Consider the following 57,671-nt stretch of genomic DNA (forward strand, 5'->3'; position numbering starts at 1 on the left):
TTGTGCTGATTCCGTTTATCCGTATGCATATCAGAAAAACCACATGCCTGCTTTTATTATTGTTGCTGATTGCAACAGTTAACGGGTATTCTCAGCAGGGACCTGACAGCCCGACGATAGGAGTGATGACTTACAATATCCGTTACAACGATGGTTCCGTTGGCATGTTCTCATGGGAAAACAGAAAGGTGCTGCTTCTGAAACTGATTAAAGATGAAAAGCCTGCTTTGCTTGGGATGCAGGAAGTTGTAAAGGAACAGCTCGATTATCTTTCTAAAGAACTGCCAGCATACAAATCGTTTGGTGTTGGCCGTGAAGATGGAAAACAAGCGGGAGAATATGCGCCCGTATTTTATGATTCCAACCGGTTTCAGATTATGGACAGTGGCTATTTCTGGCTCTCTGCTACGCCCGGCATTCCTAAGTTAGGATGGAATGCATCATGCATTCGTATTGTAACATGGGTGAAATTATCCGACAAACTTTCAGGAAAACAATGTTGGTTTTTCAACACGCACTTTGATCATGTGGGGCAACGTGCCCGTCGCAAGAGCGCGGTATTGCTGCTGCATAAAATATCGGAAATTTGTGGTGAGTCGGATGTAATAGTTACGGGCGATTTTAACCTCAGCAGCAAAAATATTGTTTACCGGAGGCTTACCAATAAAATCAATGGTCTCGCAGATACCAAAAAAATATCTGAAACCGGACATTCAGGTCCCAACGGCTCTTTCGTGGGATTTCCTTATATGACGAGAAAGCACAGCGATATTGATATGATATTAATTCGTCGCGGAAGCGCGCGTGTGCTCAATCACAAAACAATTGATTACGAACATTCGGGTACGTACCCATCCGATCACTTGCCCGTAATCACAACCATTTTATTTAGTAAATAAAGAACTGGAATTTTGTTTCAGAAATGAAATTGAAAAGAATTTAGTTGAACGCTATTTTATTAAAATAAAAAACGGTTCGCTTACTTTTATTCTTCGCATCCGAGTTGCGTATTTTCTGATATCCGTAAGAAATGAAGTAATTTCCATACCAGAATTCCATGTCGCTGTTATAGTCCGATACCAGCTGGTCGCCCGAATAATTCGTCTCAATTTTTGTATAATCTTTCCCTTCCACCACGGTGTTTCCATGAATTACTTTCGATGCAATTTCACCCGCATTGCTGTACATCATAACAATATCTTCCCCGTCAAACAAGGTTTCTACGCGTTGCTTCAGGTTATACGTAAGAATGTTTCCAATCTCAAAACTATTGTCCCACAATAATTTTCCTTCAGCATCAAAACACACAATAATGGCATGAGTGTAGCGGTAGCCGTCGAACACCGAGTAGGATGTAGTTTGTGGCCGTCCGTAGGCGTCGTAGGTTGTATAACTGACCGTATGATATTCCGGGTAATAGGCTTCGGCAATCATAATGGATTTATCGCCTCGCTGAATAATATCGTGCACCAGCAACGAATAATCAATAGACATTTCTTTTCCTTTGGCGGCCTGTCTGATCGCCTTTTTTTTCATGCGCAGCGCACTTTTTGCATTTAGAAAATTGTAAAAATTCTTGAATGTGGAGAAGTTGTAGAACTTTACAAAATCTTGTTTCCCGTCCGTTAAACGCGTAATATAAATACCTGTTGATGATTCTGAAAAGCCCGAAGATGCAGGATTTGCGGAATATCCTTTTGTGAAATTATTATACGTGCCAATTACAAGCAATTTATTATTTTCGAGAGGAATAATGTTGGCAGAATTGAATTTGCGTTTAACATCATTGCTTTGTATACGTAGTTGTCCGGCAGAATTCCCGTTGCCCGTATAACTGCATAAATACATGTAATTCTCCCTTTTCGGGATATGATTTTTAACCACGGCATACAACACCTTTCCTGCTGAATCGCTTCTTAATTGTGAAACGTACGCCTGACCGTCAATTACAGGCGATGCGTTTTTAATCGTGCCGGTTTCTAAGTCGAGTGCGAAAAGCGAAGCATGATATTTGATTACGTTTACACCGGCAATTACCGGTATCAGTGTTATTGAAAGCAGTGTTTGTGCGAATACCTGCGAACGTTTAGGTGTGGTTCTTCCGCTGAGCCATGCAATATTTCCAACTACACGAAAATCGGTGATGTATGAATTGTCGGGGTTTACCCCCGATACTATTTTCGATGTGCCGCTTCCAATATCCATTTTCAGCACCTGAAAATCACTCTTGCTGTTTTTTTTGTCATATGATTTTGCGAACAGCAGATATAAGGTTGAGTCGTTTTTATCTACCGCCTTCAATTTCATATTATCGCTTATCTCTATCACACGATGCCATAATTCGCGAAAATTGACATCGTAAAGTGTAAAAAACCATTGCTTATTTTGGGCGGCAGTACGCTCATTGCTTAGATAATAAAGCAGAACACCATTTTTGCCGAAAGGCATGATACGATAGGAATCTGACCCCGATTTTGATTCTATCTCTACGCGCATAGGTTTTTCCTGACCATAGAGACCGCTGAAGAGCAACATGTAAATCAGAAAAAGAATATTTTTTTTCATCACAAAAGCTATATGGAATGCAAAGTTCGACTTTTTTAGCAAAAGAAAACCATCCCTGCTGCTCGAGCGGGGATGGTAAAAATAATACTATGAAAAAAATCAATCTCAAATGTACGTTTTAATAAGCTGCTTGTCAAGTGCCCTCCATCGACTAAAATGCTTAATTAGTCTATAGAAATGATGTTTCTATCGCATGATATTATGGATTCGTTCTAAATAATCCTGAAAACTACAATTTAATATTTTTTATTTGTAATATTTATGTGACATGGATGTTTGATGATTGTGCGTAACACTTTTTTGCAAAAAAGTATTACTTTTTTTCGCGCCACGGAATTCGGCACAGCACTGTTCAAACACAAAGCGCCGTGCATTATTTTTTCACTTTCAGGCTTTGCCGTCTTGAAAAAATCATGTAGGTTTGATGTCTTGTAAAGAGGACGAAGAAAATGAAGTTTGCAGACATAATCGGTCAGAATAAAACCAAAAATTATTTGGTGCGCACGGTTCGGAATTCACGCGTGAGTCATGCACAGCTTTTTTTAGGTCCGGAAGGCTCCGGCAAACTTGCACTGGCCTTGGCGTACGCTCAATATATTAACTGCGAGAACAAGGTCGATTTTGGCGATGATGCGGAGCTTATCGGCGATTCATGCGGCACATGCCCGTCATGTGTTAAATTTACCACACTGGCTCATCCCGACCTTCATTTTTTCTTTCCGGTGGCTACCAATAAAGACGTCACCAAAAAGCCGCAGGCAAAACTATTCTTGCCCGTATGGCGCGAAGTGTTTTTGCGTACAAAAGGATATCTCAGCCTGAACGAATGGTATGATGAGCTCGGATTTGAAAACAAACAGGGTATCATTAATGCCGATGATTGCGATGAGATTACAAAATCACTGGGATACAAAGCTTTTGAAGCTGAATATAAAATTGTGCTGATCTGGCATGCCGAAAAGCTCTTCCATTCGGCAGCCCCAAAAATTCTGAAAATACTTGAAGAACCACCCGAAAAAACGCTCTTTCTCTTAGTGTGCGGAAGCTTTGATTTACTGTTATCAACCATTATAAGCCGCACACAAATGGTAAAAGTGCCCCGGCTTACGGATAAAGACATTATCAGCACACTTATCAATAATCACGGCTGCAGCGAAACCATTGCCCGGCGTATTGCTATACTTTGCAGCGGTAACATTACCGAAGCGCTTAAGCTTATTGATAAAACCGAGGAAGAAGATTTCAATTTTTCCCGCTTCCGCGATTGGATGAGATATTGCTTCAAACCGGATGTTCGGGGAATGATATCGTTTTCAGACGAAATGGCTAAGGTGAGTCGCGAAGGACTTAAAAACTTCTTTGCTTATTCATTGCGGGTAACGCGCAATTGCCTGCTATATCACGGCAATGCCGGAAAACTCGTTAAGCTCGAAGGCGAAGAACTGGAATGGATTAGAGATAAATTTCATCCGTTTATTAATACAGCCAATGCAACAAGTATAGAGGAAGAGTTTTCCAGAGCCATATTTCACCTGGAACGTAACGCAAATGCACGAATTCTGTTACTCGACCTGTCATTCACCCTGGCAAGCCTGCTCAAAATTAAAGTGTCACAACCACAGTCTGCCTGAGTCGTTTCATAAACTTTAGAGATATACTTGTAAATATATTGTGTAAATTTGCAGGTTAAACGCTAGGATATGAGCAACGAAAAGAATGAATTTTTTACAAGGGGATGCTCTCATCGGCCCAAATTAAACCATAAGAACGATAACCTGTTCAGCCACGGATGTTGCAGACGCAATTCCTATGACTGGTTGGGCGCTATCAAACTTCCGGCAGCTTGGGTTCCTTTTGATTTTGTTGAGGTAAGGTTCAAAAACAGCCGCAAGGATTTTTTCAAAGTTCCTCCCAAGTCTGATTTTGTTGTAGGTGATATCGTTGCCGTTGAGGCTTCGCCCGGGCATGATATCGGGATTATTACCCTCACCGGCGAGACCACCCGCCTGCAAATGAAAAAGAAAAAAGTAAATCCCGATACCTACGAAGGCAAAAAAGTATATCGTAAAGCACGGCCCTCAGATCTTGAAAAATGGATGTCGGCAGTGGTGCAGGAAAATACCACCATGGTCAAATCAAAACGCATCGTTCAGAAGCTTAATCTGCAGATGAAAATGAACGATGTGGAGTTTCAGGGAGATAACACCAAGGCAATTTTTTATTATACCGCCGAAGAACGCGTCGATTTCCGCGAACTTATCAAAGTACTCGCCGAAGAATTTGGCGTTCGCATTGAAATGAAACAGGTAGGTGTCAGACAGGAGGCAAGCAGTCTGGGAGGATTAGGCACTTGCGGCCGAGAATTATGCTGCTCATCATGGCTCTATGATTTCAAATCCGTTTCCACTCATTCAGCCCGCGTACAACAGATTTCTGTAAATCCTCAGAAATTAGCAGGGCAATGCAGTAAGCTCAAATGCTGCCTGAACTATGAATTCGATACCTACCTCGATGCCAGCAGGGATATTCCTTCAGCCGACATTCTTATTAAAACGAAAAAAGGAACGGCATCCTTCCAGAAGGCCGATGTGTTCAAAAAAGTTATTTGGTATTCATACGTAACCGATGTGAACAATCTGATTGCGATTCCACTCGATATCGTGAAAAAGATTATTGCCGATAATGCCAAAGGAATTATCCCCGACAAACTCGAACAATTTGTTGTGGTTAAAGAGAAAAAAGTGGATTTTGAAAATGCAGAAGACGCGCTGAATCGCTTTGATCACCGCCGTAAAAAATAATGCGTTTTCCACAATAACAAGCCAATGAGAGTAAGGATGCACAATAATTTCATTCAATCCCGGGCGCGCAGAGTGCTTCAAAAATCCGTTTTATTGATGATGCCTTTCGTCGTTTTTTTTCTTACCGCATGCGATTCGAAAATGGTATATGAGAAAAATAAAAAAATGGATGAGGCAACATGGAACAGTACCGATATTGTGAAATTCAACGTCGCCATACCCGATACCGTTACCGGATATAACTATTATATCAATATCAGGAATACTACCGATTACGGCTTTGCAAACCTGTTTATGTTCGTGAAAACAGTTTACCCCGACGGCAAAATTTCTGTGGATACGGTTGAATGTTATCTTGCCGATATTCAGGGACGATGGCTTGGTAAAGGGCAGGGTCGAATCATTGATAACAGGATACTTTTTCGTAAGAGCGTTCGCTTTCCTCAGGCCGGAGTTTATTCGTTTGAATACGAACAGGGAATGCGTGTAAACCAGCTTTACGGAATTGAAGACATCGGAATCAGAATAGAGAAATCAGAATAATTATATTATGGCCGCATTGATTGTGAAAGGTAAAAAAGCCGGCGATAAGGGCGAATTCAGCAAATATGTAAAATATTTCTGGATCCTGTACGCTTCTGTTGCCGGATTTATTGTAATCCTGTTCACCATTATTTCACTTGGGTGGATGGGGTTTATGCCCTCTTTTGAAGAACTCGAAAATCCGCATTCAAATCTGGCCTCCGAGATTATCTCGGCCGACCAGGTGTTGCTCGGCAAATACTATATTGAGAATCGATCGAATGTCCACTTTTCTGACCTTTCACCTAATTTAATAAACGCACTTGTTGCAACGGAAGATGCCCGTTTTACTGAACATTCGGGAGTGGATATGCGCAGTATTTTCAGAGTGTTCTGGAAAACTTTATTGGGAGGTGATAAAAGTTCGGGTGGGGGAAGTACGATCACGCAACAGCTTGCCAAAAATCTTTTTCCGCGCGACGAAAAACCCTCATTCATTAAATTATTTTCAACAAAACTTCGCGAATGGGTTACGGCAATTAAACTGGAACGTAACTATACCAAAGAAGAAATTATTGCCATGTATCTGAATACGGTCGATTTTGGCAGCCAGTCTTTCGGGGTGAAATCTGCCGCTCGCACCTTTTTTAATAAATCGCCTGATGCACTCAGCGTTCAGGAAGCTGCCGTTTTGGTTGGCATTCTGAAGGCTCCTACAAAATTCAGTCCCGTCCGCAACCCCATGACGGCGCTGAAACGCCGCGAAATTGTTCTCAGCCAGATGGAAAGTTATGGCTTTTTATCATTTAAAGAATACGACTCTATCAGGCGTCTGCCCATGGATATGACCGGTTATCAGATTCAGGATCATACCGCCGGAACCGCAACTTACTTTCGGGAGTATCTCAGAGGCGTCCTTACCGCCCAAAAGCCTAACGAGGAGGATTATGCCGATGACAAAAAGTACAAGGAAACGTTGAATGAGTGGGAAAATAATGCCCTGTACGGTTGGTGTAATAAAAATAAAAAAACTGACGGAACGCCGTATAATATCTATAAAGACGGTCTGAGAATCTTCACCACAATCAATTCCAGGATGCAGCAATATGGCGAAGAGGCCGTGGCTGAGCATCTCGGAAATGAACTTCAGGACGAGTTTTATGCTCACTGGAAAGGTGTCAGGAAAGCGCCTTATGATGCACGTCTGACAGAGAAACAGATTGACGATCTCATCAGGCAGTCTATGGTCCGTTCAGAACGTTACCAAAGTATGATGCGCGCCAAAGCCAGTAAGGAAACAATCGATAAAGCCTTCAATACGAAAGTTAAAATGAAAGTGTTTTCGTGGCATGGCGAAATTGATACAGTCATGTCACCGATTGATTCTATAAAATATCAAAAATGGTTTTTGCTGGCCGGTCTCATGTCAATGGAACCGCAAACGGGATATGTCAGAGCGTATGTGGGCGGCATCAATTATCGCTATTTTCAGTACGACCATGTGTGCCTTGCAAAACGACAGGTGGGTTCTACCTTTAAACCATTCGTATATACACTCGCCATGCAGGAAGGCGAATTTTCTCCCTGCTCCAAAATCCCAAATGTGCCTGTTACTTTTGACCTGCCCAACGGCCAACGGTGGGAACCCAAAAATTCCAGCAAGTACAAGGAAGGTGAGATGGTAACACTTAAAGAAGCACTCGCCAATTCCATCAACTGGATATCTGCATTTCTGATAAAACGGTACTCACCGGGACCTGTTATTAAAGTTGCCCGTAAAATGGGTATTAAGAGCGATATTCCGGAGGTTTATGCCATTTGTTTGGGCGTTGCGGAATTATCGTTGTACGAAATGGTGGGAGCAATGTCAACCTACGCGAATAAGGGTGTTTATACAGAGCCGATATTTGTTACACGAATTGAAGATAAATATGGCAATGTTCTGGATCAATTTGTTCCGCGAAAGAATGAAGCCATGAGTGAAGAAACGGCCTATCTGATGATAAACCTTATGCAAGGCGTTGTGGAAGGTGGTACCGGCAGCCGACTTCGTGGTAAGTATGGATTTACGGCACCCATTGCAGGTAAAACTGGTACAACCGACAATAACTCTGATGGCTGGTTTATGGGAATTACACCCGAACTGGTAACCGGAGTTTGGGTAGGTTGTGAAGACAGAAGCGTGCATTTCAGGAGTACTTTACTTGGTCAGGGAGCAAACATGGCTCTTCCAATTTGGGCACTCTATATGAAAAGGGTATATGCGGATAAATCGCTTAAAATTTCACAAACCGACCACTTCGAAGCACCGCGCAAACCACTTTCTGTAGATATGGATTGTTCAAAAACCGGAAGTGGTCAGCATTCAATTAATTTCGATATACCATAATTGGCAATAATGAGAATGTCTGTTTTCGGAATTATAAAAAAAATATTCCGCAAAAGTTCTTTACTGGTTATTATTATTGTAATGACCTTCTATGTTACAGAATGGAAAAATGCTGCCTATTGGAAACAGCAGCGTATTTTAGCGAATGACGTTATTTGCTACTACAATTATCTTCCCGCTGCTTTTATTTACCACGACTTGTCTTTTAAGGATAAACCCGTGCGTGGCGGATACAGCATTACCAACGACGGCAAAAGGGTGGAAAAAATGTCGATGGGAATCAGCTACTTTTATGCGCCGTTTTTCTTTGCAGCCATGGCATACGTGAAAGCGGCGAGATTGCCAATGAACGAATACAGCATGCCCTTTGAATTTGCCATAAGCCTGAGTAGTCTTGTATTTGCGTTGCTGGCAATGATTGTGCTGCGAAAAGTTCTTCTGATGTTCTTTTCTGATGCGGTTGCGGCCTTCGTTATTCTAACAATATTTGCCGGTACAAATATCTTTTTTTATTCCGTCTATCAAGGACCGATGTCTCATGTCTATAATTTTTTCTTGTATTCCTGCTTACTCTATCTTACCGTTCGATGGCACGAAAAACCTTCAATTAAATATTCTGTTTTAGCAGGTCTGGTAATTGGAGTGACTGTGCTGGCAAGACCTACCAATATAGTTGTCCTCATAGTACCGATTTTATTTGGAATAATAAGCAGGGAAACACTGCTTGCAAAACTGGCACTCATCCGGCAGCATTGGATGAAACTGGTAATTGTTGCCTTTGTTGCCTTTCTGGCGTGGGTGCCTCAATTTATTTACTGGAAATCTTATACCGGACACTGGCTCGTGTATTCTTATGGTAAAGAATCTTTTTTCTGGGCAAATCCCCACATCATACTTGGTTTGTTTGGCTATCGCAGCGGATGGCTGGTTTATTCTCCACTTATGGTACTTTCATTGGTGGGAATTTTATTCTTGTGGAAGTATCAGCGCAAATTTTTCTTCCCGGTCCTTATTTTCTTTTTTGTAAGTATCTATGTTATTTTTAGCTGGTGGTGTTATTGGTATGTTGGATTCGGACTGCGGGCAATGATTGAAAGTACTGCAATACTTGCCTTGCCTCTCGGCGCATTTTTTACCTGGCTCTTTGCCCGAAAGTGGTACCTGAAAACAATATTTTTCCTGCTGTTTTTTGGCTTCATTGAACTTAATTTATTTCAGACATGGCAGTATGCCGCCGGTCTTATTCATTACGACGGGATGAATAAAAAATTATACTGGACTATGTTCTTTAAAAGAACATGGCCCGCTGATTATGGTCAACTTGTAAATAGACCCGATTATGAAAAAGCCGGTAAAGGGCAAGATTAATGAATACATGAAATAAAAAAACCGCAGCGTTCATCGCTGCGGTTTTTTTTATAACTAAAAGAAATTATTGAGCAGGTTTATCAACTGTTCCTGTAATATTCAAAGTCACCGATGAGTTATTCGGGTCGTTGGTTATTACGGTAACGGTTTTGTGCTGTTTGCCTTCTTTACCTGCCGTATTGAATGAAATCTTGATATTGCTGGATTCGCCTTTTTTCAATACGCTTTTTTCCGGAGTGCTTGCCGTACATCCGCAGCTGGCTTTGGTTTTACGAATTATCAAATCGTTTTCGCCATCGTTACGGAATTCAAAACTATAATCAACTTTATCGCCCTGTTTTACATTGGGAAATTCATAGGTTGTGGTTGTGAAAACAACTTTGGGCGATTTGGCTAATTGCTCCGGGGTTAAGGTTGAAAAATCTTCAACAATATTCAAACTGATGCTGAGCGTTTTTTGTGCCTGAGCACTGTCATTTGTATTAATATTAATACGGTCATAAAGATATCCGAAATCATTTTTAAGTTTGGCATCGTAAGTAATGATTATCAGACCTTCTTTACCTGGCTTAAGTGTTTCCGGGATTACCTTTGCAGTCATGTAGGCCGGTATGTCTTTGCCAATTTCAAGGGTCATGTTTTGTTTCCAGTCATTATAGATTTTCATCGTATCAGTGCGCACTTCAATATTTTTCACGTTTTGTAAATTGAGCTGTGACGATTCGAAGCGGAGGTTGCCAAGCTTGGTAGGATAAAGATCCGTATAGGTTTTCTGACGCGGAAGTACAGTGCCTTTAATCGTCAGAGAAATGTTTTGATTGTCGGGGTCATTGGTGGTTACCGCAATGCCTTTGGCAAATTCACCCGGACGATTACGTGGATCAAATGTAGCATCAACAAAGCCTTTTCCACCAGGTTTAATCGCTTCTTTCGTCCAGTTGGATGTTGTGCATCCACAACCGGGCTTCACATTTACAATTTTCAGGGTGTCGTTACCCGTATTAGTTAGCTTAAAAGAACAGGTGACAAATCCGCCATCTTCTTTTATCTGCCCAAAGTCATGAACCATTGATTCAAATTTGATAGTGGCTTTTTTTTGAGCAAAACCGGTCAATGCAAGTACTGCAAAAATGGCCGTCATGAGAACCGTTAATCTTTTCATAACACAGATAATTTTAGTTTGTACAAAGTTATTAAAATTTAATTAAAAGTAGCAATTATCTTTTCATTTTATTCTGCTGAATTTATCGAATTCTCCCTTTTGTATCATACCGGAAATTACGGCACTGTCGTGCTCGCAGTGGCAGGAATACATAATATCTAAAGGATTGGTGTCAATAATATGATTCAGTAGCTGCTCGGTTGTTGGGGTTGTTTCAAGCGCGGCATATTCAGCGTAGGTGTAACTTAAAAACGCTATATCGCTGCCGATTCCTCGATTATCCAGCAAAAAACCATCAGGAAGTTGTGTTGGAATAGCGAGCTTGCCCCTGAAATATATATCCTTGACATCCGGAAAAGAAACAATCATTGTCTTTTCCTTATTAAGGGAAATGGGCACATTTTGTAAATAATCTTTCTTCGTCTTATATATTATTACAGGCGGTTGTACCATTTGTGTTGTGTGGTCGGCACTGTTTTGTTCTGTTACTGCGGATTGTCCGGCATTTTTATTAGACCTGCACGAAATTAGGGATAATATAAATACGGATATCAAGAGTTGTACAAAGAAAAATTTAATAGAGGCATTTTTTTTCATGCCGGCACCCCATCAAAATAAGTGCCAGTTGCAGAATGTCATGCTCTGTTTATGTCATTTTTTAGTACTTTTGCACCCTGTTAGAGAAAAACAAATTAATAGCAGCAGAATGAGAATGCGGATCCTCACGGAGTTTAATAGTTATATCAGGCGTAACAGAAGGCGTTTTTTGCTGAGGCAGGATCCCAAAGTTATCTGGCTTACAGGCTTGTCGGGTGCAGGAAAAACCACCATAGCACAGGCACTTGAAAAAACAATTCAACGCAAAGGATATTTTACAAAGTTATTTGATGGCGACATTATTCGTCAGGGACTAAATAAAGACCTTGGCTTTTCGATGGAAGACAGACTGGAGAATATCAGACGTACTGCCGAAGTTGCAAAATTATTTACCGATCACGGTCTTGTTGTCATCTGCAGTTTTATCACACCCAAAAAAGAAATGCGCGACCTTGCCCGCGAAATCATCGGTAAGGATCGCTTTATCGAAGTTTATGTAAATTGCCCTTTTGATGTCTGTGAACAACGAGATGTTAAAGGACTCTACAAGCAGGCAAGAGCAGGCGTAATCAAGGATTTTACGGGTATCGGCTCCGGATTTGAACCGCCCCTGCATCCTGATATTGAACTCAAAACCGATGTTTGGACGGTACGACATACCGTTAAATTTATTGTCAGACGTGTTATACCACTTATCCGATATCAGAAAAGAAAATGGTTTCTTATAACCTAAATCATTTAGAACAACTGGAGTCAGAATCCATCTTCATTATGCGTGAAGTGGTTTCTCAGTTTGAGCGCCCTGCACTGCTGTTTTCAGGCGGTAAAGATTCAATTGTAATGCTGCAGCTTGCGGTTAAAGCATTTTGGCCGGCAAAGCTTCCATTCCCATTATTACACATTGATACCGGTCATAATTTTCCGGAAACCATTCGCTATCGCGATGAACTTGCCGAAAAAATTGGTGCGAAACTGGTGGTTGGATACGTGCAGGATTCTATTGACAAAGGACGTGCTACCGAAGAAACCGGTTACTATGCCAGCAGAAATGTATTGCAAACGGTTACTCTGCTCGATACCATCGAAGAATATAAATTTGATGCTGCCATGGGCGGCGGGCGACGCGATGAAGAGAAGGCACGTGCCAAGGAACGCTTCTTTTCACATCGTGATGAATTCGGTCAATGGGATCCGAAAAATCAACGTCCTGAACTCTGGACTTTATTCAACGGACGCAAAAGAATGGGCGAACATTTCAGAGTGTTCCCACTGAGCAATTGGACCGAAATGGATGTCTGGCAGTACATACTTCGTGAAAATATTGAAATGCCTTCGCTTTATTTTTCGCATGATCGCGAATGCTTCATTCGCGACGGCGTGATATATGCCGCAACCGATGTTATTAAGCGCAAACCTGACGAAGTTGTTGAGACAATGACTGTCCGTTTTCGCACAATTGGAGATATGACATGCACCGGCGCCACCCTTTCTAAAGCATCAACACTCGAAGAAATTGTTGGGGAAGTTGCTGCATCCAGAGTAACCGAACGCGGCAGCCGGCTTGATGATAAACGCTCCGAATCGGCCATGGAAGATCGGAAAAAGGAAGGTTATTTCTAATCCACGTCAACCTGTTTTGAGATATTATGGTACTTAAAGAAAATAACGCTTATATGGATATGGAGCTGCTTCGCTTCACTACAGCCGGCAGTGTTGATGATGGTAAAAGCACCCTCATCGGTCGCTTGCTGTACGATAGCAAATCCATTTTTGAAGATCAGATAGAAGCACTTAAACTGGCAAGTGAACTTAGAGGCGAAGACCATGTAAATCTTGCCCTGCTTACCGACGGACTCCGTGCCGAACGCGAACAGGGTATTACTATTGATGTGGCGTACCGCTACTTTGCAACACCCAAACGAAAATTTATTATTGCCGATACCCCCGGGCATATTCAATACACCCGCAATATGGTTACCGGCGCATCAACTGCCAACCTCGCGATTATCCTGATAGATGCTCGTAAAGGGGTTATTGAACAGACAAAAAGACATGCCTTTCTGGCTTCTTTATTGAAGATACCGCATTTGGTCGTGTGTATTAATAAAATGGATCTGGTTGATTATGATGAAAAAATTTACAATCAGATAAAAAAAGACTTCGTGAATTTTTCATCAAAATTTGAAATACACGATATCCGCTTCATTCCCATTAGTGCATTGCTGGGCGACAATGTGGTGGATGCTTCGGCAAACATGCCATGGTTCCGTGAAAGTCCTTTGCTTCACCTGCTCGAAAATATTCATATTGCAAGCGACGAAAACCTTGTCGACTGCCGCTTTCCGGTACAGTGCGTCATCCGTCCCAACGACGATGAATATCACGACTATCGCGGGTATGCAGGTCGAGTTGCAGGAGGCATTTTTAAGCCGGGCGATAAAGTTATGGTGCTGCCATCCGGTCTTATTACCCGTATCAAATCAATTGATTCCTACGACGGTCCGGTACAGGAAGCATTTTCTCCGATGTCTGTTACCATACTTCTTGAAGATGAACTTGATATTAGCCGTGGCGACATGATTGTCCGTGAAAACAATTGCCCGACGGTTGGTCAGGATTTCGATATTATGTTATGCTGGATGAATGATAAAAAGCTCGTTCCAAACGGAAAATATGCCATCAGACATACAACCCGCGACGGACGCTGTGTTATTAAAGACGTTCGCTATAAGGTGGATATCAATACGCTGCATCGGATGGAAGATGACAAAAGTATCGGTTTGAACGAAATTGCCCGCGTGGCAATTCGTACAACGGTTCCCCTCTTTTTCGACAGTTATAAAAATAACCGTATTACCGGAAGCGTTATTTTGGTGGATGAAGGCACCAATGAAACCGTTGGCGCCGGAATGATTATTTAAAATTGCCGAAGATTTCTCTTTGTTTCTATGTATTCATAACTGAATATTTATTAAAAAGAGACTTACCTTTTTGATATAAAAAGTATTAAGTTTTGTTAAACAATAATTATTTGTTATTTTTGTCCGAATTTTAACAAATACAAATGAATAGTCTAATTTGCCCAATAATTAAAAAGTCATGAGAAAGATTGCGTTCATCTTTGCGGCTATAGCCTCGGTATTACTTTTTACACGCTGTGCATCAACCGATACAGCTACGTCAGATAATGTAAACCAGTCGGAAATACATCAATCATATACCGTAGTATATGATGCCAACGATAAAGAATTATCAGCTACAGCTACTTTTCGATTTGGCGGTCCGACAGGAACCACATTATCACTTGCAAAACCAAGTATTGTTTCGTTTAACGGCGAGGCAATGTCGGTCGAAAACAGTGTTTTTACAGGAACGTATTACAAAATGGCAAAACAAACAGGTTTTGTAAATTCCTGCACTTTTGTTTTTATTGATACACAAAAGAAAGAGTATATCAACACCGCTCCTCTGATGGCAGCCGAAATCAGCGAATATCCGACCAATACCGATAAAGCTACCGGTTTTACCATTAACTGGGACGATCCGCTTCGACCGGGCGAAACGGTTACCTTTAATATTGAAGACGGAAAAAGCAATACTGCCAGCGTTTCTGTTAATACACAGGGTGCAACCCGTCTTTCCGTGAAACCTGAGGATTTGAAGGAAATAGAAACCGGACCATGCAGAGTTTGGCTAGTCAGGGTAAGCGAACTTGCTCTTAAACAAGCTACACATCTTGAAGGCGAGTTAAGTGTGAAGTATGTTTCCGAAAAACGCTGGATCAACATCAGTGGTACACTGGCCGCAATTAAAAAATCCGGGAAAACACGGAAATATAGTGGTCGGATGAAAGAATAACCAATAAGGAATATATTGTATATTTGCGGGCTTCTGAACCTATGATGAAACCCGATTCGACTCACATACGCATCATCTTTTTCATTCTGCTGTCACTGGCAGGTTCAGTGGTTTGCTCCAGCCAGTTCTACGACCTTGGGCAGGATCCGGCATCCCTGAAATGGAAACAGATTAAAACAACACATTTCAATGTCATTTATCCTTCAAAAATGGAGAAAAATGGGCAGGAAATGGCCAACCTGCTTGAGTTTTATTATACACCGGTTTCACTCAGTCTGAACCAAAAGCCACGCCGCATCTCAGTTGTGCTGCATAATCAGTCTGTTATTTCTAACGCATCCGTGCCCTGGGCACCGAAGCGTATTGAATTCTATACGTGTCCCGACCAGGAATCGTATCCACAGCCATGGCTCGACCAGCTCGCATTGCATGAGTTAAGGCATGTTGTACAGGTTGATAAAATAAATCACGGGTTTTCGCGCGGTTTGTATTATGTTTTTGGCGAACAGGCAACCGCCGCCATTATCGGCGCATTTGTTCCTTTTTGGTTTCTTGAAGGCGATGCCGTTGTAACAGAAACGCTGCTTAGCCAAGCAGGAAGAGGCCGGGTGCCCTCATTTTCAATGGAACTAAGAGCACAGTTGCTTGAGAAAGGAAGGTTCTCGTATGATAAAGCAGTATACGGGTCTTTCAGGGATTACACACCCGACCATTACATACTGGGATATAATATGGTTGGTAGTGTCCGCAAAAAATACGGAGCGGCAGTCTGGGACAGGGCGCTTACCACCGTGAGCAGGTATCCGTTTATCATTACGCCCTTCAATCATGGACTGCGAAAATCGACCGGCAAAGGAAAAGTTAAACTCTATAAGGAATGCATGCACACTCTCGACAGCCTGTGGCGCATTCAGGATAAGGAGCTTAGTCTTACACCTTTTAAAAAGATATCCGGGAATAGAAAAAAACGCTATACAAGTTATCGTAATGCATCGTACATCAACGACAGTCTTTATCTTACTGTCCGCTCGGGTATTGATGACGTGAGGAGGTTTGTAATAATTGACAGTAAAGGAAAGGAGAAGAAACTCTTTACTCCGGGCGATATGTTTAAAACCACTTGTTCGTATTCCCGGGGAATGTGCAGCTGGTCTGAAAATATGGCGGATACACGTTGGGAAAACAGAAGCTATTCCGTGATAAAAACGCTCAGATTGAAGCCTCGTAAAGTAGATAAAATTACTCACCGTTCGAGATTATTTTCGCCGGCACTCAGCAAAGACGGAACCCGTATTGCTGCCATTGAGGTGACTGTCGACAACGAAGCTTCACTTGTAATCATGAATGCGAAAACTGGGGAAGTAACTGAGAAAATTCCGGCACCCGGAAATGATTTTCTGGCAACACCATCCTGGTCTGACAATGATAAAAATATTGTTCTTATAGGTCTTGAAGATAAAGGGAAATACCTTGCCCTTGCCAAACCCGGCGATTTTCTTATCGTTCCTGTTTCCAAGCCGGGGTTTAATGAAATTTCTAAGCCTGTGATGCATGGCAACTGGATTTATTTTGTTGCTGCCTGGTCGGGCATTGATAATATTTTTGCCTGCGATACTCTTACAGGTAAATTATTTCAGGTCACCAGTTCGCGCTTTGGTGTTGCTGACCCCTGCATCTCAGCCGGTGGGAATAAACTGCTCTATTCCGATTATTCTGCCGACGGTTATGATATTGTTGAAATTGATTTGACCCCTGATACTTGGCTGCCTTTTAATAAGGTTAAAAACACCTCCGTTGACCTTGCAAATGACCTCATTGGGCAGGAAGCTCCCTTAACCGTGCATGACCGCATTGCATCCACAATTTACCCTTCGGATTATTACGGAAAAATTCTGCACATGATAAACTTTCACAGTTGGGGGCCTATTAGTGTTGATGCTTACAATAACAGAATTCGTCCGGGCATTTCTGTGATGTCGCAGAATAAGCTGAGTACATTTTTTACAACACTGGGATATGATTATGACTTCTTTAAAACGTCAGGCAAATTCTATGCGGATATCAGTTTACGGTGTTGGTATCCAATCTTTGACCTGCATGGCGAACACGTGTATCGCAATCTGGTATCGCACGATAGTCTAGGCAATGAAACATACCTTCTTTCTAATGAAACCAGTTTGCAGGGGAGTATTCGAGTACCGCTCAATCTGTCATCAGGCAGGTATGTGCGCTTTTTACAGCCTCAGGTGAGCACAACGCTTTACACAATCAAGCAAAATGCTAAAGATGATTACTATGATGTTAATGGCTTTTTTCACACTATAGATGCACGGCTGCTGGCATATAATCTTCTAAGGGCCTCACAAAAAGATATACAGCCGCGCTTCGGACAGATGATAGAGCTGAACTACAAACATACACCCTTTGGCGGCGTTGATCTGGGCGAGATATTTGCTATTGAAGGAATTGTATATTTCCCCGGTTTTTTCAGGCATCATAGCATATTTTCTTATCTGGCTTATCAGAACAACAACAGACGCACTTATAAATATGGCGATATAATCAGATATCCGCGAGGCTATCAGGATCAGTATATTGACGTTATTTACACCGTCACTGCAAACTACTCCCTTCCCGTTTTGTATCCTGATTTTCATGTGGGTTCGCTGGTTTATCTTAAACGCATTTCGGCTAATTTATTTTTTGATTATGGTGTGGGAACTCAGAATACCAATACCAATTACTACAGATCAACAGGCGCGGAAATAATCGGCGATATGCATCTGTTGCGTTTTGTTGCACCCATTAGTCTGGGGCTGCGTGCAACTTACCTTCCGGGAAGCAGGGAGCTTATTCCTGAGTTTTTGTATAGTGTGAATTTGAATCAATCGGGAACAGGAAAAGGGCAGCGTTTCTGATGCCTGACATTTCATTTTTTTAGGCTAATTAATTATATTTGTATAACGAAGTTACAATCACAAGCTGAAATCAACCAAGCTTAAACCGGACCGGGACATAAAAAAATAATCGTTAATATTACTGATTGACCTGCAATGACACGACTGACTACCATATCATGTATCCTGTTTTTCTTTACAGGAATTTTGCAGGCTCAAAACGACAGCATTGAACGAGTCCCTTACAGCAAGGATTTTGTGTTCCATGATGGGATTTATCTCAACTTTACGGAGTTTAAAAACAATAATCCGGGTATCAGGCATTATGAACTTATTAATGACGATGCTTACGGAGAGCCCGGTCGGGTTATTTTAAGATACAGCTGTATTGATACTGCAGGTGCTGCGCGAAACTGTATAGTGAAAGATTGCTTTGGATATTGTAACAAAAATGTAATTCATATTTCTCAGGGCTTTTACGGGTATTATTACAGGGTTTTTATTTTGGGCGCATTAACGCATTATGTTGCCTTTTCGGGAATGAATCAGGCACCGCAAATGTTTGCCACACAGCCCGTGGCCTATGTCGGTACATCCAATGATTATCGCGAATATATCCTGAATTTTGAAAGTGGAGAGACCTTCATTTTCAACTATAAGAATTTTTCATCATTCCTTAAAACACATGATGCCGGGCTTTACGAACGATTGAAGAATTCTAAGAAAAAACGCAAGATGATTTATTTTTATTTGCTGGAATATAATAAGACACACATCATTTCATTCCCCGAATAATCAAGCGGGATGGCTGTCTTCACTTTTTCTGAACTCATGCAAACCGCATTCTTTTTTATCGGCATCTTCCCACCACCAGCGACCGGAGCGGAGGTCGTCGCCGGGTTTTACAGCGCGCGTGCACGGTTGGCAGCCAATACTTCTAAAACCATTGTCGTGAAGCGGGTTGTAAGGAATGTTGTTTTTACGGATATACTCCCACACCTGTTCTTCAGTCCATGAAATCAGGGGGTTTATTTTTACTAAACCAAATTCTTCATCCCATTCCACAATGTTCATGTGGGCGCGTGTAACCGATTGTTCGCGGCGCAATCCGCTTATCCATGCATCCATACCCACCAGTGCACGACGTACCTGCACTACCTTGCGGATATTACAGCAAAGTTTTCTGTTCTCAACGCTCTCATAAAACAGATTCACGCCCTTTTCATTCACCATTTTTTCTACGGCTGCAGCTTCCGGAAATAGGACATCTATTCTAACATTGAAACGTTCGCGGGTATTTCCTATCAGGCTCAGGGTGGTGTTAAACAGACGACCCGTATCCAGTGTGAAAATGTGGGTTGCCGGATTTATTGCGGCTATCATGGCTGTCAGTACCTGGTCTTCGGCACCCATGCTGCTTGCAAAGCAAATCTTACCGTTGAATTGTTTGATTACACATTCGAGAACTTCTTCGGCTGAAGCGTCACGAAGCTGCTCGTTCAGTTGGTTAATCCGTTCTTTCATATGCTCCTTTTACGACGATTGAATCAATTGTTCTACAGTACCGGTGTTTTTCATCCTTACGCCTTTTATTGTCTGTTCCAGTGAGCAGGCTTCGTTCAGATAATCGTGCTCGAAAAACAAAATGTAATTTTCGTTCACTGCTTCGTCCAGAAATCTTTTTTTCTCTTCCATACTGAGCAAGGGTCTGGTGTCATACGATGCAACGTAAGGCAGGGGTACATTGGCCGGTGTGGGTATAAAATCAGCCATAAATACGACTTTGCGGTTCTTATATGCTATCACCGGAATTATTTGCCCTTCGGTGTGACCGTTATATATTTTCAAAAATATCTCGGCAGTAAGTAGACCTTCCTGCTCAATAAAATTGAGTTTTCCACTTTCGTGCATCGGCAGCAGATTTTCTTTTAAATAGCTCGCACCTTCACGCGGATTGGGCTTCAAAGCCCATTCCCATTGTGCGCGGCTGCACCAGTAGGCTGCTTTTTTAAACGTCAACTCAAAGCCTGTCCGGTCTTCATTATATTGAACACCACCGCCGCAATGGTCGTAATGCAGGTGTGTAAGCAAAACGTCCGTAACATCGTCATAGGAATATCCTGCTTCGGCGAATGACGTTTTTAGTGAACGATTTCCGAATAAATATAAATGTTCGCGGAACTTGCCGTCCTGCTTGTCGCCTATGCCATTATCGATGAGGATAACGCGCTCGCCGGTATCCACCAGCAAGCATCGGAGCGCAATAGGAAGCATGTTGTTCTCATCAGCAGTATAATACTTTGACCAGATTGATTTAGGCACTACACCAAAGCATGCCCCACCGTCAAGTTTGAAATCTTCGGCAAATATTGGAATCAACTTCATTTTTTAGTTTTTGAACGTACTGCAAAGATAACGTAAAGCTGTTAGAATAGGTTTGTTGGGTGGCATGATAAAACTCATTCATAATACCGCTGCCCATTTTTTACTCCCCCAAATAAACAAACAATTATCTTTGTTAAAAATGACGAAGTATGAATGTACACTTCATTGCTATTGGCGGCGCAGTTATGCACAACATGGCTATTGCATTGCATCTTAAAGGATATACAGTAAGCGGCTCGGATGATGAGATATTTGAACCTGCAAAAAGCAATCTCGCCCGCCATGGTTTGCTGCCAGACGAAACCGGTTGGCTGCCTGAGAAGATTAATTCATCACTCGATGCTGTTATTCTTGGCATGCATGCACGGGGCGATAATCCCGAATTACTCCATGCAAAAGAACTGGGCTTAAAGATTTATTCTTTTCCTGAATACGTTTTTGAACAATCAAAAAATAAAAAGCGGGTTGTTATCGGTGGAAGCCACGGAAAGACCAGCATTACTGCCATGATTATGCATGTGCTGCATCATTACGGTTTGGATTTCGACTATCTGGTTGGCTCACAACTCAAGGGTTTTGAAACCATGGTACGCATTACGGAAGCGGCACCGGTTATGGTTGTTGAAGGCGACGAATATCTTACATCGCCGCTCGACCTGCGTCCCAAATTTCATCTGTATCATCCGCATACGGCCTTGCTGAGCGGTATTGCATGGGATCATATTAACGTGTTTCCGACATTTGATAATTATCTTGATCAATTTAGGATATTCATTAATTTAATCGAAGCCGGAGGTAAGCTTATTTATTGCAAAGAAGATGAGCATCTCTGTAAACTGGTAAAGGAAATCAGGAATGATATCACGCTGTTACCTTACGGAATGCCTGTTCATTCCATAGAAAATGGTATTACTACGGTTGTTTCTGAAGGCAATAATTACACGCTCGAGATATTCGGCAATCACAATCTGATGAATCTTGAAGGGGCCCGCCTTATTTGCAATGACCTGGGTATTTCTGACCACAATTATTTTGCGGCAATTTCTACTTTTTCCGGGGCAGCAAAACGGCTTGAATTAATTGCGAAAAATGAAACGTGCAATGTATACAAAGACTTTGCGCATTCGCCCTCAAAACTCAAAGCTACGGTAGAAGCCGTGAAATCGCAATTCCCGAATAGGATACTTGTCGGCTGCATGGAGCTTCATACATTCAGCAGCCTGAACAAAGAATTTCTTTCGCAGTATTACGGCGCCATGGATGCTTGCGATATTGCCATCGTGTATTTCAACAAACACACCATTGAACATAAAAAACTTCCGCCCGTAAGTGAGCAGGAGGTGACGGATGCTTTTGGAAAGGCAGGAATGATAGTACTTACCGATTCTGCTGCCCTTGTACAAAAGCTGAAATCAATGTCTTATCCCGACACCAATCTATTGATGATGAGCAGCGGAAATTTCGACGGTATTAATCTGGTTGAGCTATCGCAATACCTGCTGAAAGCTTAATACATAAATTGTTTCTTTGACGAGTTACGCCATTGGGCGTCATATTTACTGTCAGTAATGTATATCAGTAAGTCTGCGTCATACTTACTGTCAACAAAAAATATTTTTTTCTTGGCGTCGTACTTGCTATCGGTAAAGAACCACAGTCCTTCATTGCCGGTGGCGTCATATTTACTGCTGCATTTGTAAACAATAAGGTCTGCATCGTACTTGCTGTCTACAACAAAGACTTTGACGTCCGCATCGTATTTACTGTCGCATGAATAAACCGTCTGACCGTAACTTTTTGTTCCGAAGAGGAACATGGTGCCGGCAACGACAAGCAGTAGAACACTTTTTTGAATGAATGATTGCTTCATATTATTATAGTTTTGAAATAAAAATTAATATTTTTCAGAATCCGGCAAACAACAAAAATTGAACCATAATCCTTCGGCATCAATTTTAAAAACCAAGGTAATACTCCTTGCAAAGATTTGTAAAATCGCTGCTGTAATTGCCGTTCGTTTCTTTAATATGGAGCTCTTTAGGGATGCACTCTCTGCTTTCTTCTTTCGTGAATGCAAGAATACTTCGTTTCGCATTTTTCCCGCCAACGGCCATGATATCTGTTTGCTGATTCAGAAATAATTTCTGTGAAAGAGCTGTCAGAATTGCTTTTTGAACGTTTTCGCGAGGCAGAATAATCCACAATGGTGCACCTCTCTTCAGTAAAATAGACGCGCCGTGCAACAAATCTTCAAGCGGTAATTCGTCGTCATGCCGTGCAATTGTTTTTGCTTTATCCGGATTTCGAAGGCTTCTGTTGAAATAGGGAGGATTCGATACAATTAGGTCATAGTGTGAAGTAGCGGAAGTGAGAAATTTTTGTAATGAAATATTGCTCACACTCAAATTATCTTTCCACGGACTGGCGATGAAGTTTTGTTGTGCTTTTTCAGAAGCAAAATTATCGATTTCAATAGTGTCAATAATGGCTGACGGGAAGCGTTGTGCCAGCATCAGCGCCACAATGCCGCATCCGGTTCCCACGTCAAGAATTCGTGCCGGGGCATTCGCTGCGGCCATGGCTCCAAGCAATACCGCATCAGTACCAATTTTCATGGCACAGCCTGAGTCGTCAATACTAAATTGTTTAAATCGGAAAGCGGGTTTCATTGAAGGTAGAAGTCAATCAGTCCTTCGGGTGCATTCACATGAATTTCTTTTTTGCGGCGGTCGATGCGCGATATAACTTCAGCCACCGCAGGCAGCAGTATCTCATGCTTGCCGGATTTAATACGAATCACGTCCTGATGAGTCATGTGTATGTAGCCGTCAAGCTGCCCGATATTCCCTTTTTCTTTGTCAATGACATTGAATCCGATTAACAGGCGCAAGGCTTTTTGATCGTCAATATTGGCCGGAAGTAATTCCTGTGGGAGCCAGACATTTTTACCGAGAATTAATTGTGTATCATCAGACGAATTGATATCCTCAAAGTGTGCCAGCATCAGGTCTTCGCTTCGCGAATCGATAGATTCAATAAAAAATGGAACCAGTTTATTGTCTATTTCAACAAAAAATGATTCCATTTTTTCATAATCCATTGCAAGTCCGATTTGAACCAGAATCATTACATCTCCCTTGTACCCGAATGATTTCAGGATTTTACCAAGGCAAAAGCAATCATTTTGTGTCATCGGAGAAAAGACAAATGAAAACTATTCGTTGTTTTCCTGTTCTGTCGTTTCAATTTGAGGAGCATCAGCAGGTGTTTCTGCAGGTGCTTCTGCTTCAGCATCCCTTTTCGCGTTAAGTTCATCAAGCGCTTTGGCTCTTTTCTTCGCGAGCATGTCTGCTTTGGCAATGTTTACGCGGGCTTCTGCTTCAAGGCGTTTTTTAATAACATCTCTTTTCGACATCTCATGCATTTTGCGTTTTGCGTCGATTTGAGCTTGCTTGTCGGCTACCCATGCCTGGAACTTGGCTTCAGCCTGTTCCTGTGTAAGGGCTCCTTTAGCAACACCTTTGAGAAGATGGCTCTTGATCATAACTCCTTTGTAAGAAAGGATTGCGCGGACAGTTCCTGTCGGGCGTGCACCTTTTTGTACCCAATCAAGGGCTTTGTCGAAGTCAATGCTGATAGTTGCTGGTCTGGTGAGTGGGTTGTACGTGCCAATTTTATCTTTAAATTTCCCGTCACGAGGTGCACGACCATCGGCAATTACAATATGGAAAAAGGCCTGACCTTTTTTACCATGTCTCTGTAATCTGATTTTTACTGGCATAATGTTAAACTTAAAATGTTAGAATTTTTTTTAAATGGGTTGCAAATTTGCGATTTTTTTTTCAAATATAAAAATTTATCTCATAACAATTTGCAGGAAAACAAGTTAATCGGCAATAAATCAGGAGAACGCCCCGTATTCTGAAAGTCTCACTGTGGAAGAACAAAACGGGAATTCATATTTTTTGTCGTTTGAAAATATGATGATAAGCCTGTTGGCTAATGAGCTATTTGTCAGGTTTATATACCAGTCTATACCATCCTGATCCAAATTGGTACAAGGTTCATCAAGCAGTATCACAGGGACTTCGCTGAGTAAAGCAAGGAGTAATTTAACGCGCTGTTTCATACCTGACGAAAAATCGCGTAAAATTTTATCCCTGAACTGAGGGTAACCTAACAAATCAAAGAGGTCGTTTTCTTTATAGGTTTGGGTAAGAGGTTTAAACCCGAAATGAAACCGAATCATTTCCTGCAGACTGAACTCTTCAATAAGCTCAAGATAGGGCGCAGCAACGGCAATGTGTGTAAATGCTTCGTTATCGGGAATATTTTTATTGTTAAGATTATAAATGACTTTTCCCTCACCCGGGAGCATAAAACCTGCAATTAGCTTCAACAGCGTTGATTTGCCGGACCCGTTAGGGCCGGTGACGGCATAACACTGCCCCGGCAGGAAGGTGTGGGTAAAATCGCTGATTACCGCCTGTTTGCCAAAGCTCTTAGAAACATGCTGAAGTTCAATTGTCATGTTGCTCCCCGCTTATTTTTCCTTTGCGTTGCGGGTATAACCTTTCATGATACCGCGCTGGCTGCCTGATATAAAAGAAATAATTTCATCCCGCTCAGGTGTTGCAGGCATTTCAGCCTCCACAATCCGCAATGCCTGAGTTACATTAAATCCTTTTACAAAAATGATGCGGTAGATATCCTGAATTTCTTTGATTTTTTCGGAAGAATAACCTCTTCTTCTGAGACCGATAGAGTTGATTCCTGAGAAGGAAAGCGGCTCTCTTGCTGCTTTGCAGAAAGGCGGAACGTCTTTTCTCACCAACCCGCCGCCGCCAATAAAGGAATGAATTCCAATATTAACAAACTGGTGGATAGCAACCAGGCCTCCGACTATGGCCCAGTCGTCGATGCGGATATGACCTGCAAGTGCGGCTGAATTCGCCAATATTACGTTGTTCCCGATAATGCAATCGTGTGCTACATGAACATAAGCCATTAACAAACAGTTGCTCCCAATAGTTGTTTCGTAATTAGCCCGTGTGCCCCGGTGAATAGTGGCAAATTCGCGGATTGTGGTATTATCGCCAATCCGAACAATGCTGTCTTCGCCGCTGTACTTGAGATCTTGTGGCATGGCCGAAATAACTGAGCCTGGAAATATCTTGCAATTCTTTCCGATGCGGGCGCCTTCAAGTATGGTTACATTTGGCCCAATCCATGTTCCTTCCCCAATCTCAACATTTTTGTCAATAAATACATACGGCTCTATTCCAACATTGTTGGCAATTTTGGCCTGAGGATGAACATAGGCAAGGGGCTGGTTCATTTTTTCACGTTTTTAACGATCTGAGCAAGCAATTCGGCCTCCATCACAACTTTATCATTCACATACGCAACGCCACGCATATGGCAAATACCTCTGCGGATAGGTGCCATCAGTTCAAGTTTAAAAATGATAGTATCGCCGGGAACTACCTTGTTTTTAAAGCGGGCATTTTCTATTTTCAGGAAATAAGTGATATAATTTTCAGGATCGGGAACCCGGCTCAGTGCGAAGATTCCGCCAACCTGCGCCATGGCTTCCACAATGAGTACACCCGGCATTACCGGTTCTTGTGGAAAATGCCCGGTAAAAAACTGCTCATTCATCGTAACATTTTTCAGCCCGGTAATGCGGGTTTCATCCATGTCGATGATTTTATCGATAAGCAGAAGAGGGTAGCGGTGTGGCAATGTCTTCTGTATATGCATGATATCGTACAGGGGCTTTTTCTTGATAAGGTCCCATGTCGATTCCACAGCTATTTTTTCAGGTTTGGTTATCGATGACTCTGCTTTAATTTGTTTCGCAAACTGAACATTTGAAAAATGTCCCGGACGCTTAACAATTAAATGTGCCTTAAGTGTGGCTCCAAGAAGTGCAAGGTCACCAACAACATCAAGCAGTTTATGGCGGGCCGGTTCATTCGGAAAATTTAACTCAAGGTTGTTCAGGATGCCTTCTTTAAGTACTGTAACTTTTGGGTTATTAAATACTTTGGCGAGGTGTTCCAGTTCTTTTTGCGAAATAATGCGGTTGATAAAAACAATGGCAGTATTCAAGTCACCGCCTTTGATAAGGTCATTATCAATCAAATATTCAAGCTCATGTAAAAACACGAAGGTTCTGCTTGATGCAATTTTATCGGCAAACTGGTCAATGTCGTCCAATGTTGCAAACTGTGTTCCCAGAACAGTTGTGTCATAATCAATCATGCACGATACCTTGAAGGTATCACTGGGAATGGCAATCATTTCTACTTTACGAACCGGATCGTTGTATATTACATTGGATTTTAGCTCAATATATTTTTTTTCAACGTTCTGCTCTACAAGACCAGCACTTTTCAGAATGGCTACAATTTCTTTTGAGCTGCCATCCAGAATCGGCGTTTCTTCACCATTGATTTCCATCAGAACGTTGTCTATTGACAGGCCTTTGAGTGCTGCCAGCGTATGTTCTATGGTACTGACGCGGGCTCCATTTTCTTCAATACTGGTTCCGCGGCTGGTGTCCACAACATGCTGAACCAGCGCATGAATCATAGGTTGACCTTCAATATCCGTTCTCTTAAAAACGTATCCAAAATCCTCAGGGGCAGGCTTAAATGTAAGCGTGACCTCCTGTCCGGTGTGCAATCCTTTGCCGGATATGCTTACCGTATTTGTTATAGTTATTTGTCTTGCCATTTCAGCCGGCAAAATTAGTAAATCCTAGTTTTCGTGCAAATATATTTAGCCAAATCGGCAAAATAAGACGCGTTCTATGGCAAAATCAATGAAATGCGGCCATCAGAAGCTCAATATCCTGGAAGGGAATGTTGTATGTTTTACTGATATATTCGTTGGTTAGGATGCCATTATAAATATATACTCCTGCTCTTACTCCGGAATCGGACTTAAGAAGGTTGCTCAGGCTGCCTTCTTCACCTATTCTGGAAATGATAGGCGCAAAAAAGTTGCTCAAAGCGTAGGAGGCGGTGTGAGGTACTTTACTGGCAATATTCGGCACACAGTAATGCGTAACGCCGTGTTTTTTAAAAACGGGATGCGTATGGTTCGTACAGCGGGATGTTTCAATACACCCGCCCTGAGCAATACTGACATCAATAAGAACGGAGCCGTTGGGCATTTCGCGGACCATATCTTCGGTAATAACACAAGGAATACTTCCGGATGGTGAATGCAAAGCTCCAATTACCACATCGGCTGAACGGAGCGCTTTGATAAGAACTTTTTGTTGAATCACTGAAGTGAATAAACGCTGGTTCAACTTATTTTGAATACTTCTGAGTTTAAAAATATTATCATCAAAAATCTTGACCAATGCTCCCATTCCAAGTGCGGTACGTGCAGCAAATTCGCCAACGGTGCCCGCACCAATAATTACTACCTCGGCGGGCGTGATGCCTGAAAAACCACCTAAAATTTTGCCTTTGCCATATTCTATGCTGCTTAGGTATTCCGCGGCCAATGAAATAGCTGTTGTTCCTACAATTTCGCTGAGTGATCTGATTACCGGGTAACCGTTTGTTCTGTCCTTGATGTGTTCGTACGAAAGTGCCGTAATTTTTTTTGCCGAAAGGCGTTTGAAATACTCGTTGTTTTGCCCCGGCAGGTTGAGTGCCGAAAATATGGATGAACGCGGTTTCAGCATTTCAATTTCAGAGAGCAGGGGCGGAGCCACTTTAAAAATAATATCGGTTTTAAAAATTTCTTCGGGAGAAAAAACAATTTGTGCGCCGGCCTCACTGTATTCATGGTCGGGAAAATGTGCCGATTTACCTGCGTTTGATTCAACAAAGACCTGATGTCCGTTATTAATTAAAACGCCGATTGCTTCGGGAACGAGTGCAATGCGGTTTTCCTGAAATGCTATTTCGCGGGGAACGCCGATAGAGAATTTTGCCCTTTGCCTTTTGGTTTCCAGCATTTCGGTTTGCGGCATCAAATGCTCCGATTGTGCGTATTTCAGAAACCCCTTTTTAGTAGTATTCATCGTTCAATTATTCATAAAAACAGAAATATAAAGATACGAAATAATATTTACGATGGGCAAGAATTTGTTGGTAGGGGCAGGCAAATTCATCTATCGCGAATAGTTTTGAATGAAACACGCGCTGCTGAGAACCTTTTATTTCCTAAAAGTGAATCAATCGGTTTCCGCTATTTTCATCAACATCAATAGTAACGGAAACGGTTTCGGGTGGTAGAAGTTCTGTCGTTTTTTCGGGCCATTCAATGAAGCAATAATTACCACTGTAAAAATACTCTTCGTAGCCAATATCGAAGATTTCGCGTATGTCTTTTATTCTGTAAAAATCAAAATGGAATATTTCTCCGTGAACGGATGATTTATACACGTTGACAATGGTAAAGGTGGGACTGCTTGTGTTTCCTTCCACGCCCAGTGTTTCACACAGAACTTTTATCAGTGTTGTTTTTCCGGCGCCCATTTTTCCGGAAAATGCAAACAGGCGTGCATCAGGATGTGCCGCTATCAATGCCCGGGCGGCATCGGGCAGCTGGTTTAGTTCGGTGCAGGTGAATTGCATATGAAGTCGTATAATTTCCGCTACTGTTTCGGCTCCAGATGAATGAATGGAATCAGGGCTTCTTCGAGCGAGAGTCCGCCATGCTGAAAGGTGTTGCGGTAATAATTAACATAATAATTGTAGTTATTCGGATAGGCAAAGAAGTCGTTCTCCCGGCAAAAAATATACGAAGTGCTGACATTGACCTTTGGAAGGTAAATGTCTTGTGGATTGCGAACTTCAAATACCTCACGCCGGTCATAATCAAGAGCTCTTCCGAGCTTGTAACGTAGGTTCGTATTGGTGTTTTTATCTCCAATCACCTTGACGGGATTTGTAACTTTTACAGAACCGTGGTCGGTGGTAATTACTATACTGATGGCGTGTTCAGATGCCATGCGGATTACTTCAAAAAGTGGTGAATGGGAGAACCACGAAAGGGTGAGGGAGCGGTATGCCGATTCGTCGTCGGCAAGTTCGCGTATCACTTCCATCTCGGTGCGTGCATGCGAAAGCATATCAACGAAATTATACACCAAAATGTTTAATTTATTTTGCAGGATATTCGAGAAGTTTTCGACGTATCGTTTTCCGGCAGCATGGTTCAATATCTTGTTATAACTGTATTTGATGTCTTTTCCGTAGCGTTTCAGCAGCTCTCCAAAAAGTTCCGACTCAAACTGGTTTTTTGTACCTTCTTCCATTTCTTCCACCCAGTATTTCGGATATTTTTTTTCAATTTCAGACGGAAGCAGACCTGAGAAAATAGCATTACGCGCATATTGTGTTGCTGTAGGCAAAATGCTGTAAAACATATCGTCATTAATTACCCGGTAATATTCTTCTATTACAGGTTGCAGTACTTTCCACTGGTCATAGCGCAGATTGTCAATGAGTATAAACAGCACACGATTAGGACTGTTGAATAGCGGAAACAGCCGTTCCTTAAGCAAGGTGTGCGATAAGGTCGGGATGTCGGCATCTTTGCCGCTGAGCCAGTCCATGTAATGTGCTTCATAGAATTTGGTGAACATTACACTGACTTCCTTCTTTTGCATGTTCAGCACTTCGCTCATGCTGTTGTCGTTCGATTTTTCGAGTTCAAGCTCCCAGAAAACCAATTTTTTATAAACATCAATCCATTCCCGTGAACTCATCCTCGGCGATAACCCGTTGCTGATAGAACGAAATTCCTGTTGATAGGCGTGTGCGGTTTTTTCACCAAGAATCCTTTTGTTTTCCAGATTTTTCTTTAGAACCAATAATATCTGATTTGGATTTACGGGTTTAATCAGGTAATCGGAGATGCTTTTGCCAATGGCATCTTCCATTAAGTCCTCTGCCTCATTTTTGGTAATCATAATAACCGGAATGTTGGGCAAACTATTTTTTATTTGAGAAAGTGTTTCCAATCCCGATAATCCCGGCATGTTCTCATCAAGAAAGATTATATCGAAGGTCTGCGTTTTAATCATATCAAGGGCTTCGTTGCCATTGTTTGACGTAAAAACGTCGTATCCTTTTTCTTTTAAAAATAAAATATGCGGTTTAAGCAGGTCAATTTCATCGTCGACCCATAATATTTTAATTTTCGCCATAATGTTCTATGTTCTATTTTTGCACAATTGTATAACAGGAAACTTTAAAAAAAATTGTAATATTGGCGGCTTGAATTTTGATTCAGTAAGTGCCGGCCATATTTTGAAGCTCAAAATTAGTCATTATTTCAGTGAAAGGAACATTGTTGAACAAGAGAAAAATCTTTAACGATCCGATTTACGGGTTTGTAAACATACCCGATGAACTTGCCTTTGATGTGGTGGAACACCCATGGTTTCAGCGTTTGCGCAGAATTAAGCAGCTTGGTTTAACACCGCTTGTTTATCCGGGGGCCCTGCATACACGCTTTGCACATGCGTTGGGCAGCATGCATCTTATGACGCGCGCGGTGGAAACACTGCGTTTTAAAGATTGTAACATTACGAAGGAAGAAGCCCACGGTTTGTATCTGGCAATTTTGTTGCACGACATCGGGCATGGTCCATTCTCTCATGCTCTCGAACACAGCATTACCGAAAACTTGGGTCATGAGCAGCTTTCATCACTTTTTATTCGCGGATTGAATAGTATTTTTGACGGGAACCTTTCGGTGGCACTGGCAATTTTTGAACATACTCATCCTAAAAAATTCCTGCATCAGCTGGTTTCAAGTCAGCTTGATGTTGACCGTCTCGATTATCTAACCCGCGACAGCTTTTATACCGGCGTTTCCGAAGGAATAATCGGCACCGACCGTATTATAAAAATGCTGAATGTGAAAAATGACGAATTGGTGGTCGATTCTAAAGGCGTATATTCAATTGAAAAATTTCTGGTTTCGCGGAGGCTGATGTACTGGCAGGTATATCTTCATAAAACGGTACTGGCAGCTGAACATCTTATTATTAAAATTCTTCAGCGGGCACGCTGGCTAGCCGAAAAGGGACACAATCTGTTTGCATCACCCGCACTTTCATTATTTCTTCATAACCGATTTACTACTTCTGATTTTACAAATGACAGCACGCTGCTCGGTGCTTTTTCCGAATTGGATGATGTTGACGTATTGCTTTCTATTAAAGTGTGGCAGCGCAGCAACGATAAAATACTTGCCGACTTGTGCGGCCGGCTGGTGAACAGGCATCTTTTCAGAATAGAGATGCAGGAACTGCCGTTTGACGATGCTTATATTAACAGAATACGACAGAAGACCGGTGAAATCTACGGATATGATGATGATGGAATAGATTATTTTGTCTTTCACGGCTCGGTTGATAACCATGCCTATCATCCCGGTTTTGACAGAATAAATATTTTGTTCCGTGGTGGTGAAGTGGTTGATATTACTGAGTGCAGCGACCTTGTGGATGTTGCGCATCTTTCGAAACCCGTAACGCGCAATTTCCTTTGCTATCCCAAGGATTGCACCGTAACGAAATGATTATAAATAATATTCTAAATTAATTTATCGAAATGAAATTTACAGCAAAACAAATCGCGGAACTTCTCAAAGGCACTGTTGATGGAGATTCCAATGCTTCGGTTCATACACTTTCAAAAATTGAAGAGGGGAAAGCCGGCTCTTTGTCCTTTCTCGCGAATCCCGCTTATACGCAGTACATCTATACTACTGACGCTTCCATTGTTATTGTTAATAATGATTTTGTGCCGGAAACCACTGTAAAATGTACGCTTGTACGGGTTGAAAATAGTTATATGGCTTTTGCCAGCCTGCTGGAGATTTACAATCAGATTAAACTCAATAAGGTTGGAATTTCAAAACAGTCATTTATTTCCGAAACAGCCTCTGTTGGGGAGAATTGCTATGTAGGTGAATTTGCTTTTATCGGCGAAAACGTGAAGCTTGGAAATAACGTGAAAATTTATCCACAGTGTTATGTGGGCGATAATGTGACGATAGCAAATGGCACTACGCTCTTCTCCGGAGTGAAAATCTATTCTGAAAATGTAATTGGTGCTAACTGCACTATTCATGCAGGTGCTGTGATTGGTGCCGATGGTTTTGGCTTTGCCCCTCAGCAGGACGCAAATTATAAAAAAGTGGCTCAGATTGGAAATGTAGTTATTGAAGATAATGTTGAAATAGGCGCCAATACTGCTATTGACAGAGCAACACTGGGTTCTACCATCATCCGTAAAGGCGTTAAACTCGATAACCTGATACAGGTTGCCCACAATGTTGAGATTGGTGAAAATACGGTGATGGCTGCACAAAGCGGCGTTGCCGGCTCAAGTAAAATAGGTAAAAACTGTATGATTGGCGGACAGGTTGGAATTGTTGGTCACCTTACCGTTGCCGATAATGTTAAGGTTGCTGCACAGTCGGGGATTGGCAGTAATGTTGCGGAAAACGAAATTATGCAGGGTTCACCGGCGTTCAATGTTTCGGAATACCGCCGCGTTTACGTTCACTTCCGCAATCTCTCAAAGCTTGCAAAACGCATTGATGAGCTGGAAAAACAACTAAAAGCAAAAATCTAAAAGCGAAAAAACGACACATCTCAATTGCCGAATTCTCTGCTTTTATTTGTTCCTTTCGTCTTTTGTCTATTATCTGTTGTCTAACTTCTATTTAGAGGGTTCCCAGATGATTTTACCCTTGCTGTTGGCGTAGCCTTCAAGACCGTCTTTGAGTGTGAGTTCATAAAACCCATATTTAAGTGAGCTCACCGATGCATAAATCAACGGAAGGATCAGCTTACCTGTTTTATCTATCACACCTGATTTTCCGTAATCACTGATGTCATAATACTCGTTGTATTTTCTTCCCTTGACTACCACGCTGCTCCCGGATGCATTCGTGTAAACTGCGTCGTATTCCGGTTTTACAATCACTTTGCCTTTGACATCCATAAGACCGCTTTTGCCGTCCTGCGTGAACGATGCAATGCCACTTCGAAACTGCGAAATGGATGCATATTTAGCGGGGATAATCATTTTGTTTTCTTTATTGATAACACCACATTTGCCGTTTTTCTTCACAACTGCTAGTCCTTCATTAAACATGGACGCGTCTTCATATTGAGGCGGTATCACCCATTTGTCATTCATATCAATATAGCCCCATTTGCCACCATCCACCGCAAGTACATCAATACGAAAAACGCCACTGTCATTGGCAGGGCACAGACCCTCCGAAAAATAACTCAGGTAACCGTACCCGGTATGAATTACCATTCGGCCCGTTGAATCAACCATACCATAGCGCGCTGAATCAACCGTGATTACTGTAGCCAGGCCGTTTTTCATTGTTTGAATATCGAAGAAAATGGTATCTGTAACGTATTTGCCATGACGGTTCATCAGACCTTTATTAAAGATATACCCCATCGTTGAAAAACCTTCATCGAAAAAGGGAGCTGTTTTGTAAACAGGTTCCAGAACTACTTTTCCGTTGACGTCGATGACGCCGTATTTTTCATTGATGGTGATTACGGCAAGCCCGTCCCTGAATTCCGATACATCCTCATAAATAGCAGGGATAGCTACTTTTCCGTCAGGGTCAACAAAGCCGTATTTATCTCCGATGAGAACTTTTGCCCGCCCACTGCAGAAATCGGTCGCGATTTCATAAAGACACTGAACAACCAGCTTCCCGCTTTTATCAATGAAGCCGAATTTTCCATCCATTGGCTTGATGTACTCACTCAGCGTACCGCCCTGATTTACCATGGCACGACCTTCAATAAATTTTCCGGCCCAGCTATAAACAGGTTCAATCACAATTTTTCCTGTTGTGTCAATAAATCCCCATTTACCGTTTTTCTGAATGGGCAGCAGGCAGGCATCATCAGTCTGTTGTGCCGGTGACACCGACGAGAACATGCATGCGATTACAAAAAAAGTAAGTAGTTTTTTCATATCCGATGTTTTTACAATATTATGAATTTATTTTGCAAAAACAAAATGATACGGTTGTTAACGCACGTTAACTGCAATTAATGATAATATACGGTTATTTTGTTGCAGCCGACATTCCTGCCAGCCAGCCGGTAGAGAAGGCAATCTGCAGGTTATAACCACCGGTATCGGCATCGAGGTCAATAACTTCACCTGCAAAATAAAGATTTTTTATTAGTTTGGATTCCATTGTTGTTGGGTCTATTTCAGCGGTGCTTACACCTCCGGCAGTAACAATGGCCTCTTCAAAGCCTCGATGTCCGCATATTTCAAGAGGCATGCCTTTTAACAGCAAGCGTATTTTATTACGGTCATCCGGTGATAAATGTGCTGCCGGTTTTATCTGGGGAATCTTTGCCATCTTCACAAATTCAGGTATGAGCTTCATGGGTAACAGGCTGTTCAGCATGGCTCTGTATGTGCGTTTGCCGTCAGCATTTATTTCACGAATCAGGCGAAGGTCGAGCTTACTGTTATTCAATGCAGGTTTCAGATCGAGCATGAATACTACCTTTTTTCCGTCGGTAATATCCTGCATATATCGCCTGCTCAGCGAAAGGATAATGGGACCGCTGATGCTGTTGCCTGTAAAAGTCATATCGCCAAAAGCATCACCGCATTTTATTTCCTCAACAAAAACGTTGACCCGCACATTTTTTAGTTCAAGTCCTGCAAGTGCCTCAAGGCTTTTCGCGGTAATATTGAGTGGTACAAGAACAGGTAATGGTGTCTTAACAGAATGCCCCAATTCAGAGGCAATAGTATATCCGTCGCCCGTCGAACCTGTTAATGGGTAACTGCATCCACCGCTGGCGAGTATTACAGCCGGCGCATGAATAACCGTTCCATTGTCAGTCATAACACCTGTTACAGTATTTTCTTTCCGGATGATGCTCATTACACGAATGCCGCATTGAATTTTCACGCCCTGCCTTTCGGCCCATGAAACTAGTTTGTCTGTTACAATTTTTGCATCACCGCCTTCGGGGAAAACCCTGCCGCCGCGCTCAGTGATAGTCTTTATTCCAATTGAGTTCAAAAATGCGATGAGTTCCCCGGAGAAAAAACGGGAAAAAACAGGATTCAGAAAGCGGTTGTCGGGACCAGTATGTTGCAGAAATTCTTTTATGGGCGCTATGTTTGTGATGTTGCACCTGCCTTTTCCGGTAATTCGCAACTTCCTTGCGGGGCGAGGCATGCGTTCAAGAATAACAACCTTTTTGCCTTTGCTTGCTGCGGTTCCTGCTGCAAGCAGACCCGATGCACCACCACCTATCACAAGAATATCGGCCGTTTCCATTATTTATATTGTGTTATATTCTGCAAAAGTATTGAAAAAGGCACGAATTATCACTATATTCGTGATGTTCAAATTTTTACTAAAGTAGAAATCGTCATTAAAGTTTATTTTCTCAGTATACAAAGCTCTCATGCGCTGTTTATAAAATATGATTATTTGCATATGCTGATATATAGCATGCCTCCCGTTATCAGCGGTGGAATAATTCTTGGTAATTTAGATGCGTTATAAATAATTAAACAGAACACCATGTTTGACGAATTTAATCCGCTTGAAGATAAAATCCTTTGCATCTACGACAAGCAGGGGAAGTTGATAAATAAAAAATGGCGTCCGAAGTTGGATGACCAGCAGGTTTTGGATGCCTGGAAAAAGATGCTTTTTGCACGAACTGCTGACATGATGGCAGTTTCATACCAGAGGCAGGGACGCATGTACACCTATCCACCGAATTTTGGACAGGAGGCAATATCGGCACCGCTCGGTTTTCTGATGAAAGAAGATGACTGGCTGGTTCCGGCATTCAGGGAAATGGGAGCATGGCTTGCCAAAGGAGCTTCGCTCAAAGAGATATTCATGGATTTTATGGGATATGAAGACGGCGGCGCATTCAAGAATGTAAAGAATATGATGCCGATGTCGGTTCCGATAGCTTCACAACTATTGCACGCTGCCGGCATCGGATATTCAATTAAATTTAAAGGAACGAAAGATGTTGTCTATACGTTTGTGGGCGATGGCGGCACATCAGAAGGCGATTTTCATGAAGCGCTCAATTATGCCGCCGTGTGGAAAGTACCGGTAATCTTCATTGTCCAGAACAATCAATTCGCGATAAGCGTTCCGTTTAAAAAGCAAACGGCGTCGGTGAATATTGCCGTTAAAGCGCTTGCTTACGGAATGCCCGGTATTAAAGTGGATGGCAACGATTTCTTTGCCATGTACGCTGCCATTGATTTTGCAACGGAATTTGCGCGTAACGGAAACGGACCGGTGCTTATCGAAGCACTGACTTACCGTCGTGGAGCCCATACAACGTCTGATGATCCTACAAAATACCGTACAAAAGAAGACGAGGAATTTTGGGCTGAAACCGACCCTTTGAACCGCCTGAAGTTATATCTTTTGGACAAGAAATTATGGAGCGAGGAGCTGGAAACCCGGCTCAGCGCCGATTATAAAAATGAAGTGGACCGGCAGTTTGCTGAAGCCGAAGCCGTGCCTGAATATCCGCTTGCGGATGTTTTCAATTATATGTATAACGATATTCCCGACGACCTGAAGAATCAGCAGCGGGAATATGAGAAATTCTTAAAATGGAAGGAGGGCCGGAAATGAAAGTAATGAATATGGTTCAGGCCATGAACAATGCTCTTGATTTAAAACTTGCCGAAGACGGCAATGTAATAATTTATGGTGAGGATGCCGGTGTTGAAGGTGGGGTGTTTCGCGTTACGGAAGGACTGCAGCAGAAATATGGCGAGAAGCGTGTATTCGATTCTCCGCTTGCCGAATCGGCTATTGTTGGAACGGCCGTGGGTATGGCAGTCGCTGGATTGCGGCCTGTTGTGGAACTTCAGTTTTGCGGTTTTGTATACCCTGCCTTCAATCAGATTATATCACATGCATCGCGCATGCACAACCGTACACGAGGTAAGTACAGCACGCCTATGGTCATCCGTTTTCCCTACGGTGGAGGCATCAATGCTCTTGAACATCATTCTGAAAGTATGGAGGCGCTTTATGGACACATACCCGGTCTGAAAGTGGTGATTCCTTCAACTCCCTACGATGCCAAGGGTTTGCTGATATCGGCCATTGAAAGCAATGATACGATTATGTTCATGGAACCCAAACGCATCTACCGTGCCATCAAGCAGGAAGTGCCGGAAGAAAAATACAGCATTCCCATTGGCAAAGCAAAAGTGGTAACTTCCGGAACAGACATTACGGTTGTGGCTTACGGAGCCATGATTCGCGAAGTCCAAAAAGCTATGGTAATGGCAAAACAATCCGGCATCAGTGCGGAGCTGATTGATTTGCGCACGATTTACCCGATTGACAGGGAAACCATTGCAGCATCGGTGCGCAAAACAGGACGTTTATTGTTCGTATCGGAGGAGCCGCTTACCTATGGTGTTGGTGCTGAAGTGACCGCCATTGCTAATGAAGAAGCATTTCTGTATCTGCAGGCACCCCCGAAACGGGTGTGTGGATTTGATATTATTGTTCCGCTTCCCAAAGGCGAACCGCATTATCTGCAAACGGCAGATAAGATTTTTTATGAAATGGAAAAAGTAGTTAAATTCTAAATGACTGTGTGATGAGATATATTTTCAATTTTCCTGATATCGGTGAAGGCCTTGATGAAGGTACCATTGTTGAATGGTACGTGGCCAAGGGACAGTCAATACAATCGGGCGATGCGCTGCTGAAGATGGAAACAGACAAAGTGGTGACTGATATTCCCTGTCCTAAAACAGGTGTGGTTGCTGCCATGTACGGCAAAGTTGGAGAGGTGGTTAAAGTAGGTGAACCGCTTGTTGAAATTGAGATGCCGGGTGTGGAAGGTGCCGCCGCTGTTGAAGAAGTGAAGAAGGAACTTGTAGAGGAAGCTGTTGAAGAAGGCGGTGCAGGTGTTGTCGGAACCCTTGAAATAGCCGGATCTTCGGCATATCTGCCATCGAGCAATGAAGGACTTGAAACACCTCCTGAAGAGAAAGTCGCTGTAAAGAAGAAAGCACTTGCAACACCTGTTGCCCGGGCACTTGCAAAAGAACTCGGGGTCGATATTGATCAGGTGAAAGGCACCGGCCCCGGTAATCGTGTAATGACCGATGACATCCGTAAATATTCAGAAGGTTCGCAGCGTGTAATAGATCAGGCAAGAAGCCGCATTCCGGATTTAGGCGAGCGGATAACGTATGAGCCGCTGAGCCAGATACGAAAGACCATTGCCAAGAATATGATTAACAGCAAGCACAATGCTGCGCACATGACGATTCATGAGGAGGTGGAAATATCTGAACTGGTCCGGGTAAGAGATAAGTACAAAGTAAAATTTGCTGAAAAAGGAATCAAGCTGAGTTACCTGCCCTTCATTCTGAAAGCCACGGCACAGGCACTGAAGAAACACAGACAACTGAACAGTCAGCTTGATCTGGAAAACAACAGAATGATTTACAAGAATTACTACAACATAGGGATTGCGGTAGATACAGAAGACGGGTTGGTAGTTCCTGTTATTCACGATGCCGATAAACTCAGCATTCTGGAGCTTGCTCAAAAAGTGAATGAGCTTGCCGAAAAGGCTCGTACACGAAAACTTACCATGGATGATATGAAGGACGGCACATTCACTATTACCAGTTACGGCTCTATCGGCGGACTGTATGCGGTGCCGGTGATAAATTATCCGCAGGCGGGAATACTGGGAATCGGCCGTATTATTGAACGTCCTGTTTTTAAAGGTGATAACGTAGTTAAAGGAATTATGATGCCGTTGTCACTTTCTGTTGACCACAGAATTGTGGATGGCGGTGAGGTGTCGCGTTTTGTAAATACAGTAATGGGATACCTGAATGAACCGGTTTCGCTGGTAATTGAGTAATAAATGATGTTCTTGAAAATTATTTTATAATATTGAACGTATGAAGTACGATGTAATTATTATTGGCGCCGGTCCTGCCGGTTATGTTGCAGCAATTCGTGCCGGACAGGTAGGTATGAAAGCCGCTCTGGTTGAAAAGAAATACATGGGCGGCATGTGCCTGAACTGGGGCTGTATTCCTACAAAAGCACTTATTGAAAGTGCTCGCTATTTGGACCGTTTGAAACTTGCGGACGAATTTGGTATTGACGGCATTGACCAAAAGAAATTGGTTTTTAATTGGGAAAAAGCGAAAGCTCGTGCAAAACAGATATCTGCAAAGCTCAGCGGAGGTATAGGTTATCTGCTGAAGAAAAATGGTGTGGATGTAATTATCGGCGAGGCGCGGATTACCGGCGTTGGAACTATTTCGGTTGATAATAGAACTATTGAAGGTGACCATATAATAATTGCAACAGGAAGTTACCCGGCTAAAACAACGATTAAAGCCGATAAGAGGGGATTGCTTGAAATTGAAGATTTGCTTTCGATTGAGAAGCTTCCCGCAAGTATTGCCATCGTTGGAAAAGGTGGTGTAGCTGTTGAAATGGCGCAGTTCTTTAACCTCATTGGAAAAGACGTTACGCTTGTGGCTCCCGATGAAATACTGTTGCCAAAAGCCGATGCTTTTTTAAATGATTTCATTACAAAGCGAATGAAAAAAAGTGGTATTAACATTATCACTGAAGATAACATCGGCGAATTTAAAAACGGTGAGCTGATTGTCGGCAACGAGAAAATAGTTGCAGAACTGGTGCTGAACGCATCAATGCGGAAAGCTGTTATCCCTGCAGCTGATTTTGATATTCCATTAACCGAAGACGGTTATATAAAAACGAATGAAAATCTGGAGACCGGTATTAAAGAACTTTACGCAATCGGAGATGTGAATGGATTGAGTTATCTGGCACATGTGGCGTCAGCACAGGGTATCTGGTTGATAAATCACATCAAGGGAATTAAAGATAGATTTGATTTAAAATCATGGCCACAGAATTTTTACACCGTACCGGAAATGGCGCAGATAGGACTTACCGAGCAGCAGCTTAACGATGAAGGCATTGATTACAAACTGAATGAATTTCCTTTGTCTGCAAACGGAAAAGCGCTTATTGAAGGTAATACAGAAGGAATGGTTCGTTTACTTTCAGATAAGAAATACGGGCAGGTGCTCGGAGTGCAGATTATTGCCGCACATGCAACGGATATGATTGCAGAAGCCGCCGCCTATATGCAGATTGAAGGAACTGTTTATGATATTGCGCAAACGATTCATGCACATCCTACCGTTTCTGAAATTTTTATGGAAGCCGGATTTGACGCGGTTGACAAAGCGATTCATAAATGAAATGATAAATGATGAATTCTAAATTTTAAATTGGTTTGCGATTGATCTTTTAACAAATGTGAGAATTAGGTAATCTAAAATTTAGCATTTAAAATTCAAAATATTTCTCTATGCAGGCTGTTTTGCAATCATACAACCTTCCTGATAAATTTTTGATTGATGGTGATTTCAACGGTTTTCATTGTCTGGTGTGGCAACCGGCTAAAATGGTTGTGGTGCTGGGCGCATCGAATAAAATAGAAACGTCTGTTATTATTGAAAATGCCGAAGCTGATGGCGTTGAAGTAATGAAGCGTCCGAGCGGTGGGGAAAGTGTGGTGCTGAGCCCGCACATGCTCGCTGTTTCAGTTGCTTTTGAAACAACTGAGCTGAAAGACCCGCATCAGTATTTTACGAAAATAAATTCTGCCATCATCAAATCCCTTGAGACATGCGGCATACAAAACCTGCATTCGAAAGGGATTTCCGATATTGCCATTGGAGAAAAAAAGATACTTGGCTCTTCGATTTATCGTGCATCAGGGCGTGTGCTGTATCATGCAGTTCTGAATGTTTCTGAAGATATTTCGGTCTTTGGCCGCTATCTTAAACATCCTGCAAAAGAACCCGATTATCGCAAAAATCGCAGGCATGACGAATTTGTTACATCGCTTGCTGCTGCCGGGTTTAATTGCGATATGGATATTTTGAAAAATGCGCTGGAGGTGAATCTGAATCTTCTCTGATTTTCAGTTTCTTTAGTTACTTTTGTGACGATTTTTTCATACCTTATTCAATGAAGATCCTGAGCCGCGGTGACCGTATTTCCGAAGGACACTATACTGTTCACAGCCGTTTTGAACGGGTGGTGAATTATAATTCCAACTGTAAACTTCTCTCCTTCGTTTCTGCCGCTATTGGAAATGGACCTGTAAACATTGTAATTGAAAGCAAACTGCGGGCATTGCCTGCGGAGATTCTGATATTGCCTGATAAATTTGTATTTGGAATTGAAAGTATTGATATTTCTGATATTCCTGTGTATGATTCAAAACTGAAAATTCTGCATTCTGAGCAAACCATTTTGAAGGAAAATCTTGATGCTTTGAAGCAAACACTAGCCTCTCATGCTTCGGAATACAGTCTGGCATTCCTTTTTGACGAACAGCGAAAATTGAATTTTGCAACGGGTTTTGAAAAGAACCTGCTGGAAACTTTTGAAAATGCTATTGCTCAATTGCGAAAGGGTGAAATTGAACCGGGGATTCAAAAACTTTCCGGTCTCGGACAAGGATTAACACCTGCAGGCGACGACTTCATTGTTGGAATATTGCTCGCACTGAATTTGACGGATGCTTTTTCCGGAAACGAGAAATCACGGGAGCTTCAAATGAGAATTAAATCCATGGCACAAACCAAAAATTTGATTTCACAAAGCAGCATTGTTCATGCTGCCGATGGATATTTTGCTGAAATTGTTAAAATTTTCGCACAATCTTTCTGCAACAAACGTTTTAGTGAAAATGATGCATTAATCTTACAACTTCTTAATGTTGGCGAAAGCTCAGGGGCGGATATGCTCAGCGGATTTTTGTTTACTTTTGTTTCAGACAAATTTCATGGATTACAAGTAAAAATATAAATCATGATTATAAAAGGAATTGTTAAACAGGGCGAATACTATGATTCGGTGAGCCTGATGCTGCTTTCAAAAGATTTGCGCAAAACTGAAGGCATCACTGATTCTGCCGTGGTTATGGGAACTAAAGAGAATAAGGCCATTTTGGAAATGTCCGGAATGCTGCTTCCTGAATTCAAAGATATTTCAGATAATGACTTGCTGATTTGTCTGAAGGCAGAAAAACAGGAAGTCATTGACAGCGTGCTTGGCGGTATTGACGGCATGTTTAAGAAAATGAGAACAAAAGACGACGATACATCTACCTATGCACCCAAGAGTCTTGAAAGTGCACTGAAATCTGCACCCGGCGCGAACCTTTCACTGATTTCTGTTGCAGGACGTTTTGCTGCGCACGAAGCAATGAAAGCGCTGAAGAATGGACTTCACGTAATGATATTTTCTGATAATGTTACGATAGAAGAAGAGCTGGAACTTAAGAAATACGCGGCATCCAAAGGTTTATTGGTGATGGGCCCCGATTGCGGAACAGCCATTATTAATGGAGCGCCTCTGGCATTTGCAAATGTTGTGAACCGCGGCAATATTGGTATTGTTGCTGCATCAGGAACGGGATTGCAGGAAGTAAGCTGTGTAATATCGAACTTCGGTGCCGGTATTTCTCAGGCAATTGGTACCGGCGGCCGTGACCTTAAAAAGGAAATTGGCGGCATTATGTTTTTGCAGGCTTTACTGGCACTGAACAATGATCCGCAAACGGAAATTATAGTGCTGATATCAAAACCACCTCACGAAGAGGTGCTTGACAGGATTGTTGCCGAGATAAAAAAAATAAAGAAACCTGTGGTAGCGATTCTTATCGGCGGCGACAGCAAAAAAATAGAATCGGCAGGGGCAATTGCGGCAAATACACTCGAAGAAACCGGTATGATTGCTGCCGCGCTGGCACAGGGAAAAGAACTTGCAGGTATAAAAGCAGATATCGCGAAAGCTGATGAAAATATAGCTGCCCTTGCTATAAAAATGCCAAAAGGAAAGGGACGTAAATATATTCGCGGACTATTCAGTGGCGGTACACTATGCGATGAAACACAACTCATTTTTAAGGATACCATCGGTTTTGTGTATGGCAATTCGCCGCTGAACAAGGATTATGTGTTGGATGATGTCTGGAAAAGTAAAGAGAACTGCATCATTGATTTGGGCGAAGATGAATTCACGGTGGGGCGTCCACACCCGATGATTGATTTCAGTCTGAGGAATAAAAAAATTCTGGATGAAGCTGCAGAAACTGATGTTGCTGTTATTTTGCTGGATGTTGTTTTGGGTTATGGTTCCAACCTTGATCCCGCTGCAGAACTTGTTCCCGTTATCCTTAAGGCAAAAGAAATGACGCGTGATCTTCATATCGTCTGTTCCATAACCGGAACCGAAAAAGACCCGCAGAATCGTCAGAAGGTTAAAAAGGAACTTGAAATGGCAGGTGCCATAGTTATGCCTTCGAATGCTGCTGCCAGCAAGCTTTCTATGAAAATCATTCAGAATTAGAAATATTAATAGTTTGAAAATTTCCTTGTGTTATGGCTATAAATGATTTGTTTGGTAAAGACCTTAATGTTATAAATACCGGCCTGGCATCGTTTGCCGAAAACCTTAACAACTGCGGCGTACATGCGGTCAATGTGGACTGGAAGCCGCCCGTGAATATTGCTAAAGAGCTGGTTGCGAAAATAGAGAAGAATGCCGATAAAATTGCTGCCGCTAACAAGCTTGCAACCGATAAAATATTATCCGGAATGCCTGTTGTGGTTGGTCTTGATGTTGCCCTGAATGTTATTCCGGGAATGAAAAAGAATCTTATTTTACATTCGGGTCCACCAATTACATGGGAACGCATGTGCGGTCCCACACGCGGCGCCATCATGGGAGCACTGATTTATGAAGGACTGGCGAAAGATATTTCCGAAGCGGAGAAACTGGCGTCGTCGGGTGCCATTGAATACGCACCTTGCCATGAGCATTCTTCGGTTGGTCCCATGGCGGGCATCATTTCCGCTTCTATGCCGGTGTGGATTGTTAAAAATGAGGCTTATGGGAATTTTGCTTACTGCACTCTGAACGAAGGACTGGGCAAGGTGTTACGCTATGGTGCCTTCGGCGATGATGTAATCACCCGTCTGAAATGGATGGAGCAAATTATGTATCCTATTCTGAAAGATGCTGTGACGCATCTGGGCCGTATCGACCTGAAAAGCATGATTGCGCAGGCTTTGCATATGGGTGACGAAGTTCACAACCGCAACCGTGCAGGTACCTCATTATTTTTCAGAGCCATCGCACCCGCCATTATGCGTACGGTAAAGAATATGGAAGACGCTGCTAAAGTACTGGAATTCATCAATGGCAACGACCATTTTTTCCTGAACCTTTCCATGCCGGCTTCGAAAGCTGTATTGGATGCTGCGCGTAATATTGAGAACAGCAGCGTGGCAGTGGTGATGGCGCGCAATGGTACAGATTTCGGCGTACAGCTTGCCGGAACAGGAGATGCATGGTTCACGGGTGCTGCACTGGTGCCGGATGCACTTTATTTTCCGGGCTTCACAAAAGCAGATGCCAATCCCGATATCGGCGACAGCGCAATTACTGAGACCGGTGGTCTTGGCGGATTTGCAATTGCCGCAGCGCCTGCTATCGTGCAGTTCGTGGGAGGCACAGCAAAGGACGCTGTAAGCTACACCATGCAGATGTATGAAATAACGGCAGCAGAAAATAATATGTACCAGATACCCTATCTGAACTTCAGAGGAACACCCACAGGAATAGATGTTGTAAAGGTGATTGAAAAATCGCTGACACCGTTTATTGATACGGGTGTTGCTCATAAAAACCCCGGCGTCGGTCAGGTGGGAGCCGGTGTGCTGAGTGCGCCTATTGAGCCATTTATCAAGGCTTATGAAGGGTTGGCCGCGAAGCTGAAATAAAACGATTTGTTAAAATAGAAAGGTGAAATCACCGGCTTTTTATAAAATGAGCCTCAATCTTACATTTAGGGCTTTTGATGATATTTTGCACTCCTTATTTTTAGTTTAATTGAATAAAAATTACGTAATTTTACCTTCGCATTAAGCAGAACCCAAATAATTTCTAATAATAATTATACGTAGGAGATTTTAATAATGAAGAATGAAGAGTTTTTTCAATTTATGAATGACATTCAGGTTTATGACCTTACTCAACGCTTAAGCATTCATACACCGCCCTGGCCAAGTTATATGCCATTGGGAATTCAGTATTTCAAAAGGCTGGCAGGAGCACATATGGGACAGGGTGCCAATGGGCAGATTATCACAACCAGTAACCATGTGGGAACACATATCGACGGAGAAATTCATTTTCATGCAAGTGGTCGCACCATTGGTGATGTTCCCATCGAAGAATGGATTGGCCCCGGTGTTGTTGTGGATATTTCTGATGAGGTTGGCGATTACGACCTGTATTCACCGGAAATGCTGATGAAAAAAGCAGAAATCAAAAAAGGTGATATCCTTATTATCAATACCGGTTATCATAAATATGCATGGGATCAGGAAGGTTCTGACGAGCTGCGTTATTTTGTGAAACATCCCGGACCAAGTCCCGAATTCCACGAATGGGCGCTTGATATGAAAATAAAATGGATTGGTGTGGACTGCGGAAGTGCCGATCATCCCATGAATACAATCATCCGTAACTGGCACCCGAAAGCTTTCATTGAAGCTGATAAAAAATTAAAAGCCAAATACGGCAAAGACTGGGATGAAATGTTCCCCACAGAAGAGTTTTATCAGGTGATGCACCTGAAGCTCTTCCCGAAAAAATTAGTGCATGCTGAAAATATCGGTGGCGATATTGCAAAGCTCAGCAACAAACGCGTATGGATTGGTTTATTCCCACTCCGCGGTATCGAGCTTGAGTCATCGATGTGCCGTCTTGTTGCGCTTGCACCGAAATAAGAAAAATTTAAATTGTATTGCAAATCAAGTATCGAACATTCGGTACTTGGTTTGTTTTTCAGAGTAGGCTAAGATTGTTATTTTTTGATTTAATCTAAATCAGTAAACAGAGTTTCCTGTCACTATTTATTAATTTTTGACATTATGCCCATATCGCACGAATTTACTTATTGCAAGCCTGCAACCTTGCGGGAAGCATTGAAAACGCTCACCAAATTCGGAAATAACGCTCGTATTCTCGCCGGTGGTACCGATCTGGTTGTGCGTCTGAAAGAAGGCATTGAAGAGCCTGCAATGCTTATTGACATCAAAGCAATTGATGAACTCAAAAAGATTGAGCTCATTGGGCGCCGCCTGCATATTGGCGCATTGGTCACATTTACCGACCTGATAAATTCTACCATCGTGAAGGAAGAATTTCCGTTGCTGCATGAAGCCTCAAAAACCGTTGCTTCTGTGGGAACACGCAACCGTGCTACAGTGGTTGGAAATATCTGCTCAGCGGTTCCTTCGCTCGATTCAGGTCCGGCATTGCTGAACTATGATGCCATTGTCTGTGTGAAAAGTGCCAGAGGGAAACGAAATATTCCTATCAGCCAATGGTTCACCGGTCCGAAGAAAACAATGCGTGAACCCGATGAGATTGTTACCGGATTAATTATTCCGCGCGTGAAGGGAAAACACCGTGCATATTACGGAAAATTAGGCCGCTATTCAGGTGAGGATCTGGCTCAGGCAGGGGTTGGTATTCTTGGCTTCCGCAACGACCAATACCGCATCGCGTATTGTGCTGTTGGGCCGGTACCGCGCCGTGCCGAGAAACTCGAAGCGCTTTTATTCGGAAAGAAAATAACGGATGAACTGATTGAACAATGCAAGCAACTCATTGAAGAAGAAATCAGTCCCATCACAGATATAAGGGCCAGCAAGGAATACCGCATGCACATGGTCAAAACCATGTTCGAGCGTGGCATCAGGCAGGTAACCGCAAAGAAATAATTTATTATCGTAAAATAATATCTAAGGATATGTCTAAAATAACGATCAGGTTAAATAACGAAAACCGCAGCGTTGAAGTTGATCCGAATGATGTCCTGCTGGATGTCCTGAGAGACAAGCTTGGCGCGAAAAGCCCAAAATGTGGCTGTGACCGGGGCGACTGTGGCGCTTGTGCCGTTTTATTCAATGGGAAAAGCGTTCGGTCATGTCTTATTCTCGCCATTGAAGCTGATGGACAAGAAATCATCACCGCCGAAGGATTATCAGGCAAAGATCTTTCACCGGTACAAAATGCTTTTGTGGAATTCAATTCATTCCAGTGCGGTTTCTGCGCTCCGGGCATCATCATTTCAGCCACCGAGCTGCTTAATAACAACCCTTCTCCTACACGTGAAGATGTAAAAGAAGCACTCTCAGGAAATCTTTGCAGATGCACGGGTTACACACCGATAATTGATGCAGTAGTTAGTTGTTCCAAAACCGAGTAAGCCATGGAGACAAACGAAAATAATAACAATACAGATATCCTGACAAATACTCAGGAACATGAAACATTCGTGCATCCCGCAGCTGACGTTGCAAAGGACGTTCCACTGAAATTTGTGGGACAATCTGTAACGCGCATTGACGGTCTTGAAAAAATGACCGGCGCTGCGCTTTATGCGGATGACCTTGACTTCGGACCGACGCTGCTTCATGCACAGATTGTAGAAAGCACAAAAGCACATGCCATCATTAAAAGCATTGATTTTGCTGATGCTGCAAAAATTGAAGGCGTTGTTGCCGTATTCACGGGCAAGGATTTTCCTTTCAAATTCGGTCTTTATATGAAAGATCGTTTCGTGTTTGCACAGGATAAAGTGCGCTTTATCGGAGAACAGGTGGCAGCAGTGGTTGCCCGTGATCCAAAGATTGCAAAGCGTGCGGCAAAACTTGTTAAGGTGGAGTATGAAGAACTTCCCGAAATGCTTGACCAGTTGAAAGCACTGGAGCCGGGTGCAACCCTGCTTCATCCTGAACTCGCCGATTATCCTCATGTGCCCTGGTTTTTCCCTCAGGCAAATACCAATATCGCACATCACCGTAAGGTGCGCAAAGGCAATACAGAGAGCGCTTTCGCAGAAGCGGATTTTGTGCTTGAAGATACTTATAATGTGCCTCGTTACGCGCATTGCGCCATTGAATTCCATTCAGCAATCGGTAAAGTTGACCATTCGGGAAGGCTTACGGTATGGGCATCATCACAATCGCCCAATACGCAGCGTAATCTTTTTGCAGAAGCGCTCTCATCATTGGGCTATTCGCATAAAGACGTCCGCGTAATTGCGCCTTATGTAGGTGGAGGATTTGGCGGAAAGGCGGGAGTTACCATGGAGATTCTTGCTGCCGCACTTGCAACCAAACTCAAAGGTTATCCTGTAAAGATTATGTGGTCGCGTGAACAGGAATTTTATAATACGTATCAGAGACTGGGCGTTGTTGCAAAATTGAAAATTGGTGTTAAGAACGACGGCACCCTGGTAGCACTCGACCATCGCTTATACTGGGATGCGGGCGCTTATGTTGAATATGGTGCCAATGTTGTAAATTCTGTGGGGCTTTCCGCTACCGGTCCATACCGAATTCCAAATGTCTCTATCGATTCATTCTGCATTTATACCAATCTGCCTCCGGGAGGCGCATACCGCGGATTCGGTTATTCGGAGTTTTTATTCGGTCTCGAATCGCACATGACACGCATCGCCAATCATCTGGGCATCGACCCTGTTGAAATAAGAAGACGCAATGCCATTAATGAAGGTGATACTCTCGCATACGGTGCGCACATGAATCCTAACGGTATGCAGCAGTGTATCGATAAGGTGGTGAAAGAAATTGAATGGGGTAAGAAAGAAATTTCCAAAGACCCTAACAAGGTGCTGGGAAAAGGTTTTTCACTCTTGTGGAAAGCGCCTGCCATGCCACCCAACGCATCATCGTCGGCATTTCTGAAATTCAATGAAGATGCTTCACTCAATATTTTAATTTCCGGAATGGATATCGGACAGGGCCTGCTTACCGTAATGGCGCAGGTTGCTGCTGAAGTGTTGTCAATTCCGCCTTCAAAGATTCGCGTTGAACTTCCCGATACCGACCGTAATCCATACGAATGGCAAACGGTGGGTTCGCATGTTACCTGGGGCTGTGGCAATGCCGTAAAACTGGCCGCTATTGATGCACGCGATCAGATATTCAAACTGGTGGAACGTGCGCTGGATATTCCGTTTGATACATTATTCCTTGAAGATGAATGCGTGAAGAGCACTTCAAAATCCGGATGGGAACTGCCGTTGCGCAGTTTTGTTATCAACGGTATCATGAAAGAAGACGGTACTTTTAAGGGTGGCCCGATAAACGGTCGCGGTACATTTATGCCGGAGTTTACTTCAACCAATGCCGATCCGGAAACCAGTCAGGGCGGGCACCCCAATGTGCATTATACTGTTGGTGCTGCCGCACTGTTACTCGAAATAGATAAAGTTACCGGCAAAATGAAAGTGCTGAAAGTCGCCGAAGCGCTGGATGTCGGAAAAGCAATCAATCCGGATTTGGTAAAAGGCCAAATTGTGGGTGGCATTGTGCAAGGCCTGGCAACCGTGCTTTATGAGGATATGCGTTTTGACAGCAGAGGCAAAATGCTGAATCCAAACTTCACCGATTACAAACTTCCTACTTCACTTGACACGCCCGATGAAATAGTTTCTATAATTGTGGAAGTGGCGCAGCCCGACGGTCCATACGGTGCTCGTGGTGTGGGTGAGCATACGATGCTGCCTGCCGCTCCGATGATTGCAAACGCTGTTGAAGATGCACTGGGTATTCGCATTAAATCAATGCCTATTACGGCCGAAAAAGTGGCAATGGCCATCATCGAAAAAGCGAAACAGGAAAAGTTAGTGAACCCGGAAAATAACGATCAGTAGAAATATATTTGATGAGCAAACCACTTGAGAATGTAAAAATACTTGACCTGACACGAGTGCTTGCAGGTCCTTTCTGTACCATGATACTGAACGACCTCGGCGCTTATGTGCTCAAGGTTGAAATGCCCGAAACCGGCGATGACTCGCGCGCATTCGGCCCGTTCAAAAACGAGCAGAGCCTTTATTTTGTGAGCATCAACCGCGGCAAGGACAGCATCTCGCTGAATCTGAAAACAGAAAAAGGACGTAAGATACTGAAGCAACTGGTTGAGAAATTTGATGTGATTATTGAAAACTACAGACCGGGGACTATGGAAAAACTCGGGCTCGGTTACGAAACACTCAAAGAAGTAAATCCTGCTATTATTTATGCCGCATCCTCCGGATTTGGCCATACAGGACCGGATTCGCAGAAACCTGCGTACGATATTTTAGCGCAGGCGATGGGCGGTGTGATGAGCATCACCGGCTGGCCCGATTCACCGCCAACCCGTGTCGGTATGTCCCTGGGCGATATCACTGCATCATTGTACACTGCCATTGGCATTAATGCCGCATTATACCACCGTGCACTTACGGGTCGCGGACAAAAGATAGACGTTAGCATGCTCGACTGTCAGGTTTCTATTTTAGAAAATGCACTGGCGCGCTTTCAGGTCGATGGCACTTCGCCCAAACCGCTTGGAAATCGTCATCCGACCATTTCACCCTTTCAGGCATTCAAAGCTAAAGACGAATATCTTGTCATAGCATTGGGCAACGACAGTTTGTGGGATAAGTTCTGCTGTTGCATTGAACATACTGAACTGATTAAAGATTCTCGTTTTGTGACCAACGCGCTGCGTACAAAAAATGTCGGTGAGCTTGCCGTTATCATTGAAGGCATACTGGGAACGAAGAATGCAGAGCATTGGTATAACATTTTTGAAAAAGCACAGATTCCTTACAGCCCCATCAATACCATTGATAAGGTGGTTACCAACCGACAGGTTTTGTCGCGCAATATGATTGTTGAAGTGGAAGATAAAAAGGCGGGCATGGTAAAGATTGCCGGAAATCCTATAAAGATGACCAGTGTTCCCGAACGCACCTACCGCGATCCTGCTCCCGAAGTGGGAGAACACAACGACCTGATATTTGGTGACCTTTTAGGATACAGTCCTGTGGAAATTGAAAGGCTTAAAGCCGAAGGAGTGATATGACCTTAATTGCATCCATGCCGCTTGCAGTAACCGCTTCGAAACTCAGAAGCGGCGAGCTCAATTTGATATATTTTATAAATTCACTGTGCGATCGTATCGAATTATTTGATCCGCAGATAAACGCATTCCTGCCTGAAATGGGGCGTCGCGAACGCCTTTTGAAAGAAGCAGACACCCTGCTGAAACGATATCCGGACCCTGATACGCGGCCATTATTCTTCGGGATTCCGATAGGAGTGAAGGATATTTTTCGTGCTGATGGTTTTGAAACACATTGCGGTTCCGCTTTGCCCGAAACCTTGTTTCGTGGTACCGAGGCTGCATCGGTAAGTCGCCTGAAGGAGCTGGGAGCACTCGTTGCCGGCAAGGTGGTAACGACTGAATTTGCCTACTTCGAACCGGGACCGACAAAGAATCCGCATAATATTGAACATACACCGGGTGGTTCAAGCAGCGGCTCTGCTGCTGTGGTTGCTGCGGGCTTGCTGCCTTTTGCTTTCGGCACGCAAACAATAGGTTCGGTAGTTCGTCCTGCTGCCTTTTGCGGTGTGTTTGGTTACAAACCAACCTACGGAAGAATTGATGCGTCAGGCGTGATACCTTTTTCTGTTTCGGCAGACCATATCGGTTTTTTTACACAGGATATGGAGGGTGTCGTTTTAGCCGCATCTGTGCTTTGCAATAAATGGAATGAAGAAATAGCGCTGACCGCAGATAAAATTGCACTTGGTATTCCTTGCGGAAGGTATTTTGAACAGGCTTCTGACGAGATAAAAAATATTTTTATCGCTCAAACCGAAGCCCTGAAGCATGCTGGATTTGTTATAAAAGAAGTTGACCTTTTTGAAGATATTGAAGAAATTAATCGCGTCCATCGCCTGATGGTTGCTGCTGAAATGGCCGAAGTGCACAAGGGCTGGTTCAAAGAAAATGAAGCGCTGTACAGGCAAAAAACATGGGACCTTATTGTAGAAGGATTCGACATCTGCAGCAGCGATTTGCACGATGCCATTAACGGTCGTTTTAAACTCAGAGACCGTATTGAGGCCGCAAAAGCAGAATATGGTATTGACCTGTGGGTGACACCTGCCACCATAACACCTGCCACACACGGACTGGAGTCAACAGGCAGCCCCTTGATGAGCCTTCCGTGGACGTATGCCGGATTGCCCTCACTCAATATTCCAGGCTGGAAGAATGATGAAGGTCTCCCGGTAGGATTGCAGTTTACCGGTTCATTTAACCGTGATGAAACCTTCTTATTGCAGTGCGCGGTAGTTCATGCCGCGTTGAGTGCCTGAGTAATCCTTTATTGAACATCTCCCGTATAACACCTATTCTTTAGCAATCTTGCGGATATAACTGCCTTCTGAATTCTTCAGCTCAACGAAATAAATACCGCGGGCGAGTTTCTCAACATCAATAACCTTGACACTCTGCCCCTGTGCCGTGGTGAATTGTTCAGTATATACATTACGTCCGGTTACATCGGTGAGGTTAACCAGAGCGTTGGCGATGGTTGTTGAAGTAAAGCTCAGATTGAGTTTTTCTGTAACAGGGTTAGGATAAATGCTCAGGTCACGGATGCTGCCGAATTCCTGAACACTGCCGCAGGGATATACGAGGGCTGTATCAGCAATGCGTGCACTAATACAGGTTGGTTCCTGAACTTCCCAGTCGTAGAAATAATAATAATTGCCAAACACATTATAAGGTGGAAGTGAGGCACTGGATTGTGTGATGCTGAATAAACCCGCGGTTGTATATGGATAAGTGGCGGCGCCATTATTGTCGCGCCACAGATTTGGATATCCATCGCCTACGAGCTGGAAACCGGTTCCGACAGGTACATTGAAATTTAACGTAACACGGCTCTGCCCATCAGGTACATTCACGGTGAGGGATTGCAAAATGCTCTGAGATGAGTTTCTCAGGAGAATTGTACGGTTGCCTGCACCCGTTGCATATACTTTTACCGAAACAATGGTTAAAGGAACGTAGGTGTCAAAAATCTCATAATGAATATTGCTCTGATTGCCGTAATATCCGCCACTTCCATTATTGGTTTTACCGCCATAAACCGAAGGATTGGCTTGTTTGTCTTCAACATAATATACCGTTGTGGTACTGATTACGGGGGTAATAAATGTTCCGCCTGAATTTAAAAGATTTCCGCCAATGGCTGCATCATACCAATCGAGGCTGCCGGTTCCGGTTGCTGTGAGTGTAACCTGTCCGGAGTCACATACTGAGCCTCCCGTAACTGCCGGGGCTGCCGGTAAATTTGTGGTTATATAACTTGTTTTTGTTTCGGTATCGGTGCCAAAACTATTTCCTGAAGTCAACGAAACAGTAAATGTACCAATGCTTGTAAACGCGTGTAAAGGGTTTTGTACTGTTGATGAAGTCCCGTCACCAAAATCCCACAAACAGCTTGTTGGGGCGTTTGTTGACATGTCTGTGAATTGAACAAGACCAATACAGCTTGTTGTTACATCAGCTTCGAAATTAGCTGCAGGAGCCGCATTTGGTAAATTGCACTGCCATGTAGCTTTGAATCCTGATTTCACCAGCCCCTGGTCGGTGGTCTGGCGAATGGTGATGCTGCTGGCTGTGGAAGTTATGATTCCTCCATTTGGAAGGTTGGTGCCGTCGTATTGACCTATCAGCGGGCTGTTTACTGTGGGGCCGTTGTATACATACAGGTAATCAAAGCCCGATTCGAAATCAAAAGCGCTGAACGTAAGTGTTACGGAAGATGCTCCTGCAGGCGAAATCGTGATGTGTCCGTCTGTGTCGTTCGAATAATCGCCGTTTTCGCCGCCGCTGTCAAACAATGAACCGGTGCAACATGTAAGTAACGGACCTGCTCCGGTTGCCGGAACAGATGCAATATTCGAATTGCCGGGATCGATGCTGATAAATGCTGTATTGGTAAGACTGTCTTTTCCGCAAACGCCTCCATCGGCAACAAGTTTTACATCATACGTTCCTGCGGCAGCATAAGTGTGTGATGGGCTTGAGGTGGTAGTATTTGCGCCATCACCAAAATCCCATTTGTAGGTTTGGGCATTTGTTGAATTATTAATAAAATTGACTGTTACGGGTGCAGAACAGAAAGTCTGAAAATCAGAGGAAAAGTCAACAGTAACATTGGGCGAATATATACCGCCAACACCAACCGCATACCATGCGTTTGTTACAGCTTCGACTTTTGGAGTGCATCCTCCAAAAAGGTCTGTTGCAGAAACAATGCTGTAAAAACGAGCGTCGGCATAGCCCGATGAGGGTGTGAGATAAATCGTAAGAGTGCGGAATGCAACGGCAGCGGCCGAATCTATTCCAATGCCGGTAACGTTATACGCATTGCCGATATCGTTGGTGCCGCTACCGCCTTGCGATGTGAGATAAAACCAATGGCTGAGTACGGTACTGTTCTGATGAACTTCCTGACCCGGATCCCAGTTCGTACCAAGATACGTATCCGGATTTTGTGTGGCATTCGGGTTGGCAATATTTCTAAGGGCAACGCCTATATCTTCTCCTTCGGTCCAGTTGCCTGTTTGCAACGGAGGCTTCGCATAAATCTCAATGGCAGTTCCAAAAACATCGCTGTACCCTTCGCTCAATGCTCCCGATTCATCAGCATATACCAGGTTTGCCGTAAAATTTGTCAGTCCGTGTGTAATTTCATGACCACAAATATCAAGTGTTGTAAAGGCGGTCATTGTGCCGTCACCGTCGCCATATGTCATGCGTGTGCCATCCCAGAAGGCATTTGCATAATTTGCATCGTAGTGTATATAACTCAAAAGTGCTAAACCGTTTCCGTCTATGCTGTTCCGCCCGAACTTCGTAAAATAATAATCATAGGTTTTTTCTGAACTCCAGTGAGCGTCACCTGCTACCTCATCCTGATTCGCATTCGCATTATTCCAGTAATTATCTGCATCGGTGAAATCAACGGCAGCATTGTAATCCGTGCCTGTATTCATATCAAAGGTTTGGATGCCGCCACCACGACCGGTTTCGCGTAAACGATACTGTCCAGGTGCCGTTGAGTCAGTAGTAATTGTCCGTGTTTGATTGTATTTTGTAACTGCCTGTCCGGGCACATCGGTTGTATAAAGTTTATTTTGACGTGCAATTATTTTTCCCGTTTCTGCATCCACAAAAACATCTTCGCGCAGCAAGGGCTCTTTGGCATAGATATCAAAACGCCAGGCGTAATTATAGGATGTTCCCGATTTGAATATTTCAATTTTTCCTGTCGGGAAATAGCTGGCATCCGGTGTGCCTTTGTATTGTTTTATCCACTTCTCATCCGAAGGACTCTGCCACATATATGTGTTAGCATTTACCGTGGTCAGTGCAAGATTCAGTGCTGTATTTTCAGAAAGTGTTGACACATTCCCGATATTCATGCTGCTGTGAATAGTGCCGTTTATAGAGGCAATCTTGCCATTTTTTGTATGAACGATAAAAATACCGTCGTTAACCGGAATGTTGTTGAAGGTTTGCTGATAGCGATAATGAATCATCCCTATGAGGTCCTGTTCTGTTGACAGTAATACAAATCCCATGGTGGGTGAAACCCTGAGATTCGTGTTGAGCCAATTGCCCAAATCTTTCATCTCCGGTTGCGCTGTTTCGCTGAATTTAATAAAGGTTGGATTTTCAGCACCGGCTTCCATGCGTATCATTTCGCTTCCGCGGATTTTTGCACGTGCATCCTTACCGTAAATAACTTGCGAAAAGCTCGCATAAGGCAGTAACATTGTTACAACCAGCAATAATAAAACGTTATTTTTCATAGTTTGCGTTAATTAAGAACTAATTTTTGTGTAGTAAAATTAGTATTATTTGCAATTCTGATGAAATAAATTCCACGCGCAAAATTGCTCAAATCAATATTACCGTAATTTATTCCGGTATGTAAGGAAATCGATTCTGACAACACAACTCTACCTGTAACATCGGTCAAACAAATCACGGATGTGTTCCCATCTTTAGAATTGATAATGTATGATACGATTCCTTTTGAAGGATTCGGGAAGAATGAAACACCTGCGGCTGCGGCCTGTTCACCTATCCCGGTAACGGTAACATTGAGTAAGTTGGACGTATCGGCAATACAGCCGTTCTGGTCGGTATTTATAACATAATAATCACCGTTGGCAACTGCAATATAAAATGCGCCTGTTGCTCCGGGAATCAACGTGCCGTTCAGGTACCACTGATTTCCTGTGGGGATATCGGAGAAGAGTGTATCATTACTCTGAGTGATAACAGGAACGGCCGGTGCTGGCCATACATTTACCAATGTGGCAGGTGATGTAGCCGTTCCGCAATTGGAGGTAACTATTACCGAATAATTGCCCGGAGTACTCACAGTGAGGGATGACGAAATTTCTCCCGCAATGGGATTCCCGTCATTCAGCCATTCATAGGTGTATCCGTTTCCGGTATTTGCAAAGAGTGTTACCGAATCTCCTGCGCATAACGACACCTGACCGGCAGGTGCAAGTGTTGCAAGTGCAGTTGTTGTTTCCGTTACCGAAATTACCGTTGAAGTATCAGTACCGCAGAAGTTATAGATAACTACAGCGTAATTGCCAGCTCCGTGAGCGGAATAACTATTACCGTTTACACCATTCATCACAGTGCCGTTGTTTAACCACATAAAGTTATAACCGATACCGGTGCCCGCCTGAAGCGTTACGGAGTCACCTGTACAAATAGTAGTGCTTGTGAGTGCTGTAAGATTTGCTTGGGGCGTTTGATTTACATTTACTGTGAAGAAAACACAGGGAGTTGTTACCGCGCATGTGCCTCCGGTAATTCTTGCCCAATAGGTTATGGTCGTCGATAAAGGTCCGGTAAATAACGAACTGTTTATTGCGCCATTCAGGATGCCTGAGCCGCATGTGCTTCCTGTGCCCCATTCATACGAAGCACCGTCGCCCAATGAGCCGCCCTGAATATTTAACACATCCATTCCGCCTGAG

General features: G+C 43.0%; 48 protein-coding genes (2 of these 48 cut by a window edge). 29 read left to right on the top strand and 19 right to left on the bottom strand.

The window, feature by feature from the left end; translation table 11 throughout:
* Positions 1-899, top strand: the 3' portion of a protein-coding gene (locus tag WCM76_01935; protein MEI6764369.1) for an endonuclease/exonuclease/phosphatase family protein. 16 nt of this gene lie to the left of the window's left edge; the window shows 899 of its 915 coding nt (coding positions 17-915); the start codon falls outside the window, past its left edge; its stop codon occupies positions 897-899.
* A gap of 40 nt (positions 900-939) precedes the next feature.
* On the opposite strand, the gene WCM76_01940 is transcribed toward WCM76_01935, so the two are convergent.
* Positions 940-2,565, bottom strand: coding sequence for a hypothetical protein (locus WCM76_01940; protein ID MEI6764370.1), 1,626 nt, complete (start codon positions 2,563-2,565; stop codon positions 940-942).
* Positions 2,566-3,014: 449 nt separating this feature from the next.
* On the opposite strand from WCM76_01940, the gene WCM76_01945 reads away from it, so the two are divergent.
* The 5 genes from WCM76_01945 to WCM76_01965 all read left to right on the top strand — a co-directional run bounded on the left by WCM76_01945 (position 3,015) and on the right by WCM76_01965 (position 9,645).
* Positions 3,015-4,196 carry a DNA polymerase III subunit delta gene (locus WCM76_01945; protein ID MEI6764371.1) on the top strand — a complete coding sequence of 394 codons (1,182 nt, stop codon included), beginning with the start codon at positions 3,015-3,017 and terminating at the stop codon, positions 4,194-4,196.
* A 69-nt stretch (positions 4,197-4,265) separates the two neighbouring features.
* Positions 4,266-5,366, top strand: coding sequence for a regulatory iron-sulfur-containing complex subunit RicT (gene ricT, locus WCM76_01950; GenBank protein ID MEI6764372.1), 1,101 nt, complete (start codon positions 4,266-4,268; stop codon positions 5,364-5,366).
* 36 nt (positions 5,367-5,402) lie between these two features.
* Positions 5,403-5,909, top strand: a complete 507-nt coding sequence (locus tag WCM76_01955; GenBank protein ID MEI6764373.1) for a gliding motility lipoprotein GldH — start codon at positions 5,403-5,405, stop codon at positions 5,907-5,909.
* A gap of 7 nt (positions 5,910-5,916) precedes the next feature.
* Complete coding sequence (locus tag WCM76_01960) at positions 5,917-8,277, top strand: transglycosylase domain-containing protein (GenBank protein MEI6764374.1); 2,361 nt, start codon at positions 5,917-5,919, stop codon at positions 8,275-8,277.
* Positions 8,278-8,286: 9 nt separating this feature from the next.
* Positions 8,287-9,645 (top strand): hypothetical protein, encoded by a 1,359-nt coding sequence (locus WCM76_01965; GenBank protein ID MEI6764375.1) that lies wholly within the window; start codon positions 8,287-8,289, stop codon positions 9,643-9,645.
* 64 nt (positions 9,646-9,709) lie between these two features.
* On the opposite strand, the gene WCM76_01970 is transcribed toward WCM76_01965, so the two are convergent.
* Complete coding sequence (locus tag WCM76_01970; protein ID MEI6764376.1) at positions 9,710-10,807, bottom strand: DUF1573 domain-containing protein; 1,098 nt, start codon at positions 10,805-10,807, stop codon at positions 9,710-9,712.
* Between the two features lie 63 nt (positions 10,808-10,870).
* On the bottom strand, positions 10,871-11,176 hold the full coding sequence (locus WCM76_01975; GenBank protein ID MEI6764377.1) for a hypothetical protein: 306 nt from the start codon (positions 11,174-11,176) through the stop codon (positions 10,871-10,873).
* Positions 11,177-11,513: 337 nt separating this feature from the next.
* Between WCM76_01975 and cysC the strand changes: the two genes are divergently transcribed.
* The 6 genes from cysC (at position 11,514) to WCM76_02005 (ending at position 18,954) form a co-directional block, all read left to right on the top strand.
* On the top strand, positions 11,514-12,137 hold the full coding sequence (gene cysC / locus WCM76_01980) for an adenylyl-sulfate kinase (GenBank protein MEI6764378.1): 624 nt from the start codon (positions 11,514-11,516) through the stop codon (positions 12,135-12,137).
* Complete coding sequence (gene cysD / locus WCM76_01985; GenBank protein ID MEI6764379.1) at positions 12,119-13,024, top strand: sulfate adenylyltransferase subunit CysD; 906 nt, start codon at positions 12,119-12,121, stop codon at positions 13,022-13,024. The genes cysC and cysD overlap by 19 nt, the downstream gene beginning before the upstream one ends.
* Before the next feature lie 26 nt (positions 13,025-13,050).
* Positions 13,051-14,325: a GTP-binding protein gene (locus tag WCM76_01990; protein MEI6764380.1), complete on the top strand. Its 1,275-nt coding sequence runs from the start codon at positions 13,051-13,053 to the stop codon at positions 14,323-14,325.
* 178 nt (positions 14,326-14,503) lie between these two features.
* On the top strand, positions 14,504-15,262 hold the full coding sequence (locus tag WCM76_01995) for a hypothetical protein (GenBank protein ID MEI6764381.1): 759 nt from the start codon (positions 14,504-14,506) through the stop codon (positions 15,260-15,262).
* Positions 15,263-15,303: 41 nt separating this feature from the next.
* Positions 15,304-18,180, top strand: a complete 2,877-nt coding sequence (locus tag WCM76_02000) for a hypothetical protein (protein MEI6764382.1) — start codon at positions 15,304-15,306, stop codon at positions 18,178-18,180.
* A 135-nt stretch (positions 18,181-18,315) separates the two neighbouring features.
* On the top strand, positions 18,316-18,954 hold the full coding sequence (locus WCM76_02005) for a hypothetical protein (protein MEI6764383.1): 639 nt from the start codon (positions 18,316-18,318) through the stop codon (positions 18,952-18,954).
* On the opposite strand, the gene WCM76_02010 is transcribed toward WCM76_02005, so the two are convergent.
* Both WCM76_02010 and WCM76_02015 read right to left on the bottom strand, forming a co-directional pair.
* The gene (locus tag WCM76_02010) at positions 18,955-19,683 is read right to left on the bottom strand and encodes a phosphoadenylyl-sulfate reductase (protein MEI6764384.1); all 729 of its coding nucleotides are present in this window, start codon (positions 19,681-19,683) and stop codon (positions 18,955-18,957) included.
* A gap of 9 nt (positions 19,684-19,692) precedes the next feature.
* A complete protein-coding gene (locus WCM76_02015) occupies positions 19,693-20,544 on the bottom strand; it encodes an MBL fold metallo-hydrolase (protein ID MEI6764385.1) in 852 nt (283 codons plus the stop codon).
* A gap of 149 nt (positions 20,545-20,693) precedes the next feature.
* Here WCM76_02015 and WCM76_02020 point away from each other — a divergent pair, with 149 nt between their 5' ends.
* On the top strand, positions 20,694-22,055 hold the full coding sequence (locus tag WCM76_02020; GenBank protein ID MEI6764386.1) for a Mur ligase family protein: 1,362 nt from the start codon (positions 20,694-20,696) through the stop codon (positions 22,053-22,055).
* Here WCM76_02020 and WCM76_02025 read toward each other — a convergent pair.
* The 10 genes from WCM76_02025 to WCM76_02070 form a co-directional block, all read right to left on the bottom strand.
* Positions 22,052-22,414, bottom strand: coding sequence for a DUF6150 family protein (locus tag WCM76_02025; protein ID MEI6764387.1), 363 nt, complete (start codon positions 22,412-22,414; stop codon positions 22,052-22,054). The two genes, WCM76_02020 and WCM76_02025, sit on opposite strands and share 4 nt — an antisense overlap.
* Positions 22,415-22,499: 85 nt before the next feature.
* Positions 22,500-23,213: a methyltransferase gene (locus WCM76_02030; protein ID MEI6764388.1), complete on the bottom strand. Its 714-nt coding sequence runs from the start codon at positions 23,211-23,213 to the stop codon at positions 22,500-22,502.
* Positions 23,210-23,737, bottom strand: a complete 528-nt coding sequence (rimM, locus tag WCM76_02035) for a ribosome maturation factor RimM (GenBank protein ID MEI6764389.1) — start codon at positions 23,735-23,737, stop codon at positions 23,210-23,212. The genes WCM76_02030 and rimM overlap by 4 nt, the downstream gene beginning before the upstream one ends.
* A gap of 21 nt (positions 23,738-23,758) precedes the next feature.
* Complete coding sequence (locus WCM76_02040) at positions 23,759-24,325, bottom strand: 30S ribosomal protein S16 (GenBank protein MEI6764390.1); 567 nt, start codon at positions 24,323-24,325, stop codon at positions 23,759-23,761.
* Between the two features lie 120 nt (positions 24,326-24,445).
* Positions 24,446-25,075 (bottom strand): ATP-binding cassette domain-containing protein, encoded by a 630-nt coding sequence (locus tag WCM76_02045; GenBank protein MEI6764391.1) that lies wholly within the window; start codon positions 25,073-25,075, stop codon positions 24,446-24,448.
* Between the two features lie 12 nt (positions 25,076-25,087).
* Entirely contained in the window at positions 25,088-25,882 is a 795-nt protein-coding gene (gene lpxA / locus WCM76_02050; protein MEI6764392.1) for an acyl-ACP--UDP-N-acetylglucosamine O-acyltransferase, read from the bottom strand.
* A complete protein-coding gene (locus tag WCM76_02055; protein ID MEI6764393.1) occupies positions 25,879-27,285 on the bottom strand; it encodes a bifunctional UDP-3-O-[3-hydroxymyristoyl] N-acetylglucosamine deacetylase/3-hydroxyacyl-ACP dehydratase in 1,407 nt (468 codons plus the stop codon). The genes lpxA and WCM76_02055 overlap by 4 nt, the downstream gene beginning before the upstream one ends.
* Positions 27,286-27,370: 85 nt before the next feature.
* Positions 27,371-28,594: an alanine dehydrogenase gene (locus WCM76_02060; protein MEI6764394.1), complete on the bottom strand. Its 1,224-nt coding sequence runs from the start codon at positions 28,592-28,594 to the stop codon at positions 27,371-27,373.
* A gap of 142 nt (positions 28,595-28,736) precedes the next feature.
* Positions 28,737-29,150, bottom strand: a complete 414-nt coding sequence (gene tsaE, locus WCM76_02065) for a tRNA (adenosine(37)-N6)-threonylcarbamoyltransferase complex ATPase subunit type 1 TsaE (protein MEI6764395.1) — start codon at positions 29,148-29,150, stop codon at positions 28,737-28,739.
* Between the two features lie 20 nt (positions 29,151-29,170).
* Positions 29,171-30,727, bottom strand: a complete 1,557-nt coding sequence (locus WCM76_02070) for a bifunctional response regulator/alkaline phosphatase family protein (protein MEI6764396.1) — start codon at positions 30,725-30,727, stop codon at positions 29,171-29,173.
* 146 nt (positions 30,728-30,873) lie between these two features.
* Here WCM76_02070 and WCM76_02075 point away from each other — a divergent pair, with 146 nt between their 5' ends.
* Both WCM76_02075 and lpxD read left to right on the top strand, forming a co-directional pair.
* Complete coding sequence (locus WCM76_02075) at positions 30,874-32,109, top strand: HD domain-containing protein (protein MEI6764397.1); 1,236 nt, start codon at positions 30,874-30,876, stop codon at positions 32,107-32,109.
* Positions 32,110-32,141: 32 nt separating this feature from the next.
* Positions 32,142-33,170 (top strand): UDP-3-O-(3-hydroxymyristoyl)glucosamine N-acyltransferase, encoded by a 1,029-nt coding sequence (gene lpxD / locus WCM76_02080; protein MEI6764398.1) that lies wholly within the window; start codon positions 32,142-32,144, stop codon positions 33,168-33,170.
* 87 nt (positions 33,171-33,257) lie between these two features.
* On the opposite strand, the gene WCM76_02085 is transcribed toward lpxD, so the two are convergent.
* Together WCM76_02085 and WCM76_02090 are read right to left on the bottom strand one after the other, a co-directional pair.
* The gene (locus tag WCM76_02085) at positions 33,258-34,550 is read right to left on the bottom strand and encodes a WG repeat-containing protein (protein ID MEI6764399.1); all 1,293 of its coding nucleotides are present in this window, start codon (positions 34,548-34,550) and stop codon (positions 33,258-33,260) included.
* A 94-nt stretch (positions 34,551-34,644) separates the two neighbouring features.
* Positions 34,645-35,889: an NAD(P)/FAD-dependent oxidoreductase gene (locus WCM76_02090; GenBank protein ID MEI6764400.1), complete on the bottom strand. Its 1,245-nt coding sequence runs from the start codon at positions 35,887-35,889 to the stop codon at positions 34,645-34,647.
* 249 nt (positions 35,890-36,138) lie between these two features.
* Between WCM76_02090 and pdhA the strand changes: the two genes are divergently transcribed.
* From pdhA to WCM76_02160, 14 genes are all read left to right on the top strand, one after another.
* Entirely contained in the window at positions 36,139-37,227 is a 1,089-nt protein-coding gene (gene pdhA / locus WCM76_02095; protein MEI6764401.1) for a pyruvate dehydrogenase (acetyl-transferring) E1 component subunit alpha, read from the top strand.
* Positions 37,224-38,201, top strand: coding sequence for an alpha-ketoacid dehydrogenase subunit beta (locus WCM76_02100; GenBank protein MEI6764402.1), 978 nt, complete (start codon positions 37,224-37,226; stop codon positions 38,199-38,201). The genes pdhA and WCM76_02100 overlap by 4 nt, the downstream gene beginning before the upstream one ends.
* A gap of 11 nt (positions 38,202-38,212) precedes the next feature.
* Positions 38,213-39,499, top strand: coding sequence for a dihydrolipoamide acetyltransferase family protein (locus WCM76_02105; protein MEI6764403.1), 1,287 nt, complete (start codon positions 38,213-38,215; stop codon positions 39,497-39,499).
* Between the two features lie 40 nt (positions 39,500-39,539).
* On the top strand, positions 39,540-40,886 hold the full coding sequence (gene lpdA / locus WCM76_02110) for a dihydrolipoyl dehydrogenase (protein ID MEI6764404.1): 1,347 nt from the start codon (positions 39,540-39,542) through the stop codon (positions 40,884-40,886).
* A 110-nt stretch (positions 40,887-40,996) separates the two neighbouring features.
* The gene (locus WCM76_02115; GenBank protein ID MEI6764405.1) at positions 40,997-41,611 is read left to right on the top strand and encodes a hypothetical protein; all 615 of its coding nucleotides are present in this window, start codon (positions 40,997-40,999) and stop codon (positions 41,609-41,611) included.
* Positions 41,612-41,661: 50 nt separating this feature from the next.
* Positions 41,662-42,507, top strand: a complete 846-nt coding sequence (locus WCM76_02120; GenBank protein ID MEI6764406.1) for a DUF2877 domain-containing protein — start codon at positions 41,662-41,664, stop codon at positions 42,505-42,507.
* A gap of 3 nt (positions 42,508-42,510) precedes the next feature.
* Positions 42,511-44,052 carry an acyl-CoA synthetase FdrA gene (gene fdrA, locus WCM76_02125; protein MEI6764407.1) on the top strand — a complete coding sequence of 514 codons (1,542 nt, stop codon included), beginning with the start codon at positions 42,511-42,513 and terminating at the stop codon, positions 44,050-44,052.
* Positions 44,053-44,084: 32 nt separating this feature from the next.
* Positions 44,085-45,488: a DUF1116 domain-containing protein gene (locus WCM76_02130; protein MEI6764408.1), complete on the top strand. Its 1,404-nt coding sequence runs from the start codon at positions 44,085-44,087 to the stop codon at positions 45,486-45,488.
* 195 nt (positions 45,489-45,683) lie between these two features.
* Entirely contained in the window at positions 45,684-46,499 is an 816-nt protein-coding gene (locus WCM76_02135) for a cyclase family protein (GenBank protein ID MEI6764409.1), read from the top strand.
* 144 nt (positions 46,500-46,643) lie between these two features.
* On the top strand, positions 46,644-47,498 hold the full coding sequence (locus WCM76_02140; GenBank protein MEI6764410.1) for a xanthine dehydrogenase family protein subunit M: 855 nt from the start codon (positions 46,644-46,646) through the stop codon (positions 47,496-47,498).
* Positions 47,499-47,527: 29 nt separating this feature from the next.
* Positions 47,528-47,986, top strand: a complete 459-nt coding sequence (locus WCM76_02145) for a (2Fe-2S)-binding protein (GenBank protein ID MEI6764411.1) — start codon at positions 47,528-47,530, stop codon at positions 47,984-47,986.
* A gap of 3 nt (positions 47,987-47,989) precedes the next feature.
* Entirely contained in the window at positions 47,990-50,461 is a 2,472-nt protein-coding gene (locus WCM76_02150; protein MEI6764412.1) for a xanthine dehydrogenase family protein molybdopterin-binding subunit, read from the top strand.
* 11 nt (positions 50,462-50,472) lie between these two features.
* Positions 50,473-51,663 carry a CaiB/BaiF CoA-transferase family protein gene (locus tag WCM76_02155; GenBank protein MEI6764413.1) on the top strand — a complete coding sequence of 397 codons (1,191 nt, stop codon included), beginning with the start codon at positions 50,473-50,475 and terminating at the stop codon, positions 51,661-51,663.
* The gene (locus tag WCM76_02160; protein ID MEI6764414.1) at positions 51,660-52,964 is read left to right on the top strand and encodes an amidase; all 1,305 of its coding nucleotides are present in this window, start codon (positions 51,660-51,662) and stop codon (positions 52,962-52,964) included. The genes WCM76_02155 and WCM76_02160 overlap by 4 nt, the downstream gene beginning before the upstream one ends.
* A 33-nt stretch (positions 52,965-52,997) precedes the next feature.
* Here WCM76_02160 and WCM76_02165 read toward each other — a convergent pair whose 3' ends face one another.
* Together WCM76_02165 and WCM76_02170 are read right to left on the bottom strand one after the other, a co-directional pair.
* The gene (locus WCM76_02165; protein MEI6764415.1) at positions 52,998-56,477 is read right to left on the bottom strand and encodes a M4 family metallopeptidase; all 3,480 of its coding nucleotides are present in this window, start codon (positions 56,475-56,477) and stop codon (positions 52,998-53,000) included.
* Positions 56,478-56,485: 8 nt separating this feature from the next.
* Positions 56,486-57,671: the 3' portion of a M4 family metallopeptidase gene (locus tag WCM76_02170; protein MEI6764416.1), read on the bottom strand. The gene runs 4,823 nt beyond the window's last position; the window shows 1,186 of its 6,009 coding nt (coding positions 4,824-6,009); the start codon falls outside the window, past its right edge — the gene reads right to left on this strand; its stop codon occupies positions 56,486-56,488.

It is taken from the genome of Bacteroidota bacterium (assembly GCA_037133915.1).
In the GTDB taxonomy this organism is placed as follows: Bacteria; Bacteroidota; Bacteroidia; order Bacteroidales; family CAIWKO01; genus JBAXND01.

Coding starts and splice junctions, on each gene's coding strand:
- WCM76_02005 (MEI6764383.1), top strand. CDS start 18,316: ATGACACGACTGACTACCATATCATGTATCCTGTTTTTCTTTACAGGA.
- tsaE (MEI6764395.1), bottom strand. CDS start 29,150: ATGCAATTCACCTGCACCGAACTAAACCAGCTGCCCGATGCCGCCCGG.
- ricT (MEI6764372.1), top strand. CDS start 4,266: ATGAGCAACGAAAAGAATGAATTTTTTACAAGGGGATGCTCTCATCGG.
- WCM76_02145 (MEI6764411.1), top strand. CDS start 47,528: ATGTCTAAAATAACGATCAGGTTAAATAACGAAAACCGCAGCGTTGAA.
- WCM76_01975 (MEI6764377.1), bottom strand. CDS start 11,176: ATGATTGTTTCTTTTCCGGATGTCAAGGATATATATTTCAGGGGCAAG.
- WCM76_01960 (MEI6764374.1), top strand. CDS start 5,917: ATGGCCGCATTGATTGTGAAAGGTAAAAAAGCCGGCGATAAGGGCGAA.
- WCM76_02115 (MEI6764405.1), top strand. CDS start 40,997: ATGCAGGCTGTTTTGCAATCATACAACCTTCCTGATAAATTTTTGATT.
- WCM76_01970 (MEI6764376.1), bottom strand. CDS start 10,807: ATGAAAAGATTAACGGTTCTCATGACGGCCATTTTTGCAGTACTTGCA.
- lpdA (MEI6764404.1), top strand. CDS start 39,540: ATGAAGTACGATGTAATTATTATTGGCGCCGGTCCTGCCGGTTATGTT.
- WCM76_02105 (MEI6764403.1), top strand. CDS start 38,213: ATGAGATATATTTTCAATTTTCCTGATATCGGTGAAGGCCTTGATGAA.
- WCM76_02100 (MEI6764402.1), top strand. CDS start 37,224: ATGAAAGTAATGAATATGGTTCAGGCCATGAACAATGCTCTTGATTTA.
- lpxA (MEI6764392.1), bottom strand. CDS start 25,882: ATGAACCAGCCCCTTGCCTATGTTCATCCTCAGGCCAAAATTGCCAAC.
- WCM76_02015 (MEI6764385.1), bottom strand. CDS start 20,544: ATGAAGTTGATTCCAATATTTGCCGAAGATTTCAAACTTGACGGTGGG.
- WCM76_02140 (MEI6764410.1), top strand. CDS start 46,644: ATGCCCATATCGCACGAATTTACTTATTGCAAGCCTGCAACCTTGCGG.
- WCM76_02130 (MEI6764408.1), top strand. CDS start 44,085: ATGGCTATAAATGATTTGTTTGGTAAAGACCTTAATGTTATAAATACC.
- WCM76_02025 (MEI6764387.1), bottom strand. CDS start 22,414: ATGAAGCAATCATTCATTCAAAAAAGTGTTCTACTGCTTGTCGTTGCC.
- WCM76_02165 (MEI6764415.1), bottom strand. CDS start 56,477: ATGAAAAATAACGTTTTATTATTGCTGGTTGTAACAATGTTACTGCCT.
- WCM76_02000 (MEI6764382.1), top strand. CDS start 15,304: ATGATGAAACCCGATTCGACTCACATACGCATCATCTTTTTCATTCTG.
- WCM76_02160 (MEI6764414.1), top strand. CDS start 51,660: ATGACCTTAATTGCATCCATGCCGCTTGCAGTAACCGCTTCGAAACTC.
- WCM76_02150 (MEI6764412.1), top strand. CDS start 47,990: ATGGAGACAAACGAAAATAATAACAATACAGATATCCTGACAAATACT.
- WCM76_02070 (MEI6764396.1), bottom strand. CDS start 30,727: ATGGCGAAAATTAAAATATTATGGGTCGACGATGAAATTGACCTGCTT.
- WCM76_02135 (MEI6764409.1), top strand. CDS start 45,684: ATGAAGAATGAAGAGTTTTTTCAATTTATGAATGACATTCAGGTTTAT.
- WCM76_02010 (MEI6764384.1), bottom strand. CDS start 19,683: ATGAAAGAACGGATTAACCAACTGAACGAGCAGCTTCGTGACGCTTCA.
- WCM76_02045 (MEI6764391.1), bottom strand. CDS start 25,075: ATGACAATTGAACTTCAGCATGTTTCTAAGAGCTTTGGCAAACAGGCG.
- cysC (MEI6764378.1), top strand. CDS start 11,514: ATGAGAATGCGGATCCTCACGGAGTTTAATAGTTATATCAGGCGTAAC.
- WCM76_02060 (MEI6764394.1), bottom strand. CDS start 28,594: ATGAATACTACTAAAAAGGGGTTTCTGAAATACGCACAATCGGAGCAT.
- rimM (MEI6764389.1), bottom strand. CDS start 23,737: ATGACACAAAATGATTGCTTTTGCCTTGGTAAAATCCTGAAATCATTC.
- pdhA (MEI6764401.1), top strand. CDS start 36,139: ATGTTTGACGAATTTAATCCGCTTGAAGATAAAATCCTTTGCATCTAC.
- WCM76_01995 (MEI6764381.1), top strand. CDS start 14,504: ATGAGAAAGATTGCGTTCATCTTTGCGGCTATAGCCTCGGTATTACTT.
- WCM76_02090 (MEI6764400.1), bottom strand. CDS start 35,889: ATGGAAACGGCCGATATTCTTGTGATAGGTGGTGGTGCATCGGGTCTG.
- WCM76_02085 (MEI6764399.1), bottom strand. CDS start 34,550: ATGAAAAAACTACTTACTTTTTTTGTAATCGCATGCATGTTCTCGTCG.
- fdrA (MEI6764407.1), top strand. CDS start 42,511: ATGATTATAAAAGGAATTGTTAAACAGGGCGAATACTATGATTCGGTG.
- WCM76_01955 (MEI6764373.1), top strand. CDS start 5,403: ATGCACAATAATTTCATTCAATCCCGGGCGCGCAGAGTGCTTCAAAAA.
- WCM76_01945 (MEI6764371.1), top strand. CDS start 3,015: ATGAAGTTTGCAGACATAATCGGTCAGAATAAAACCAAAAATTATTTG.
- lpxD (MEI6764398.1), top strand. CDS start 32,142: ATGAAATTTACAGCAAAACAAATCGCGGAACTTCTCAAAGGCACTGTT.
- WCM76_02055 (MEI6764393.1), bottom strand. CDS start 27,285: ATGGCAAGACAAATAACTATAACAAATACGGTAAGCATATCCGGCAAA.
- WCM76_01990 (MEI6764380.1), top strand. CDS start 13,051: ATGGTACTTAAAGAAAATAACGCTTATATGGATATGGAGCTGCTTCGC.
- cysD (MEI6764379.1), top strand. CDS start 12,119: ATGGTTTCTTATAACCTAAATCATTTAGAACAACTGGAGTCAGAATCC.
- WCM76_02030 (MEI6764388.1), bottom strand. CDS start 23,213: ATGAAACCCGCTTTCCGATTTAAACAATTTAGTATTGACGACTCAGGC.
- WCM76_02120 (MEI6764406.1), top strand. CDS start 41,662: ATGAAGATCCTGAGCCGCGGTGACCGTATTTCCGAAGGACACTATACT.
- WCM76_02155 (MEI6764413.1), top strand. CDS start 50,473: ATGAGCAAACCACTTGAGAATGTAAAAATACTTGACCTGACACGAGTG.
- WCM76_01965 (MEI6764375.1), top strand. CDS start 8,287: ATGAGAATGTCTGTTTTCGGAATTATAAAAAAAATATTCCGCAAAAGT.
- WCM76_01940 (MEI6764370.1), bottom strand. CDS start 2,565: ATGAAAAAAAATATTCTTTTTCTGATTTACATGTTGCTCTTCAGCGGT.
- WCM76_02040 (MEI6764390.1), bottom strand. CDS start 24,325: ATGCCAGTAAAAATCAGATTACAGAGACATGGTAAAAAAGGTCAGGCC.
- WCM76_02020 (MEI6764386.1), top strand. CDS start 20,694: ATGAATGTACACTTCATTGCTATTGGCGGCGCAGTTATGCACAACATG.